Source organism: Maritimibacter sp. 55A14 (genome assembly GCF_003122205.1).
Lineage (GTDB): Bacteria > Pseudomonadota > Alphaproteobacteria > Rhodobacterales > Rhodobacteraceae > QEYE01.
In genome coordinates, this window is the sequence record NZ_QEYE01000012.1 from 1 (window position 1) to 57,671 (window position 57,671).

Annotated in this window: 46 protein-coding genes and 1 riboswitch; of the genes, 27 read left to right on the forward strand and 19 right to left on the reverse strand. The window is 67.8% G+C overall.

Features of this window, described 5'->3' with window-relative positions:
- Positions 1–167: 167 nt before the first annotated feature.
- The gene (locus DDZ14_RS11530; protein ID WP_109425137.1) at positions 168–1,682 is read right to left on the reverse strand and encodes a malonyl-CoA synthase; all 1,515 of its coding nucleotides are present in this window, start codon (positions 1,680–1,682) and stop codon (positions 168–170) included.
- 161 nt (positions 1,683–1,843) lie between these two features.
- The gene (locus tag DDZ14_RS11535; RefSeq protein ID WP_109425138.1) at positions 1,844–2,272 is read right to left on the reverse strand and encodes an OsmC family protein; all 429 of its coding nucleotides are present in this window, start codon (positions 2,270–2,272) and stop codon (positions 1,844–1,846) included.
- Between the two features lie 296 nt (positions 2,273–2,568).
- Between DDZ14_RS11535 and DDZ14_RS11540 the strand changes: the two genes are divergently transcribed.
- Positions 2,569–3,180, forward strand: coding sequence for a DUF1045 domain-containing protein (locus DDZ14_RS11540; protein WP_369914920.1), 612 nt, complete (start codon positions 2,569–2,571; stop codon positions 3,178–3,180).
- Between the two features lie 13 nt (positions 3,181–3,193).
- Here DDZ14_RS11540 and DDZ14_RS11545 read toward each other — a convergent pair whose 3' ends face one another.
- The 4 genes from DDZ14_RS11545 to DDZ14_RS11560 form a co-directional block, all read right to left on the reverse strand.
- On the reverse strand, positions 3,194–4,150 hold the full coding sequence (locus DDZ14_RS11545) for a magnesium transporter CorA family protein (RefSeq protein ID WP_109425139.1): 957 nt from the start codon (positions 4,148–4,150) through the stop codon (positions 3,194–3,196).
- Between the two features lie 87 nt (positions 4,151–4,237).
- Positions 4,238–5,083, reverse strand: a complete 846-nt coding sequence (locus tag DDZ14_RS11550; RefSeq protein ID WP_109425140.1) for a DMT family transporter — start codon at positions 5,081–5,083, stop codon at positions 4,238–4,240.
- A complete protein-coding gene (gene fosX, locus DDZ14_RS11555; protein WP_109425141.1) occupies positions 5,080–5,499 on the reverse strand; it encodes a FosX/FosE/FosI family fosfomycin resistance hydrolase in 420 nt (139 codons plus the stop codon). The genes DDZ14_RS11550 and fosX overlap by 4 nt, the downstream gene beginning before the upstream one ends.
- 13 nt (positions 5,500–5,512) lie before the next feature.
- Positions 5,513–8,002 carry an adenosylcobalamin-dependent ribonucleoside-diphosphate reductase gene (locus tag DDZ14_RS11560; RefSeq protein ID WP_109425253.1) on the reverse strand — a complete coding sequence of 830 codons (2,490 nt, stop codon included), beginning with the start codon at positions 8,000–8,002 and terminating at the stop codon, positions 5,513–5,515.
- A 111-nt stretch (positions 8,003–8,113) separates the two neighbouring features.
- On the opposite strand from DDZ14_RS11560, the gene DDZ14_RS11565 reads away from it, so the two are divergent.
- Positions 8,114–8,548: a DUF1489 family protein gene (locus tag DDZ14_RS11565; protein ID WP_109425142.1), complete on the forward strand. Its 435-nt coding sequence runs from the start codon at positions 8,114–8,116 to the stop codon at positions 8,546–8,548.
- Positions 8,549–8,586: 38 nt separating this feature from the next.
- On the opposite strand, the gene hisG is transcribed toward DDZ14_RS11565, so the two are convergent.
- The 3 genes from hisG to hisS are packed head-to-tail and all read right to left on the reverse strand — an operon-like array spanning position 8,587 to position 11,941.
- A complete protein-coding gene (gene hisG / locus DDZ14_RS11570) occupies positions 8,587–9,288 on the reverse strand; it encodes an ATP phosphoribosyltransferase (protein WP_109425143.1) in 702 nt (233 codons plus the stop codon).
- On the reverse strand, positions 9,285–10,385 hold the full coding sequence (locus tag DDZ14_RS11575) for an ATP phosphoribosyltransferase regulatory subunit (RefSeq protein WP_109425144.1): 1,101 nt from the start codon (positions 10,383–10,385) through the stop codon (positions 9,285–9,287). Before DDZ14_RS11575 ends, hisG begins: the two co-directional genes overlap by 4 nt.
- On the reverse strand, positions 10,385–11,941 hold the full coding sequence (hisS, locus tag DDZ14_RS11580) for a histidine--tRNA ligase (RefSeq protein WP_109425145.1): 1,557 nt from the start codon (positions 11,939–11,941) through the stop codon (positions 10,385–10,387). The genes DDZ14_RS11575 and hisS overlap by 1 nt, the downstream gene beginning before the upstream one ends.
- A gap of 146 nt (positions 11,942–12,087) precedes the next feature.
- Here hisS and DDZ14_RS11585 point away from each other — a divergent pair, with 146 nt between their 5' ends.
- Positions 12,088–12,297 carry a SlyX family protein gene (locus DDZ14_RS11585; protein WP_109425146.1) on the forward strand — a complete coding sequence of 70 codons (210 nt, stop codon included), beginning with the start codon at positions 12,088–12,090 and terminating at the stop codon, positions 12,295–12,297.
- 7 nt (positions 12,298–12,304) lie between these two features.
- Here the strand turns inward: DDZ14_RS11585 and DDZ14_RS11590 are convergent, their stop codons facing one another.
- Together DDZ14_RS11590 and dnaE are read right to left on the reverse strand one after the other, a co-directional pair.
- The gene (locus tag DDZ14_RS11590) at positions 12,305–13,561 is read right to left on the reverse strand and encodes a Xaa-Pro peptidase family protein (RefSeq protein WP_109425147.1); all 1,257 of its coding nucleotides are present in this window, start codon (positions 13,559–13,561) and stop codon (positions 12,305–12,307) included.
- A 164-nt stretch (positions 13,562–13,725) separates the two neighbouring features.
- Positions 13,726–17,187 carry a DNA polymerase III subunit alpha gene (gene dnaE / locus DDZ14_RS11595; RefSeq protein WP_109425148.1) on the reverse strand — a complete coding sequence of 1,154 codons (3,462 nt, stop codon included), beginning with the start codon at positions 17,185–17,187 and terminating at the stop codon, positions 13,726–13,728.
- A gap of 333 nt (positions 17,188–17,520) precedes the next feature.
- Between dnaE and xdhA the strand changes: the two genes are divergently transcribed.
- The 9 genes from xdhA (at position 17,521) to DDZ14_RS11640 (ending at position 29,762) form a co-directional block, all read left to right on the forward strand.
- A complete protein-coding gene (xdhA, locus tag DDZ14_RS11600; protein ID WP_109425149.1) occupies positions 17,521–18,963 on the forward strand; it encodes a xanthine dehydrogenase small subunit in 1,443 nt (480 codons plus the stop codon).
- Positions 18,960–21,308: a xanthine dehydrogenase molybdopterin binding subunit gene (xdhB, locus tag DDZ14_RS11605; protein ID WP_109425150.1), complete on the forward strand. Its 2,349-nt coding sequence runs from the start codon at positions 18,960–18,962 to the stop codon at positions 21,306–21,308. The genes xdhA and xdhB overlap by 4 nt, the downstream gene beginning before the upstream one ends.
- The gene (xdhC, locus tag DDZ14_RS11610) at positions 21,305–22,291 is read left to right on the forward strand and encodes a xanthine dehydrogenase accessory protein XdhC (protein WP_109425151.1); all 987 of its coding nucleotides are present in this window, start codon (positions 21,305–21,307) and stop codon (positions 22,289–22,291) included. Before xdhB ends, xdhC begins: the two co-directional genes overlap by 4 nt.
- Positions 22,288–23,832 (forward strand): ABC transporter ATP-binding protein, encoded by a 1,545-nt coding sequence (locus DDZ14_RS11615; protein ID WP_109425152.1) that lies wholly within the window; start codon positions 22,288–22,290, stop codon positions 23,830–23,832. The genes xdhC and DDZ14_RS11615 overlap by 4 nt, the downstream gene beginning before the upstream one ends.
- Positions 23,819–24,901, forward strand: a complete 1,083-nt coding sequence (locus DDZ14_RS11620) for an ABC transporter permease (RefSeq protein ID WP_109425153.1) — start codon at positions 23,819–23,821, stop codon at positions 24,899–24,901. Before DDZ14_RS11615 ends, DDZ14_RS11620 begins: the two co-directional genes overlap by 14 nt.
- Before the next feature lies 1 nt (position 24,902).
- Complete coding sequence (locus tag DDZ14_RS11625) at positions 24,903–25,835, forward strand: ABC transporter permease (protein WP_109425154.1); 933 nt, start codon at positions 24,903–24,905, stop codon at positions 25,833–25,835.
- Between the two features lie 62 nt (positions 25,836–25,897).
- Positions 25,898–26,971, forward strand: a complete 1,074-nt coding sequence (locus tag DDZ14_RS11630; protein WP_109425155.1) for a BMP family ABC transporter substrate-binding protein — start codon at positions 25,898–25,900, stop codon at positions 26,969–26,971.
- A gap of 191 nt (positions 26,972–27,162) precedes the next feature.
- Positions 27,163–28,557, forward strand: coding sequence for a bifunctional enoyl-CoA hydratase/phosphate acetyltransferase (locus DDZ14_RS11635; RefSeq protein ID WP_109425156.1), 1,395 nt, complete (start codon positions 27,163–27,165; stop codon positions 28,555–28,557).
- Positions 28,554–29,762 carry an acetate/propionate family kinase gene (locus DDZ14_RS11640; RefSeq protein WP_109425157.1) on the forward strand — a complete coding sequence of 403 codons (1,209 nt, stop codon included), beginning with the start codon at positions 28,554–28,556 and terminating at the stop codon, positions 29,760–29,762. Before DDZ14_RS11635 ends, DDZ14_RS11640 begins: the two co-directional genes overlap by 4 nt.
- Before the next feature lie 113 nt (positions 29,763–29,875).
- Here the strand turns inward: DDZ14_RS11640 and DDZ14_RS11645 are convergent, their stop codons facing one another.
- The 5 genes from DDZ14_RS11645 to DDZ14_RS11665 form a co-directional block, all read right to left on the reverse strand.
- Positions 29,876–30,199 carry a lipid-A-disaccharide synthase N-terminal domain-containing protein gene (locus DDZ14_RS11645; protein WP_369914927.1) on the reverse strand — a complete coding sequence of 108 codons (324 nt, stop codon included), beginning with the start codon at positions 30,197–30,199 and terminating at the stop codon, positions 29,876–29,878.
- Positions 30,196–30,915 carry a glycosyltransferase family 2 protein gene (locus DDZ14_RS11650; RefSeq protein WP_109425158.1) on the reverse strand — a complete coding sequence of 240 codons (720 nt, stop codon included), beginning with the start codon at positions 30,913–30,915 and terminating at the stop codon, positions 30,196–30,198. Before DDZ14_RS11650 ends, DDZ14_RS11645 begins: the two co-directional genes overlap by 4 nt.
- Before the next feature lie 341 nt (positions 30,916–31,256).
- Complete coding sequence (locus DDZ14_RS19385) at positions 31,257–32,552, reverse strand: hypothetical protein (protein WP_146193129.1); 1,296 nt, start codon at positions 32,550–32,552, stop codon at positions 31,257–31,259.
- Between the two features lie 70 nt (positions 32,553–32,622).
- Positions 32,623–33,861, reverse strand: coding sequence for a mandelate racemase/muconate lactonizing enzyme family protein (locus DDZ14_RS11660; RefSeq protein ID WP_109425160.1), 1,239 nt, complete (start codon positions 33,859–33,861; stop codon positions 32,623–32,625).
- Between the two features lie 14 nt (positions 33,862–33,875).
- Positions 33,876–34,964, reverse strand: coding sequence for a Zn-dependent alcohol dehydrogenase (locus tag DDZ14_RS11665; RefSeq protein WP_109425161.1), 1,089 nt, complete (start codon positions 34,962–34,964; stop codon positions 33,876–33,878).
- Positions 34,965–35,454: 490 nt separating this feature from the next.
- On the opposite strand from DDZ14_RS11665, the gene DDZ14_RS11670 reads away from it, so the two are divergent.
- From DDZ14_RS11670 to DDZ14_RS19700, 9 genes are all read left to right on the forward strand, one after another.
- Positions 35,455–35,778, forward strand: a complete 324-nt coding sequence (locus DDZ14_RS11670; protein ID WP_109425162.1) for a hypothetical protein — start codon at positions 35,455–35,457, stop codon at positions 35,776–35,778.
- Positions 35,779–35,851: 73 nt separating this feature from the next.
- A complete protein-coding gene (gene pcaD / locus DDZ14_RS11675; protein WP_109425163.1) occupies positions 35,852–36,646 on the forward strand; it encodes a 3-oxoadipate enol-lactonase in 795 nt (264 codons plus the stop codon).
- Positions 36,647–36,718: 72 nt separating this feature from the next.
- Positions 36,719–37,552 (forward strand): 3-keto-5-aminohexanoate cleavage protein, encoded by an 834-nt coding sequence (locus tag DDZ14_RS11680; protein ID WP_109425164.1) that lies wholly within the window; start codon positions 36,719–36,721, stop codon positions 37,550–37,552.
- A 4-nt stretch (positions 37,553–37,556) separates the two neighbouring features.
- Positions 37,557–38,897 (forward strand): lyase family protein, encoded by a 1,341-nt coding sequence (locus tag DDZ14_RS11685; RefSeq protein ID WP_109425165.1) that lies wholly within the window; start codon positions 37,557–37,559, stop codon positions 38,895–38,897.
- Positions 38,898–38,922: 25 nt separating this feature from the next.
- Positions 38,923–39,267: an antibiotic biosynthesis monooxygenase gene (locus tag DDZ14_RS11690; RefSeq protein WP_109425166.1), complete on the forward strand. Its 345-nt coding sequence runs from the start codon at positions 38,923–38,925 to the stop codon at positions 39,265–39,267.
- A 141-nt stretch (positions 39,268–39,408) separates the two neighbouring features.
- Positions 39,409–41,208: an autotransporter assembly complex family protein gene (locus DDZ14_RS11695; RefSeq protein WP_109425167.1), complete on the forward strand. Its 1,800-nt coding sequence runs from the start codon at positions 39,409–39,411 to the stop codon at positions 41,206–41,208.
- The gene (locus DDZ14_RS11700) at positions 41,205–44,984 is read left to right on the forward strand and encodes a translocation/assembly module TamB domain-containing protein (RefSeq protein WP_109425168.1); all 3,780 of its coding nucleotides are present in this window, start codon (positions 41,205–41,207) and stop codon (positions 44,982–44,984) included. The genes DDZ14_RS11695 and DDZ14_RS11700 overlap by 4 nt, the downstream gene beginning before the upstream one ends.
- A gap of 332 nt (positions 44,985–45,316) precedes the next feature.
- On the forward strand, positions 45,317–46,501 hold the full coding sequence (locus DDZ14_RS11705) for a porin (RefSeq protein WP_109425169.1): 1,185 nt from the start codon (positions 45,317–45,319) through the stop codon (positions 46,499–46,501).
- Positions 46,501–46,674, forward strand: a complete 174-nt coding sequence (locus DDZ14_RS19700; protein ID WP_158275515.1) for a hypothetical protein — start codon at positions 46,501–46,503, stop codon at positions 46,672–46,674. Before DDZ14_RS11705 ends, DDZ14_RS19700 begins: the two co-directional genes overlap by 1 nt.
- Positions 46,675–46,758: 84 nt before the next feature.
- Here DDZ14_RS19700 and DDZ14_RS11710 read toward each other — a convergent pair whose 3' ends face one another.
- A complete protein-coding gene (locus DDZ14_RS11710; RefSeq protein ID WP_109425170.1) occupies positions 46,759–47,688 on the reverse strand; it encodes an MBL fold metallo-hydrolase in 930 nt (309 codons plus the stop codon).
- A gap of 128 nt (positions 47,689–47,816) precedes the next feature.
- Positions 47,817–48,221, reverse strand: coding sequence for a metallopeptidase family protein (locus DDZ14_RS11715; protein WP_233252562.1), 405 nt, complete (start codon positions 48,219–48,221; stop codon positions 47,817–47,819).
- Positions 48,222–48,300: 79 nt separating this feature from the next.
- On the opposite strand from DDZ14_RS11715, the gene gltX reads away from it, so the two are divergent.
- Entirely contained in the window at positions 48,301–49,626 is a 1,326-nt protein-coding gene (gene gltX, locus DDZ14_RS11720; RefSeq protein ID WP_109425171.1) for a glutamate--tRNA ligase, read from the forward strand.
- A gap of 81 nt (positions 49,627–49,707) precedes the next feature.
- On the opposite strand, the gene DDZ14_RS11725 is transcribed toward gltX, so the two are convergent.
- Complete coding sequence (locus tag DDZ14_RS11725) at positions 49,708–50,289, reverse strand: gamma-glutamylcyclotransferase family protein (RefSeq protein WP_109425172.1); 582 nt, start codon at positions 50,287–50,289, stop codon at positions 49,708–49,710.
- A 75-nt stretch (positions 50,290–50,364) separates the two neighbouring features.
- Positions 50,365–50,451: riboswitch (glycine riboswitch) on the forward strand.
- Positions 50,452–50,609: 158 nt separating this feature from the next.
- On the opposite strand from DDZ14_RS11725, the gene gcvT reads away from it, so the two are divergent.
- From gcvT to DDZ14_RS11750, 5 genes are all read left to right on the forward strand, one after another.
- The gene (gene gcvT, locus DDZ14_RS11730; protein WP_109425256.1) at positions 50,610–51,740 is read left to right on the forward strand and encodes a glycine cleavage system aminomethyltransferase GcvT; all 1,131 of its coding nucleotides are present in this window, start codon (positions 50,610–50,612) and stop codon (positions 51,738–51,740) included.
- Positions 51,741–51,757: 17 nt separating this feature from the next.
- Positions 51,758–52,117, forward strand: coding sequence for a glycine cleavage system protein GcvH (gcvH, locus tag DDZ14_RS11735; RefSeq protein ID WP_109425173.1), 360 nt, complete (start codon positions 51,758–51,760; stop codon positions 52,115–52,117).
- A 25-nt stretch (positions 52,118–52,142) separates the two neighbouring features.
- The gene (gene gcvP / locus DDZ14_RS11740) at positions 52,143–54,989 is read left to right on the forward strand and encodes an aminomethyl-transferring glycine dehydrogenase (RefSeq protein ID WP_109425174.1); all 2,847 of its coding nucleotides are present in this window, start codon (positions 52,143–52,145) and stop codon (positions 54,987–54,989) included.
- Positions 54,990–55,366: 377 nt separating this feature from the next.
- Positions 55,367–55,783, forward strand: coding sequence for a hypothetical protein (locus DDZ14_RS19390; RefSeq protein WP_146193130.1), 417 nt, complete (start codon positions 55,367–55,369; stop codon positions 55,781–55,783).
- Positions 55,784–55,969: 186 nt separating this feature from the next.
- Entirely contained in the window at positions 55,970–57,553 is a 1,584-nt protein-coding gene (locus tag DDZ14_RS11750) for a 2-isopropylmalate synthase (protein ID WP_109425176.1), read from the forward strand.
- Positions 57,554–57,671 lie beyond the last annotated feature (118 nt).

The following is a 57,671-nucleotide window of genomic DNA, read 5'->3' on the forward strand; positions in this document are numbered from 1 at the left end:
TAGACCAACGGGTGCCCCTTGACGAGGATTCCACCTTCCGGATACCCCTTGTTTCATTGAAGGGAAGCCCATCGAGGGTGCCTGTAACGGGAATAGAACCGGGAGCCACAGCAGCCCCCGGGCACCATTTTTCCGGCAGACATGATCCGGGGGATATCGGCCCGGCCTCATCCCGCAAGCGCGGCGGCGTAGCGGTCGCGCAGCGCGGCTTTCTGGACCTTTCCCATCGTGTTTCGCGGCAACTCGTCGACGACGATCAGCCGGCGCGGGCGCTTGAAGGCGGCCAGGGCAACCGCGATCCGCTCCTGCACCATGTCGAGATCGGGCGTCGCGCCCGGCTCGCAGACCAACAACGCCACCGGGCTTTCACCAAAATCGGGATGCGGCACGCCGATCACCGCGCTCTCCGCGATGCCGGGGACCGCGTCGATCACCTCCTCGATCTCCTTGGGGTAGATATTGTAGCCGCCGGAGATGATGAGGTCCTTGTTGCGTCCCACGATCGCGAGGTAGCCTTGCGCGTCGAAACGGCCCAGATCACCAGTGATGAAGAAGCCGTCCGGGCGCAACTCCTCGGCGGTCTTTTCGGGCATGTTCCAGTAGCCCCTGAAGACATTGGGCCCGCGCACCTCGATCTGCCCGACCGCGCCGTCGGGCAGCCGCGCGCCGGTCTGCGGATCGGTGATCTTGATTTCCACGCCGGGCAGCGGGAAGCCGACCGTGCCCGCGCGCCTTTCGCCGTCATAGGGGTTGGAGCTGTTCATGCCGGTCTCGGTCATGCCGTAGCGTTCCAGGATCCGGTGGCCGGTGCGCGTCTCGAACCGGCGATGGGTCTCGGCCAGAAGCGGGGCGGAGCCGGACACGAAGAGCCGCATATGCGTGGTCAGGTCGCGGTCGAAGCGGGGATCGGCCAGCAGGCGCGTATAGAAGGTCGGCACGCCCATCATCGCAGTGGCCCGCGGCAAATGCGCAATGATCGTGTCGAGATCGAAACCCGGCAGGAAGATCATCGCGCCACCCGCGGCCAGCGTGACATTGACCGCGACGAAAAGCCCGTGGGTGTGGAATATCGGCAGGGCGTGGAGCAGCACGTCACCCGCGCCGAAGCGCCAGCAGTCCGTCAGCGTCAGCGCGTTCGACAGCAGGTTCTCCTGTGTGAGCATCGCGCCCTTGGAGCGCCCGGTCGTCCCCGAGGTATAGAGAAGCGCCGCCAGATCGTCCCGGCCACGCGCCACGGTGGCGAAATCCGTGGGCATCGCCGCCGCCATTTCCGCCAGCGTTCCGCCGCCATCGGCGCCGAGCGTCTCCAGCCGGGCGCCAGTGCGGGCTGCTATGCCGGCCAGCGCCTCGGCCCCTCCGGGATCGCAGACGAAGAGCCGCGCGCCGCTGTCCTCGACGAAGTAACCCACCTCACCGGCCATGTACGCGGTATTGAGCGGCAGCAGGACAAGCCCCGCCTGCACGCAGGCCGCGTAGAGCGCCAGCGCTTCGGCCGATTTCGCGACCTGCACCGCGACCCTGTCGCCGGGGGCGAGCCCGAACCCGGCCAGCGCATTCGCGACGCGCCCGGCGAGGTCGAGGAACGCCGCATGGCTCAGGCTGCGTCCGTCCGCGAGATGAAGGAATGGCGTCGGCTTCCCGGCATGGGGCGCAAAAAGCGTGTCGTAAAGAGGATTTGCCATCGGCCCGCTCCCATATCCCGCCCCGAGCCGCGGCCGCGCACGGGGGCAATGACGGCCCGCACCCCGAACCTGTCCGTCCGGGGCGCGGCTCCGTCCTGCTTTTGCGAAATCCCGGCGCGATCGTAAAGGGCGTTGACCCTCGCGCGACCCACGCGGCGGCCTCAGGCGTTCAGCCGGATGTCGAGTTCAATCTCGGCGTCAAGTACCTTCGAGACCGGGCAGCCTTCCTTGGCCCCTTCCGCGATCCGGTCAAACTCCGCCTGGTCGATGCCCGGCACATGTGCATCGGCGTCGAGATGGATGCGGGTGATGGCGAAACCGCCATCGGCCTCGTCCAGTTGCACGGTGGCCTTGGTGGAGACGCTCTTGGGATCATGCCCCGCCTGCGCAAGTTCGTGGCTGAGCGCCATCGAGAAGCAGCCTGCATGGGCGGCGGCGATCAACTCCTCCGGGTTGGTGCCGTTGACACCGTCCTCAAAGCGGGTCCGGAAGGAATAGCGCGCGTCGTCCAGCACGCCGCTGGGTGTCGAGATGGTTCCGGCGCCCGATGCGAGATCCCCGTTCCAGATTGCGGATGCGTTGCGTTTCATGTCTCTCCGTCCTTTCTGTCCGTCGGATCGTGAAGGAAGCCGGCGCCGTCCGTGCCCCGCGGCGTGGTCTGCGGCTTTCCCGGCCCCTGCCCCTCCAGATGGAGCCGCGAGGCGCGATTTCAACGCGCGCCCCGCCGCGCCGGCCCTGTCGCACCACCGTCGCAAGCGTGTAACATCCCGCTGGCATCACCGCGCGGAGACGGAGGCCCGATGACGGTTTTCAGACGCTATGCAGTCTATTTCGCCCCGCCCGCCGGGAGCCCGCTTGCGCATCTGGGCGCGGCCTGGCTGGGGCATTGCCGGATGGCGGCGCGGCACCCGCGCCTCCGGCGCCACCCGGCCTGCCCCGGCCGCTGGCCGAGGTCACGGCAACCCCGCGCCGCTACGGGTTCCATGCCACGCTGAAGCCGCCCTTCCGACTGGCCGCCTGGCGCAGCCCCGCGCAGCTTGAACTGTCGCTCGCCGCGCTGGCCCGCAGGCACGCGCCCGTCGACCTGCCCGGCCTCCGCGTCGCCTCGGTCGGGCGGTTTCTGGCTCTCTTGCCGCGCGCGCCCTGCCCCGCGCTCAACGCGCTGGCGCACGACTGCGTCGCCGCGCCGGAGCCTTTTCGCGCACCCCCCGACGCGGTGGAGCTCGGCCGCCGGCGGACCGCAGGCCTCACACCCCGGCAGGAGGAGATGCTCCAACGCTGGGGCTACCCTTACGTGATGGCGGAGTTCCGCTTCCACATCACCCTTACAGGGCCGCTGGAGCGGGCGGAGATCGAGCCCCTGCGCCGGGCCGCGGCGGCGCATTTCGCCCCGGTCCTTGCAGAGCCGCATCCGGTGCGCGAGATCTGCCTTTTCGGCGAGGATGCGGAGGGGTTTTTCCGGCTTCTCCACCGGACCCCGCTCGGCCACGGCGGTTGACCGGGCAGGCCGGTCAGAACCAGCCCTTGCGCTTGAAATAGACCAGCGGGATCACCGCCGAGAGCACCATCGCCCCCAGCGCCGCGGGATAACCGTAGCGCGTTCCGAGCTCCGGCATGACCTGGAAATTCATCCCGTAGATCGAGGCGATGAGAGTCGGCGGCAGGAAGACCACCGCGGCGACCGAGAATATCTTGATGATCGCGTTCTGCTCGATATTGATCAACCCCAGCGTCGCGTCCAGCAGGAAGGCGGCCTTCTGTTGCAGGAATGCCGTCTGTTCGGTAATCGTGCGCACGTCGCGCTGCTGACTCTTCAGCGCGGCGCGGAAGGCGCGGCGATGCTCGCCGGCGTCCGAGACCGTCAGCAGGAATCCCAGCATCCGATCCACCGTCAGCAGGCTCTCGGAGAGCTGCATGACAAGCGTGTCGGTCTGGCCGATCCGGCGCAGGGTCTCGCGGTGGTCGATTTTCTCGGCCGCCTCTGGGCGAAACACGCCGCGGGACGTTCTGTCGATCTCCCCGCCCGCCATTTCGGTGATGTCGGCCAGCCGGTCGATGATCTCCTCCAGCAGCCCCATCAGGACCGCCTCGGCACTACGGCAGCCCAGCGACGCCCTCCCGGCGCGCGGCGGGAAGGTCTCGAAGGGGCGCGGGCCGTGATGGCGGATCGTGACAAGCTGATCCTTCGTCAGGATGAATGTCACAGGCCCGATCTCGGCCTCGCCGCTGGCGCTGCGCGCGGGCAGGAGCACCGTCATCACCGGCAGGCCGTTGTCGAGATAAAGCCGCGAGGACTGCTCGATCTCTTCCTGGTCGGCCAGGCTCGGGATCGCGGCGCCGTAACGCGCCGAGAGCGCCGCGCGCTCGTCATCCGTCGGCTCCACCAGGTCGAGCCAGATCGCCTCCTCCGGGGCGATGCCGTCGCGCACCGCCAGCCCCGGCCCCATTGCGATATACTTGAGGATCATCCGGCGGCCTCCCTGCTGCTGCCCCCTCTTGCTAGCGCCTCACGGCGTATCCGGCCAGTGCCGCGACGCGCGGGCGGCGCGCGCCAGTCAGCCCTTCGACAACCGCAGCAGCGCCGCGCCCGCCAGCGTCATCGCCGTGGCCACGACCTTCATCAGGTTCAGCCGCTCGCCCAGGAAGGCCACGCCGATCAGCAGTGCAAAGACGATGCTCGTCTCGCGCAGGGCCGTGACCAGCGCGATCGGCGCCAGGGTGAAGGCGTGGACGACCAGCGCATAGGCGGTGAAGGATGCGCCGCCGCCGACCAGCAGCACCCGCGCCTCGCGCAGCGCCGCAGTGATCAGCGCCGGTCGCCAGAACGCCGCCAGCCCCGCGCAGGCCAGCGCGTTCAGAACAGCCAGCGCGCCGTAGAAACCCAACGCAGTACCCGCCACCCGCGCGCCGATGCCATCATTGAGCGAATAGGAGGCGATGAACCCGCCGGTCACCAGCGCCAGTGCCGCGGCCTTGCCCTGGAAAATCCCGTCGGCCCGCCGCACCAGACTGATCGAGGCGATCCCGATCGCGATCATGGCGATGGCCAGCAATTCCAGCGCGGTGAAGGCGACCCCCAGGATCAGCGCCGAGCCGCCGGCCACCAGCAGCGGCGAGACGCCGCGAGCGATCGGATAGACCTGCGTAAGATCGCCCAGCCGGTAGGCCGCCACGAGAAAGGTCTGATACCCCAGATGCAGGATCAGCCCGCCCAGAAGCCAGGGCCAGCAGGCCGGATTAGGCAGCGGCGCAACGCCCATCCCGGCGAGCCCCGCCAAACCCTGCCCCAGCACCACAGCCAGCATCGCCACTGTCTTGTCCGCACCGCTCTTGACCAGCGCATTCCAGACCGCGTGCAGCAGCGCAGCCAGCAGAACGATGGCGAAGACCCCGGCGCTCAACGTTGCGGCCCCCGGCCCTGCGCATACCGCGCAAGCCGCTGCGCCAGCGTGCCTGTGTGCAACTCGAACAGGTGGTTGTCGGGCCCGTAGAAATAAATCGAGCGGCCCTCGCCATCGACGCGCGGGCGGGGCGGGCGAAGTTCGAGGCCCAGCGCCTCGATCCGGGCCAGTTTCGCGTCGTACTCGCCCTCGCCTATCCGAAAGGCCACGTGGTTGTAGCTGCGCGCGGGCAGCGGCGGCCCCCGCATGACCGCCACCCAGACATCGCCCACCATAAAGAAACGCTCTTCGGAGACGGAAAAGGTCTCCAATCCGCTGTCATAGACGCAGCGCGCGTCCAGCACCTGTTCGAGCACGTCCCGCATCCGGTCCGGATCGGCGCTGATGAAGGTGACATGCGACAGCCCGCTGCTCAACGTGCCTGTCCGCTCATCCGCATTTGCTGAAGCCGCAATCGGCGCAGGTCATGCAGCCTTCGATCATCCGCATCTCGTAGCTGCCGCAGCTCGAACAGGCCGGACCGCGCGGCAGGCCCGCGCCCGGCGCGGGGATGCCGTGCGGGTCGGATTTCAGCCCCGCCCCGGCGGCGTCGATGAAGCCGATGGCGATCAGGTGTTCCTCGATCACCCCGCCGATGGCCGCCAGGATCGAGGGGATGTATTTGCCCTGCACCCAGGCGCCGCCGCGCGGGTCGAAGACGGCTTTCAGTTCCTCCACCACGAAGGACACGTCGCCGCCGCGCCGGAACACCGCCGAGATCATCCGCGTCAGCGCCACCGTCCAGGCGAAATGCTCCATGTTCTTGGAGTTGATGAAGACCTCGAAGGGCCGGCGATGCCCGTTCACGATGATATCGTTGATGGTGATGTAGATCGCGTGTTCCGAGCCGGGCCACTTGATCTTGTAGGTCAGCCCGTCCAGCGCCTCGGGCCGGTCGAGCGGTTCGGAGATATAGACCACGTCGCCATGCGGGGTGGCGGGTACGGAGTCGCTTAGAGCGACGACCTCGCGCGGCGCTGCATCGTCGAGAAGGGCGGCAATCTCTACATCCAGAGCCTTTGCGAGCGCCAGGATTGTATCGGCTCCGGGGGTCTTGGTGCGCCTCTCCAGAATATCGGTGATGGCGCGCGGCTTCAGCCCGGCCTTCTTCGACAGCGCGGCTGCCTTCAATCGCTTTTTCTTCATCAGCGCGGAGAGGCGCGTGGCCAGGTCCGTGGGCTTCACCTCAGCCACGCTCAGCACGCTCCCCGTCACCGCGTTGGGGCGGTAGGTCGTGCAGCCCTTGCAACCCGAGTCCCAGGCCTGCATGTAGACGTCCTTGAACGCCTCGAAACCGATATCCTCGGGGCAGTTGATGGTCTTGGAGATCGACGAATCCACCCATTTCTGCGCCGCCGCCTGCATCTTCACATGCTCCAGCGGCGCCAGGGTCTGGGCGTTCACGAAATACTCCGGCAGTTCCAGGTCGCCGAATTTCTCGTGCCAGATCCGGACCGCGTAGTCTTCCACCTCCTCCTCGGTGCGGGAGCCGTCCTTCTGAAGCACCTTGCGGGTGTAGGTGTAGGCAAAGACCGGCTCGATCCCCGACGAGACATTGCCGGCATAGAGGCTGATCGTGCCGGTGGGCGCGATCGAGGTCAGCAGCGCGTTGCGGATGCCGTGCCGGGCGATGGCGTCGCGTACATCCGCATCCATATGGGTCAGCGATCCGCTGGCCAGGTATTTCTCCGCATCGAAGAGCGGGAACGCCCCCTTCTCGCGCGCCAGATCGGCCGAGGCCAGGTAGGCGCTGCGCGCCAGCCGCTTCAGCCAGGCCTCGGTCTGCGCCGCCGCCTCGTCGGAGCCATAGCGCAGCCCAAGCATCAGCAGCGCATCCGCCAGCCCGGTCACACCCAGCCCGATGCGCCGCTTGTTGCGCGCCTCCTCGGCCTGCTGCGGCAGCGGGAAGCGCGAGACATCCACGACATTGTCCATCATCCGCACCGCCACGCGCACCAGATCGTCGAGCGCATCGTCGTCCAGCGCGGCGGCCTCGCCGAACGGGTCAGTCACGAGCCGCGCCAGGTTGATCGAGCCCAGGAGGCAGGCGCCATAGGGCGGCAGGGGCTGCTCGCCACAGGGGTTCGTGGCCGCGATCGTCTCGCAATAGGCCAGGTTGTTCATCGCGTTGATCCGGTCGATGAAGATCACGCCGGGCTCGGCATAATCGTAGGTCGCGCGCATGATCCGGTCCCACAGCACCCGCGCCTCGACCGTGTGATAGACCCGCCCGCCGAATGTCAGGTCCCATGATCCGTCGGCCTTCACCGCGTCCATGAAATCGTCCGTCACGAGAACCGAGAGGTTGAACATCCGCAGCCGCGCCGCGTCCTGCTTGGCGGTGATGAAATCCTCGATATCGGGATGGTCGCAGCGCATCGTTGCCATCATTGCCCCGCGGCGCGACCCCGCCGACATGATGGTGCGGCACATAGCGTCCCACACATCCATGAAGGACAGCGGCCCCGACGCATCCGCCGCCACGCCATGCACCGGCGCGCCCTTGGGACGGATGGTGGAGAAGTCGTAGCCGATTCCACCACCCTGCTGCATGGTCAGCGCGGCTTCCTTGAGCATGTCGAAAATGCCCGCCATGCTGTCGGGCACCGTGCCCATCACGAAACAGTTGAAGAGCGTGACGTCCCGCGCCGTTCCCGCGCCCGCGGTGATCCGGCCCGCCGGCAGGAAGCGGAAATCCTCCAGCGCGGCATAGAAGCGGTCTTCCCACTCCTCCGGCGCGTCCTCGACAACGGCCAGGGCCCGCGCGATCCGCCGCCAGCTATCCTCGACCGTCTGGTCGACCGGAGTGCCGTCCGCCTGCTTCAGGCGGTATTTCATATCCCATATCTGCTCGGCGATGGGGGCGGAAAATGCAGTCATCCAGCAGATCCTCATAGGCGTCAGAGAAGGTCTTCCAGACTAAGCTTTTCAAGGTGCAAGCGCAAGAAATAGGTCGCCGTCGCACCGTCCTACCATTATATTGATTCCTTGATGGCCTGTTCACATATCAACCTGCTGAAACTCTGCGTCGGCACCGAAACCGTGGAAGACCTGGCGCGCTGGCAGGCGGGCCGCGCCGCGACGAACCCGCATGGCCTGCCCCGGCACGTCACGCGGATGTGGCCGAAACGCGCCGACGAATTGCTGGATGGCGGGTCGCTCTACTGGGTGATCAAGGGCGTGATCCAGGCCCGCCAGCGGGTGATCCGGCTGGACGAGGTGATCGGCGAGGACGGCATCCGCCGCTGCGGCATCGTGCTGGGCGCCGAGATCGTCCGCACCGAGGCCGCCGCCCGGCGCCCGTTCCAGGGCTGGCGCTATCTCAAGCCGCAAGACGCGCCGCGCGACCTGCCGAAAACCCGCACGCGGGAGGAGGCGTTACCGCCCGCGCTGGCCACCGCGCTGGCCGAGATCGGGGTGCGCTGAGCCGTTTTCGACACGCGATCGCCGCAGGTCGGTGCGTGTCAGCCCGGCGGCAGGCCCAGCGTCTTCATCAGCGCCCGGAAATTGCGCGCCTTGGTCCCCGACCAGTCGGCGTCGCGCGCGCGGAAGAGCGTCGCCTGGCTTCGCAGCACCGGCCCGTCGCCCAGCACCTTCAAGTGGTTGGCGCGCAGCGTCTCGCCCGACGAGGTGATGTCGGCGATCGCCTCGGCCGTCTCGTTGGCCACAGTCCCTTCGGTCGCGCCCTGGCTGTCCACGAGTTGGTAATCGGCCACCCCATGCGCGCGCAGATAGTCGCGCACCAGCCGGTGATACTTCGTGGCGATGCGCAGGCGGTGGCCGTGACGGGCGCGGAACGCCGCCGCCGCCGCGTCCAGATCGTCGAGCGTATCTACATCGACCCAGGCCGCGGGCACCGCAAGCACCAGGTCGGCGAAGCCGAAGCCCAGCGGCGTGATCTCCTCCACCCGCGCGGCCCAGCCGGCGATCTTCTCGCGCACCAGGTCGGTGCCCGTCACCCCCAGATGGATGCGCCCGGTGGCCAGTTCCCTCGGGATCTCTCCGGCCGAGAGCAGCACCAGCGACACGCCAGCCGCACCCTCGACCGCGCCGGCATATTCGCGCTCCGATCCTGTGCGCCGCATCTGCACGCCGCGCGCGGCGAACCAGTCGAAGGTCTGTTCCATCAGACGCCCCTTGGAGGGCAGTCCCAGCTTGATCGTCATCGCCCCGCCTCCAGCACTTCCGCGGGTCGGATCACGCCGCCCACCGCCTGGATCTCGCGTCCCTGTCCCAGAACGCGGGTCAGCGCGTCGTAGCGCCCGCCGGTGGCCACCGGCGCGCGACCTGTGCCGTTCCCGCCGAAGCCGAAGACAAAGCCGTCATAATATTCCAGCGCGGTGCGGCCATAGCTGGCCTCGAAACCCAGCGCACCAGCCGCAACACCGCGCGCGGCCAGCGCGTCGCGGCGCGCCGCCAGGCGGTCCAGCGCGGGGGTGAGCGCGGGCATCCCGGCGGCCAGCGTCTCCAGCGCGCGCAACGCCTCGTCCATCGTACCGCGAAGCGCCAGGATACGCTCGATCACGTCGCGTTCCGCTTCGGGCACGGGCGGCTCGGCGGCATCGGCGCGCAACGCCTCGATCCGCGCCGCGATCTCCTCCGAGCCGCGCAGCCCGATCACCGGGCCTGCCGCCGCGATCAGCGCCTCGGCGCCGACCTCCTCGGCCGCGGCCAGAAGTGCGGTGCGCGTGGCCGGGGGCGCGCTGCGCCCGCCGAACCTGTCCAGCAGCGCGCGGAACCGCCGGGGCCGCCAGATATGGCGCATCAGCGCGGCCTTCCGCCGGGCGGTCGTCGAGAGCCCCGCCACCGCGGCAGTCAGCACACCGATATCGCCGGTGGAGGCCGTCAGCCCCAGCGGCGCCAGCGTCTCGGCAAAGAGCGCGAAGACCTCGGCATCGGCCGCCGCCGGGTCGGCGCCGTCAAAGACCTCGTAGCCCACCTGCATGTATTCGCAGGCGCGGTCGCTCTCCTCCTCCTGCATGCGGAAGACGGGGCCGGCATAGGCATAGCGCGCGGGCTCCGCCCCTTCGGCCATGTGCATCTGCACCACCGGCACGGTGAAGTCGGGGCGCAGCATCATCTCGCCCCGGACGGGATCGCGGGTGGTGTAGGCGCGGGCGCGGATATCCTCGCCATAGAGATCGAGCAGCGTGCCCGCCGGTTGCAGCAGGTCGGCCTCCACCTGCACGGCCCCGGCCGCGGTGAAGACCGCCAGCAGCCGCTCGGCCTCGGCGCGTTCGGCAAGGCGCGCGGCGCTGACCATCAGGCGGTCCCTTTGTCCAGTAACCGCCGCACCGCCGCCACCAGATCCCCGCGCGAGACCTCGAACTGCGCAGGCTGGCTCTTCCATTCCTCCAGGCTGGCCTCGGCGGCGATCTTCGCGCCCAGCACCAGGTCTTTGATCTGCACGACGCCCTGCTCGCGCTCGCTCTCGCCCTCGATGATGGCGATGGGGGAGCCGCGCTTGTCGGCGTATTTGAGCTGGTTGCCGAAGTTTTTCGGGTTGCCCAGATAGACCTCCGCCCGGATGCCGGCGGCACGCAACTCCGCCGCCATCTTCTGATAGTCGGCCATCCGGTCGCGGTCCATCACGGTGACGACAACCGGCCCCGGCGCGTCACCCCCCGCGCGGCCCTTGGCGCGCAGCGCGGCCAGCAGCCGGTCCACCCCGATGGAGATGCCCGTCGCCGGAACCGCCTGCCCGGTGAAGCGCTTGACCAGATCGTCATAGCGCCCGCCGCCCGCGACCGAGCCGAACTGGCGCGGGTTGCCCTTCTCGTCGGAGAACTCGAAGGTGAGTTCCGCCTCGAAGACCGGGCCGGTGTAGTAGCCGAGGCCGCGCACGACGGAGGGGTCGATGACGATGCGGTCGGCGCCGTAGCCTTGTGCCGCCAGGAGCTCGGCGATCTGTTCGAGTTCGGTAACGCCGTCCTCGCCTTGTGGCGATCCTTCAACGAGTTCTCGCAGGTTCGCCACCGTTGCCGAGTTGTCTTCAGCTTTCGCCCCAAGGAACTTTACCAAACTCTCGACTACTAACGGCGGCATTCTCAATCCGGGGATGAAAGCGCCCGAAGCATCCGTCCTGCCGTCTGTAAGTAGTTCGGTAACACCCGCGACGCCGACTTTGTCAAACTTGTCGAGAGTTCGCATGATGTCGTCAGCAATTTCATACGCTCTTCGCTCTCCAACGTTCATGGCCTTCTCAACGACGGCGGGATCACCCTCCCGTTGTTCAGGTGCGAAGACACGGCCCATTACCTTGTCGATGATCCCGTTCAGAACCTTCCGGTTGTTCACCCGGATGAGGTAGTCGCCGCGCTCGATCCCGACCGCCTCCAGCGCATCCGCCAGCATGGCGCACATCTCGGCATCCGCCGCCATGCTGGCAGACCCTACCGTATCCGCATCGCATTGATAGAACTGCCGGAACCGCCCCGGCCCCGGCTTCTCGTTGCGCCAGACCGGGCCCATCGCGTAGCGACGATAGGGCGCGGGCAGGTCGTTGCGGTGCTGCGCGGCCACCCGCGCTAGCGGCGCGGTCAGGTCGTAGCGCAGCGCAAGCCAGTCGCTGTCGTCATCCTCCTGCCAGGCGAAGACGCCCTCATTGGGGCGGTCCACGTCGGGCAGGAACTTGCCCAGCGCCTCGACGGTCTCGACGGCCGGGCTCTCCAGTGGATCGAACCCGTAGCGATGATAGACCGCCGCGATTTTGCGCAACATCGCATCGCGTTCGGTCACCTCGGCGCCGAAATAATCCCGAAAGCCCTTCGGCGCCTCGGCCCGCGGCCGCCGCTGTTTCAGCTTCTTGTCCTTCGCCATGTCGCCTTCGCCCCTGCGCGCAATGATCCCGCGCGTCCTAGCCCATGCCCGGTTGGACGGCAAGCCGGACAGGCCCGACAGGGCCCAATCCGCTTCGCACTGGCATTCGGCCGGGCGCGCGGCTATGTGGCAGGCGGGAGGACCGCATGGACGACGACCGCAACCTGAAGCTGGAAGAGCGCATCGCGCATCTGGAACGCGCGCTGGAGGAGATGTCCGACACCGCGCTGCGCCAGGAGCGAGAAATCGAGCGCCTGTCGCGCCGGGTGGAGCTTCTGCTGGCGCGCGAGGCCGAGCGCGAGACCGATCAGGGCGGCACCGTCCCGCTGGCGGACTGGACCCCGCCGCACTGGTAAGCGCGGCTCAGGCCAGCAGCGCGTCCTCGAAGGGAAAGCGCGACAGCAGTTCCACCCCGGTCTCGGTGACCAGGACCTGCTGTTCCAGTTTCACGCCCTCGGCGCCGCCGTCCTCGCCAATATAGCTTTCCACGCAGAGCGTCATGCCGGGGCGGATTTCCCCGTCATAGCCGGCATCCGGGAAATCGCCGCGATGGTACAGATATGGGTACTCCCCCGTCATGCCCACGCCATGCGCCGAGAGGTAGTAACGGTTGGCGTGGTATTTCTCCGGAATGTTCCAGGCCGCATCGGCATAGTCGCGAAAGCTCATCCCCGGCGCCAGGATGCCCATGTTGTGATGCACCTGTTCATGCGCCAGCTTGTAAAGCTCGCGCTGTTGGGCTGACGGGCGACCGGGCCCGGAATGGAACGTTCGCGAGAAATCCGCGTAATAGCCGTGACACCCCACCACATCGGTATCGAGCGCGATCAGCTCGTCCGGTTCGATCACCTTGGGCGAGGCCTCCTGAAACCACGGGTTGGTGCGCGCGCCGGCATTGAGCAGCCGGGTTTCCACGTAATCGCCGTTCTGCGCGATCACCGACTGGTGCAGCACCGACCAGAGCTGCGTCTCGGTCAGTCCGGGGCGGATCGCATCGCGCAGATGGCCCACGGCGGTCTCGGTCGCCCGGAGCGAGGCGTTCACGCATTTCATCTCCTCCGGAGACTTGATCGCGCGAGCCATCTCCACCGGCTCCTGCGCATCGACCAGCGTCAGGCCCTGCGCCTGCAAGGCGAGTGCGGTGCCGGCGTTGAGCCGTTCCAGCCCGACGGTCGCGCCGCGGCCCACGAGCGTGTGGATCAGATCGGCCATTTCCGCCGCCCACGCGCGTTCGCGCTCGGCGATATGCGGCCCCGCGGCAACGAAACTGGCGGTCCTGGCAGGCCGCACCTCGTCCACTGTCTCGAACCCCGATGCCAGATGCAGGCAGCCTGTGAATTCAAAGAGGATGGAGCGCTCGGCGGTGAGCAGCAGGTAACGCGACGGCGCGTTGCGCATCGAAAAGACCTGCATGTTCCGAGTGCCGGTGGCATACCGGATATTAACCGGGTCGCTCAGGATGACCGCGCCGATACCGCGCTGCGCCATTTCGTGGCGAACCCGCGCCTGCCGGTAACGGCGCACCGCCACAAGGTCTATGCCGGCGTCATCCGGCGCCCGGTCCAGCAGGGCGAGATTCTGCAAATCGCTGCGTTCGGCGTGCCAGTCCAGTTCGGCCATATCCGGTGTCTCCTGTCTTGACGGCAAGTCTCCCCGATCCCGAACCGCAACAAAAGACTGGAAATTCTCTTCGCAATGGAAAACCAGTGGTCATGACGGGATTTCGCAAGGATTTGCCATCCCCGATGGCGACGGCGATTTTCCCGGCAACCGCGCTGCCCGACTCAGAATTCCTCGACGGTCACCACGCCGGCCAGGCTCTTGATTGCGCCCCGGACCTGCGGCGTGACGGGGAACTCGTCGGGCAGCGTGACCTCCACCTCGCCCGGCAGGTCGGGCGCCATGAGGCAGAGCGCGACCGGCCCACGCCCGCGCGGCCCCGCGGCCTCGGCGCGGGCGCGGTCCAGCACCCGCGCGACGGTCTCCAGCGCGGCCTCGCGGTCGAGATAGACGCGCATTCCCGCCGCGCCCGCATCGGCCACGACCCCGTCAACGGGCTGCACCCCGCGCGCCAGCAGCTTGAGCTGCTCGGATTCCAGCGTCGCCTCGACCGAGAGCACCACGTTGGTCCCCGGCTCCAGATGGTCGCGCGCCGCCTCCAGCGTGTCGGAGAAGACCGTGACCTCGTAGAGCCCCGACGGGTCCGAAAGCTGCACGAAGGCGAAGCGGTTGCCGCGGGCCGACTTGCGTTCCTGCCGGGCGGACACGGCGCCCGCCAGCTTGACCGCGGCAGGCCCGGCGGCGACCTTCCTCTCCACCTCCGCCAGCGTCATGACGCCCTTGCGCCGAAGCGCGGGCATGTAGTCGTCCAGCGGATGGCCGGACAGGTAGAAGCCCACCGCCTGATGCTCTGCCGCCAGCCGCTCGGCCGGCATCCAGTCCTCCGGGTCCGGGAGGCGCGGCTTGGGCAGTGCCTCGCCCCCGTCCCCGAACAGCGAGACCTGCGCCGAGCTGCGGTCCTCGTGCACCGCTGCGGAATAACCGGTCAGCGCGTCGAGCCCGGCGAAGACCCGCGCGCGGTTGCGGTCGAGCGCATCGAAAGCCCCGGCGCGCGCCAGCATCTCCAGCGACCGCTTGCCGATGCGCTTCAGATCGACCCGGTCGGCGAAATCGAAAAGGTCGCGGAACGGCCGCTCGCCGCCCTCGGTACGCCGTGCCGCGACGATCATGCGCATCGCCTCCACGCCCACGTTCTTCAGCCCGCCCAGCGCATAGACGATCTCGCCGTCGCGCACGGTGAACATCGCTTCCGAGCGGTTGACGCAGGGCGGCACCAGCCCGATGCCCAGCCGGTCGACTTCGCGCTTGTAGATGTTGAGCTTGTCGGTCAGGTGGATGTCGCAGTTCATCACCGCGGCCATGAATTCCACCGGGTGGTTGGCCTTGAGCCAGGCCGTCTGGTAGCTGACCACCGCATAGGCCGCGGCGTGAGACTTGTTGAAGCCGTAATTGGCGAATTTCTCCAGCAGGTTCCAGACTTCCAGCGCCTTCGCGTCATCGACCCCGTTCGCCTTCGCCCCCTCGATGAACTTGGGACGTTCGGCGTCCATCGCCTCCTTGATCTTCTTGCCCATGGCGCGGCGCAGCAGATCGGCGCCGCCCAGCGTGTAGCCCGCCATTTCCTGGGCGATCTGCATCACCTGTTCCTGGTAGACGATGATGCCCTGGGTCTCGTCCAGGATATGGTCGATACTGGGATGCAGCCGGTCGCGTTCGCTGAGGTCGTTCTTGACCTCGCAATATTTCGGGATGTTCTCCATCGGGCCGGGACGGTAGAGCGCCACCAGCGCCACGATATCCTCGATGCAAGTGGGCTTCATGCGCCTGAGCGCATCCATCATACCCGAGCTTTCCACCTGGAACACCGCCACCGTCTTGGCGCTGGCGTAAAGCTCGTAGGTCTTCGCATCGTCGAGCGGGATCATCCCCGGATCGACGTCCACGCCCCGGAGCCTGAGCAGATCGACCGCGTTCTGGATCACGGTCAGCGTCTTGAGGCCGAGGAAGTCGAACTTCACCAGCCCCGCCTGCTCCACCCATTTCATGTTGAACTGCGTGGCCGGCATGTCCGAGCGCGGATCCTGGTAGAGCGGGACCAACTCGTCGAGCGGCCGGTCGCCGATCACGACGCCCGCCGCATGGGTCGAGGCGTTGCGCAAGAGCCCCTCCACCCGCTGCGCGTAGTCGAGCATGCGGCCCACCACCTCCTCGCCCCGCGCCTCGTCGCGCAGGCGCGGCTCGTCGGCCAGCGCCTTGCCGATGGAGACGGGCTTCACCCCCTCCACCGGAATGAGTTTCGACAGCCGGTCCACCTGGCCATACGGCATCTGCAGGACACGCCCCACGTCGCGCACCGCCGCCTTGCTGAGGAGCGCGCCGAAGGTGATGATCTGCGCCACCTTCTCGCGGCCGTATTTGCGCTGGACGTATTCGATCACCTCCTCGCGGCGGTCCATGCAGAAGTCGATGTCGAAGTCCGGCATACTCACCCGCTCGGGGTTCAGGAAGCGCTCGAAGAGCAGGCTGTAGCGCAGCGGGTCCAGATCGGTGATGGTCAGCGCATAGGCCACGAGGCTGCCCGCGCCCGAGCCGCGCCCAGGCCCCACCGGAATGTCGTGCTCCTTGGCCCATTTGATGAAATCGGCGACGATCAGGAAATAGCCGGGGAACCCCATCCCCTCGATGATGCCAAGCTCGAATTCGAGGCGCTTTTCGTAGTCCTCCACGCTGGCGGCATGGGGGATGACCTCCAGCCGCCGGGCCAGCCCCTCGCGGGCCTGCCGACGCAACTCGTCGACCTCGTCCTCGGCGAAGCGCGGCAGGATCGGGTCGCGCGTCTCCACCCGGAAGGCGCAGCGCCGGGCGATCTCGACGGTGTTTTCCACGGCCTCCGGCAGGTCGGCGAACAGCGCGGCCATCTCCTCCGGCGACTTGAAGGAATGCTGCGGCGTCAGCATCCGCCGCGGCCCCGCCTGGTCCACATAGGCCCCCTCGGCGATGCAGATCAGCGCGTCATGCGCCTCGTACACCTCCGGATCGGGGAAATAGACGTCGTTGGTCGCCACAAGCGGCAGATCGGCGCCATAGGCGATCTCGACGAAACCCGGTTCGGTCTCGGCCTCCGCGGCGGTGCGCGGCCCGTCGCCGCCGGGATGGCGCTGCACCTCGATGTAAAGCCGGTCGGCGAAGGCCCGCGCGAGCCGCGCCACCAGCGCCTCGGCGCGGTCCCGGTGCCCGCCCCGCAAGAGCCGCCCGACCGGCCCTTCCGCCCCGCCGGTGAGGCAGATCAGCCCGTCGGCATGGCGCTCCAACTCCGCGGGCAGCAGCCTTGCCGCCTGCCCGTCGCGGCGCAGATGCAGGCAGGTGTTGAGCTTGAGCAGGTTCCGGTAGCCCGCCTCGTTCTGCGCCAGCAGCACGACCGGCGCCGGATCGGCGGCCCGCTCGCCGGGCTGGGGCTCCTCGTAATCGAGGCTCATCTGGCAGCCGACGATCGGCTGGATGCCCTCGCCCGCGGCCGCGACGGAAAATTCCAGCGCCGCGAAGAGATTGTTGGTGTCGGTCACGGCGACGGCCGGCATCCCCGCGGCGCGGCAGAGGCCCGCCAGCTTCTTGACCGGCACCGCACCTTCCAGAAGCGAATACTCGCTATGCAGGCGGAGATGGATGAATCGGGGCTGGATGCTCATGGGGGCACATTAGGTGGGCGCGCGCGGTGCGAAAAGCCCCCAATGCCGCACCTGCGCGGCAGGGCGGGAATTGCCCGCTCCCGATTGAAGGACTTTCAAGAAAACGCGGCCCTTTGCTTCTACACATGTCACAATCTCATGATATGAAACGAAAATCACGGATCGCCCCCACACAGCCATCGCTTGCGCCACAGACCGCGCGTCGGCGATTCCACCCTTGCCAAGCGATTTGCCTGCCGCGTAGCCTTCTGGAACGGGAAAGCCTGTGCCCCTCTACGCCGCATCGGGGGGCGCGCATAACAAAGGCGGAGGTACCGCGGCGGGCATAATGCCATGGACATCACGTTTCTTCTCAACGGGGAGACCGTAGAACTCCGCGCCGTCTCGCCCACCGAGACCCTGCTCGACTGGCTGCGTGAGCGCCGCGGGCTGACCGGCACCAAGGAAGGCTGCAACGAGGGCGATTGCGGGGCCTGCACGGTCATGGTGCTCTCCGAAGCGAAACCGCGCCCGCTCTGGCGCGCGCTCAACGCGTGCATCCTCTTCCTGCCCCAGCTCCACCACCGCGCGCTGCGCACTGTCGAAGGCATCTCCGGTCCAGATGGCGCGCTCCACCCCGTGCAGCAGGCGATGATCGACCATCACGGCGCGCAATGCGGGTTCTGCACACCCGGTTTCGTCGTCGCCATGGCCGCCGCGCATGCCAATGGAAGACGCGACTTCAACGACGCGCTGGCGGGAAATCTCTGCCGCTGCACGGGCTACGCACCGATCATCCGGGCCGCCGAGGCCGCAACCGCCGCCCCGGTCCCCGCCTGGATCGCCGAGGATGCCGAAAAGCTGCGCCGCTTCTTCTTGCCCGAAATATCCTCGGGGGGGCCCGAAGGGCGGGGGGCGGAAAGCCCCCCTCCGGCCGGCGACGGCTTCCTGCCGGCCGATCTCGACGCGCTGGCCGCCTGGTATGCCGAGAACCCCGACGCCACGCTGATCGGCGGGGCCACGGACGTCGGGCTCTGGGTGACCAAGGCGCTGCGTGACCTGCCGAAACCCTGTTTCCTGGCCCACCTCCCCGAACTGCGCCGGATCGAGGAGACGCCCGACGGCCTGCGCATCGGCGCAGGCGTGACGCTCAACGCCCTGCGCGAGGCCATCGCGCCCCTGCATCCCGATTTCGCCGAGTTGATCCGCCGCTATGGCTCCGACCAGGTGCGCGGCGCGGCCACGATCGGCGGCAACATCGCCAACGGCTCGCCGATCGGGGACGGGCCGCCGGCGCTGATCGCGCTGGGCGCGGACCTGCACCTGCGCCGCGGCGACGCACGGCGTTCGATGCCGCTGGAGGATTTCTTCCTCGATTACGGCAAGCAGGACCGCGCGCCCGGCGAGTTTGTCGAGGCGGTGACGATCCCGCGCCAGACGGACCGGCTGAAATGCTACAAGCTGTCGAAACGGTTTGACCAGGATATCTCGGCGGTCTGCGGCTGTTTCAGCATCACGGTCGAGGATGGAAGGGTCACCGCGGCGCGCATCGCCTTCGGCGGCATGGCCGCCACGCCCCGGCGCGCCTGCGCGGTCGAGACCGCACTTACAGGCCAGGACTGGTGCGAGGAGGCGATCCGCGCCGCGCAGGCGGCGTTCGACCGGGATTTCCAGCCGATCGACGACATGCGCGCTTCGGCCCGCTACCGGATGGAAGCCGGGCGCGCCATGCTGATGCGCTATTTCCTGGAGGACGGCGCCACCGCACCGACCCGCGTTCTGGAGGTACGGGCATGAGCATCGCGAAACCCCTGCCCCACGACGCCGCGCGCCTGCATGTCACCGGAACCGCGCGCTATATCGACGACATCCCGGTGCCGGCGGGCTGCCTGCACCTGGCCTTCGGGGTCTCGCCGGTGGCGCATGGTTGGATCACCAAGCTCGATCTCGACCCGGTGCGGCGCGCGCCGGGTGTCGTCGCGGTCCTGACCGCCGCCGACCTGCCCGGCGCCAACGACGTCTCGCCCTCGGTGCATGACGAGCCGCTCCTGAGCGACGGGTCAGTGCACTATGTGGGCCAGCCGGTCTTCCTGGTGGTCGCGACGAGCCATCTGGCCGCGCGCAAGGCCGCCCGCCTGGCCGGGATCGCCTGCGACGAGGAGACACCGGTGCTGAGCGTGGACGATGCGCTGGCCGCGGACAGCCGGCTGGAGCCGCCGGTAACCTGGGAGAAGGGCGATGCGGAGGCCGCGCTGGCCGCCGCCCCCCGCCGGGTCGAGGGCGTGATGGAACTGGGTGGGCAGGAACATTTCTACCTGGAAGGCCAAGCGGCGCTGGCGCTGCCGCAGGAGGGCGGCGACATGGTGGTGCATGCCTCCTCGCAGCACCCGACGGAGATCCAGCATAAGGTTGCCCATGCCCTGGGCATGCCGATGAACGCGGTGCGCGTCGAGGTGCGCCGTATGGGGGGCGGCTTCGGCGGCAAGGAAAGCCAGGGCAACGCGCTGGCGGTGGCCTGCGCCGTGGCCGCGCGGCTGACCGGGCGGGCCTGCAAGATGCGCTACGACCGCGACGACGACATGACAATCACCGGCAAGCGCCACGATTTCCGCATCGCCTACCGGGCGGGATTCGACGGCGACGGGCGGCTCCTGTCGGTGATCTTCGAGCAATTTGCCCGCTGCGGCTGGGCGATGGATCTGTCGATGCCCGTGGCTGACCGCGCCATGCTGCATGCCGACAACGCCTATCACCTGCCGGCAGCGCGGATCACCTCGCACCGGCTGCGCACCAACACCCAGAGCGCGACCGCCTTCCGCGGCTTCGGCGGGCCGCAGGGCATGGTCGGCATCGAGCGGGTGATCGACCATGTCGCCCATGCGCTGGGCCGCGACCCGGCCGGCATCCGGCGGGCGAATTACTATGCCGACGATCCGGAAGCGGGGGGCTGCCCGCCCCCCGCACCCCCCGGGGATATTTCCGGCAAGAAGAAAGTCCAGACCACGCCCTACGGGATGGAGGTGGAGGATTGCGTGATCGGCGCGATCACCGAAGCGCTGCTGGAGAGCTCGGACTACCGTGCCCGGCGGGCGGAGATCGCGCGCTGGAACGCCGGCAGCCCGGTCCTCAAACGCGGGATCGCGCTGACGCCGGTCAAGTTCGGCATATCCTTCACGCTGACCCATCTCAACCAAGCCGGGGCGCTGGTGCATCTCTACCAGGACGGCTCGATCCACATGAACCACGGCGGCACGGAGATGGGTCAGGGGCTTTTCCAGAAGGTCGCGCAGGTCGCCGCGGCGCGCTTCGGCCAGCCGCCCGACGCCGTCAAGATCACCGCGACCGACACCGGCAAGGTGCCCAACACCTCGGCCACCGCGGCCTCGTCCGGCTCGGATTTGAACGGCATGGCCGTCAAGGCCGCCTGCGACAAGATCACCGCGCGGCTGGCGGAGTTCCTGGCCGCCGAGCACCAGACCACGCCCGACCGGGTGGCGTTCCGCGATGGCGCGGTCTTCGTGGGCGAGGAGCGGCTCGACTTCGCCGCGGTTGCGGAGCGGGCATATCGCGCGCGAGTGCCGCTTTCGGCCACCGGGTTCTATGCGACACCGAAGATCACCTGGGACCGTGTGGCAGGCCGCGGCCGGCCGTTCTTCTATTTTGCCTATGGCGCGGCGGTCACCGAGGCGGTGATCGACACGCTGACCGGCGAGTACCGGATGCTGCGCGCGGACATCCTGCATGATGCGGGCGCCTCGCTGAATCCGGCGCTGGACATGGGACAGGTCGAAGGAGGATTCGTACAGGGCGCGGGCTGGCTGACCACCGAGGAACTGGTCTGGGACGAGAGGGGTCGGCTTGCGACGCATGCGCCCTCGACCTACAAGATCCCGGCCTGTTCGGATCGGCCGGAGATCTTCAACGCCGCGCTCTGGGACCGGGGCCGCAACCGCGAGGACACGATCTATCGTTCCAAGGCGGTGGGCGAACCGCCGCTGATGCTGGGCATCTCGGCGCTGATGGCGCTCTCGGATGCCGTGGCGGCCTGCGGCGACGGGCATCTCTATCCGGGACTCGACGCCCCGGCGACGCCGGAACGGGTGCTGGCGGCGGTGGCGCGCCAAAGGGAGGGCGTGGCATGAGCTTCGATGCGGAGGCGCTGCGCGCGGCGATCGCGCGCCACGGCCCGGTTGCGCGCGTGGTGATCGCGGAGGTGGCGGGCTCCGCCCCACGCGAGCCGGGCGCGGCGATGCTGGTCTGGCCCGGCGGGCAGTCCGGCACGATCGGCGGCGGCGCGCTGGAATGGGAGGCGGCCGGGATCGCACGCGACCGGCTGGCCGCGGCGCGGGCGGCGCCGGGTCATGAGTATTTGGAGAAAGATGAAGGGCGCGGGGCGGCGCTGATCCTGCGCCGCCCGCTGGGGCCGGCGCTGGGTCAATGCTGCGGCGGCGCGGTGGTGCTGGTGGTCGAGATCTTCGCCGCGGTGCCGGAAGCGGAGGCGGGCGTGGTGGCGCGCCCGGTTTCCGGCGCCGCGGAGATGCCGCTGGCCCTGCGCCGGCTGCTCGCGCAGGCGCGCAGCGGCGGGCACGCGCCCGTACCGCAGCTTCTCGAGGGCTGGATGGTGGAGCCGCTCAGCCGGGCGCAGCGCGAGATATGGATCTGGGGCGCGGGCCATGTGGGCCGTGCGCTGGTCGCCACCCTGGCGCCGCTTCCGGAGTTCGCGATCACCTGGGTCGACACAGCGGCCGACCGCTTTCCGGAGGATGTCCGCGACGGCATCACACAGCTTGTGGCGGTCAACCCGGCCGATCTGGTGGCCCATGCCCCGGCCACGGCCGAGCATCTGGTACTGACCTATTCGCACGCGCTCGACCTGGAGCTTTGCCATCGCCTGCTGGGCCACGGCTTCGCCCGCGCCGGGCTGATCGGGTCGGCCACGAAATGGGCACGCTTTCGCCGCCGGCTTCGGCAACTGGGCCATTCGCCTGCCCGAATCTCGCGCATCGACTGCCCGATCGGCGATCCGGCACTTGGCAAGCATCCGCGGGCCATCGCCATCGGCGTGGCATCTGAAATGCTGCGCCCCGGCGCCGCCCGGCAGAAATCCCAGGAGAATCGCGCATGACCAGTTTGCTGACCATCGAGGGGCTGACCAAGGCCTATCCCGGCGTCGTGGCCAATGACGACGTGACCTTCGCCATCGCGCCGGGCGAGGTGCATGCGCTGCTGGGCGAGAACGGCGCGGGCAAATCGACGCTGGTGAAGATGATCTACGGTCTGGTGCGGCCCGATGCGGGCCAGATGACGCTGCACCGCCAGCCCTTTTCGCCTTCCAAGCCGTCGGAGGCGCGGGCCCGCGGGGTGGCGATGGTGTTTCAGCATTTCTCGCTCTTCGAAGCGCTCAGCGTGGCCGAGAACGTCGCGCTGGGCATGGAAGATCCGCCGCCGCAGCGCCAGCTGGCGCGACGCATCCGCGACGTGTCGGAAGCCTATGGGCTGCCGCTCGACCCCGACCGGCTGGTGGGCGATCTTTCGGCCGGCGAACGCCAGCGAGTGGAAATCATCCGCTGCCTGTTGCAGGATCCCAAGCTCCTGATCATGGACGAGCCGACCTCGGTGCTGACGCCGCAGGAGGTGGAGGTGCTATTCAAGACGCTCCGCACACTCGCCGCGGAGGGCACGGCGATCCTTTATATCTCCCACAAGCTCGACGAGATCCGGACGCTCTGCGACGGGGCGACCGTGCTGCGGCTGGGCCGCGTCGTGGGCAGTTGCAACCCGCGCGAAAAGTCCGCCTCGGAACTGGCGGAGATGATGGTGGGCAGCGCGCTCAAACCACCGGCCCGCGACGGGGCCGAACCCGGCGAGATCGTGCTCGACGTGACCGGCCTGTCGGTCAAGTCGGCCAACCCGTTCGGCACGTCGCTCAAGAACATCCATTTCACGGTTCGCGCGGGCGAAGTGCTGGGCATCGGCGGGGTCGCGGGCAACGGGCAGGACGAGTTGCTGGCAGCGCTTTCGGGCGAGGCGCGCGCGGTGCCTGAGGCAGTGAAGTTCCAGGGCCGGCCGGTGGGTCACCTGGGGCCGAACGAGCGCCGGGTGCTGGGCATCCTGTCGGCCCCGGAGGAACGGCTGGGCCATGCCGCCGCGCCGGATATGAGCCTGACCGAAAACGCGCTGCTGACCGGTGCGATCCGCGAGGGGCTGACGCGGGGCGGGTTCCTGCGCTGGGACGCGGCGGAGGATTTCGCGCGCCGGATCGTCAAGGAGTTCGACGTGCGCACACCGGGCGTGTCGAACGTGGCGCGCGCGCTCTCGGGCGGCAACCTGCAGAAATTCGTAATCGGCCGGGAGGTGCTGCAACGCCCAGACGTGCTGGTGGTCAACCAGCCGACATGGGGTGTGGACGCCTCGGCCGCCGCCGCGATCCGGCAGGCGCTGCTCGATCTCGCGGCACGCGGTACGGCGGTGATCTGCATCAGCCAGGATCTGGACGAACTGATGGAGATTTCCGACCGCTTCGCCGCGCTCAATGGCGGCCGCCTGACCGCGCGGCGCCCTGCCAAGGGCCTGACGGTGGAGGAAATCGGCATGATGATGGGCGGCGCGCATGACATGGAACCCCCTGCACAGACAGCCCCGGAGGTCCGCCATGTTGAGGCTTGAGAAACGCCCCGTCCCCTCGCGGTTCTGGACGATCATGACGCCCGTGGTGGCGGTGGTCGCGACGATGGTCGCGGGCGGGCTGCTCTTCGCCTTCCTGGGCAAGGACCCGGTCGCGGCGATCCGCACGATCTTCTGGGACCCGATCTTCAGCGAGTTCGCCTGGTATTACCGCGCGCAGCTCTTGGTGAAAGCCGCGCCGCTGATCCTGATCGCGCTGGGCTTGTCGCTGGGCTTCCGCGCCGGCATCTGGAACATCGGCGCGGAGGGGCAGTACATCGTCGGCGCGATCACCGGCGCGGCGGTAGGGCTGGCCTTCTATCCGCTCGACGCCTGGTACATCTTTCCGCTGATGATCCTCGCCGGCGCGCTGGGCGGCTGGGCCTGGGCGATGATCCCGGCGCTGCTGAAGATCCGCTTCGGCACAAACGAGATCCTGGTCTCGCTGATGCTGGTCTACGTGGCCGAGCAATTGCTGGCTAAAATGTCACTGGGGTTGCTCAAGAACCCCGACGGGCATGGCTTTCCGGGCTCGCGCAACTTCCAGGAGTATCCCAGCGCGCATAACGTGGAATTGATCGAGGGCACAGGCATGCATGGCGGAGTACTCGCCGGATTCATTGCGGTGATCGCCGCCTATGTGCTGCTCAACCGGCACATTCTGGGCTACCAGATCAGGCTGACCGGGCAATCGGCGCGCGCCGCGCGCTTTGCCGGGGTGCGCCCCAAGCTGCTGGTGGCGTTCTGCCTGGGCACGTCCGGGGCGCTCGCCGGGCTCGCCGGACTTTTCGAGGTCGCCGGCCCTGCCGGGCAGATCACCATAGATTTCAACGTGGGCTACGGCTTCACCGCGATCATCGTGGCCTTCCTGGGCCGGCTGCATCCGGTGGGCATCCTGCTGGCCGGCCTGCTGATGGCGCTGACCTATGTCGGCGGCGAGATCGCGCAGGCCAACCTGCGCCTGCCGGCGGCCGCAATCCAGGCCTTCCAGGGGATGCTGCTCTTCTTCCTGCTGGGCTTCGACGTACTTGCCAATTACCGCATCCGCCCGATCAAGAGAGAGGTGGCCTGACATGGATCTGTCCGCAATCAATCCGCTGGTGCTGATCGCCAGCCTGATGGTCGCCGCGACACCGATCCTGCTGGCCGCGATCGGCGAGCTGGTGGTGGAGAAATCCGGCGTGCTCAACCTCGGGGTCGAGGGCATGATGATCACCGGCGCGATCTGCGGCTTCGCGATCGCGGTGGAAAGCTCCAGCCCCTGGCTGGGCCTGCTTGCGGCGGCAGGCGGCGGCGCGCTGCTGGCGCTGGTCTTCGGCGTGTTGACGCAGTTCTTCCTGTCCAATCAGGTGGCCACGGGCCTGGCACTGACGCTCTTCGGGCTCGGGCTCTCGGCGTTGCTGGGACAGGGCTATGCCGGGATCAAGCCGCCGCCCTCGCCACGGCTCGACGTGCCGTTCCTGGCCGATCTGCCGGTGCTGGGGCGCGTGCTCTTCCAGCACGACTACATGGTCTATATCTCGATCCTGATCGTGGCCTGCGTCTGGGCGGTGCTGAAATACACCCGCGCCGGTCTGATCCTGCGCGCCGTGGGAGAGAGCCACGACGCCGCCCACGCGCTGGGCTACAAGGTGGTGCGCATCCGGCTGATGGCGATCGCCTTCGGCGGCGCCTGCGCGGGGCTGGGCGGCGCGTATCTGAGCCTGATCCGGGTGCCGCAATGGACCGAGGGCATGACCGCGGGCGCGGGCTGGATCGCGCTGGCGATCGTGGTCTTCGCCTCATGGCGGCCCTGGGGCGTACTCCTGGGCGCCTATCTTTTCGGCGGCGTGACGGTGCTGCAGCTCAACCTGCAGGCCGCGGGGCTGGAGTTGCCGGTCGAATACTTGTCCATGGCCCCGTATTTGATAACCATTCTCGTGCTGGTCATCATGTCCGCCGACCGGGGGCGCGCGGCACTCAACGCGCCCGCCGCGCTTGGCAAGATCTTCCACGCCTCGAGTTGAGGCGCGGCACCAACGAACCGGGGCGGCAGCAAAGGCCGCCCCCCACCAACAGGGAGACCCAAATGAACCATATCAGATCCATCCTTGCGGCGGCCGCGCTGTCGCTGGGCCTCGCGGCACCGGCGGCGGCCCAGGACCCGTTGAAGGTCGGCTTCGTCTATGTCGGCCCGATCGGCGATTTCGGCTGGTCCTACCAGCATGACCAGGGCCGACTGGCCGTGGAGGAGGAATTCGGCGACAATGTCGAGACCGTCTATCAGGAAAGCGTGCCGGAAGGCGCCGACGCGGAGCGGGTGCTGACGCAGATGGCGCTATCTGGCACCGATCTGATCTTCACCACCTCCTTTGGCTATATGGACCCCACGCTCAATGTTGCCAAGAAATTCCCGAACGTGAAATTCGAGCACGCCACGGGCTACAAGCGCGCACCCAATGTCTCGACCTATTCGGGGCGCTTCTACGAGGGACGCACGGTTCTGGGCCATATCGCCGGCCACATGACCAAGACCAACAAGATCGGCTATATCGCCTCCTTCCCGATCCCCGAGGTCGTGCGCGGCATCAACGCCGCCTACCTGGCCGCCAAGGCGGTCAACCCGGATGTGAAGTTCAGCGTCGTCTGGGTGTCCACGTGGTTCGACCCCGCCAAGGAAGCCGACGCGGCCAATGCTCTGATCGACCAGGGCGCGGATGTCCTGATGCAGCACACCGACAGCCCGGCGGCCATGACCATCGCCGAGGACAAGGGCATCTACGCCTTCGGCCAGGCCTCCGACATGGAACGTTTCGGCCCGAACGCGCAGCTCACCGCGATCGTCGACAACTGGAACCCCTATTATATCGAGCGGGTCCACGCCGTGCTGGAGGGCACCTGGGAAAGCCAGGATAGCTGGCATGGCCTGGCCGAGGGCATGACGCAGATGGCGCCGCTCTCCGACGCGATACCCGACGACGTCAAAGCCTCGACACAGGAAATCATCGACAAGCTTGCCTCGGGCGAGATGCACTCCTTCGAGGGGCCGATCAACCGGCAGGACGGCTCGGCGTGGCTTGCTGAAGGCGAACGCGCCGAGGACGGCACGCTTCTGGGCATGGATTTCTATGTCGAGGGGATCGAGGGGTCGCTGCCCAAGTAACTCCGCCCGGAACTGCAAGGCCATGGACCCGCGCCCCGGCGCGGGTTCTTTTCTTTCGCACCGGTCCTGCCTGCGACCTTGCGCGCCCGCCGCGGCTTCGGGCTATAAAGCAGCTGAGCGACACCGCGATTTCACTTGCGGCGGTCACGTTCGGCAGGAGTCGCGCGACGCACAGGACAGGGAGAGCCGCCTTGATCATCGAAAACCGCACCTTCGACGAGTTGCAGCCCGGCGACAGCTCCGAGATCCGCCGGCTCTGTACCAATGACGACCTGATCGTCTTCGCCAATGTCTCGGGCAACCACAACCCGATGCACCTGCACGACCATGACGGCGATGGCGACGGCCAGCCCGAAGCGATCGTGCCGGGGCTTTTCATCGGTGCGCTCGTCTCGGCGGTTCTGGGCAATGTCCTGCCCGGCGCGGGCACGCTCTACCGTGCGCAGAGCTTCCGTTTCCTGGGCCGCGCCCGCGCCGGGGAAGAACTGATCTCGCGCGTGACCGTAACCGGGAAGAACGCCGAGGCGGGCACCGTCACGCTATCGACCGAGGTGCGCCGGGCACGCGACGACGAGGTGATCGTGACCGGCGAGGCCGTGGTCGAGGCGCCGCGCCGCAAGGTTCATTACAACGCCCGCGACCTGCCCGGCCTGATCGTGCAGCGCCACCGGCATTTCGAAGCGCTGCTCAAGCGGGCCGAACCGCTGCCCGCCCTGCTGACCGCCGTGGTCTGCCCCGACGGGCCCAATTCGCTGGGCGGCGCGCTTCTGGCGCGCGAACACACGATCATCGAGCCGATCCTGCTGGGTGACGCGGCCCGTATTCGCGACGCTGCCGCCACGCTGGACGCGAGCCTCGACGGGATCGAGGTCATCGACCTGCCCGACGAACGTGCCGCCGCCGCCCATGCGGTCGAACTTGTGAATGCGGGGCGCGCGCAAGCGCTCATGAAGGGCAATCTGCACACCGACACATTGCTGCGCCCGGCGCTCGACAAGACCGCCGGGCTGCGCGCCGGACGCCGCTTCACCCATGTCTTCGTCATGGACGTGCCGGGGCTCGCGCATCCGCTGCTGGTGACGGACGCGGCGGTCAACATCGCGCCCGACCTCAAATGCAAGGTCGATATCGTGCAGAATGCCATCGACCTTGCGCTCTCGCTGGGGATCGAGGCGCCCAAGGTCGGCGTGCTTTCGGCGGTGGAGACGGTCAATCCGGACATCCCCTCCTCCATCGACGCGGCGCTCCTGTCGAAGATGGCCGAACGCGGGCAGATCACCGGCGGGCTGGTGGACGGGCCGCTGGCGATGGACAACGCGGTGGACATCACCGCGGCGCGAATCAAGGGGCTGACCTCGCCTGTCGCGGGCCACGCCGACATACTGGTGGTGCCGGGGCTCGACGCGGGCAACATGCTGGCCAAGCAACTCACATATCTCAGCCATGCCGAGGCCGCCGGTCTGGTGCTGGGCGCGCGGGTGCCGATCATCCTGACCAGCCGCGCCGACAACGACATGGCGCGGCTCGCCTCCTGCGCGGTGGCGGCGCTGCATCACGCGGGACACGGCGGCGGGGCGGCGGGATGAACGCCCATGTCCTGACGCTCAACGCGGGCTCCTCGTCACTCAAGCTGGGGCTCTTCGCGCTCGGGGGCGCCGGGCCCGCCCCGGTCGCGGCCGGGCTGGTGGAGAAGATCGGCGCCACGCCCCGGCTGGAACTGAGGGACGCGGCGGGAGACATCTTCGCGGATCGGCCGCTCGACCCGGAAAGCGCCGCCAGCCATGCCGGCGCGCTCGATGCCGCGTTGCGCGAACTGGAAGCCCGCCATCCCGGCGCGCGGATCGAGGCGGTGGGCCATCGCGTCGTGCATGGCGGCATGGGCTTCACGGCCCCCACCGTCCTGACCCCCGGCGCGCTCGACGCGCTGGAGACGCTCACGCCCTTCGCACCGCTCCACCAGCCGCATAATCTCTCGGGCGTGCGCGCCGCGCAGGCGGCTTTCCCCGAGGCGCTCCAGATCGCCTGTTTCGACACCGCCTTCCACCGGAGCCATCCCTTCGTCAACGATGTCTTCGCGATCCCGCGCGCCTATTACGACAAGGGCGTGCGCCGCTACGGCTTCCACGGGCTTAGCTACGACTACATCGCCGGTACGCTGGCCGAACGCGCGCCGATGCTCCATGCCGGACGCGTCGTCGTCGCGCATCTGGGCAATGGCGCGTCGATGTGCGCGATGCAGGCGGGCCGCTCGGTGGCCTCGTCGATGGGCTTCTCGGCGCTGGACGGTCTGCCGATGGGCACGCGGCCGGGCCAGATCGACCCCGGCGTACTTCTCTACCTGATGCAGCAGGAGGGCATGACGGCTGCGGAGATCGCCGATCTGCTCTATCGCCGCTCCGGCCTGCTGGGGCTCTCGGGCGTCTCCAACGACATGCGCGAACTGGAAGCCTCGGACGCGCCGGAGGCCCGCCAGGCGATCGAGTATTTCGTATTCCGCATCCGCCGCGAGCTGGGCGCGCTGGCCGCAGCGCTGGAAGGTCTCGATGCGTTGGTCTTCACCGGCGGCATCGGCGAGAACGCGGCGCGCATCCGCGCCGATGTCTGCGCCGGCATGGGCTGGATCGGAATCGCGCTCGACGCGGCGCGCAACGAGGCCGGGGCCGAGATCGTCAGCAGCGATCAGAGCCGGGTGCGCGTGATGGTCATCCCCACCGACGAGGAGATCGTGATCGCCCGCGCCGCGGCGGTGCTGGCCGGCGCGCCGGGCCAGGACCGCGTCCCGAGAGGTTGAACCGAAGCGGTGGTAGCCCCTTTGGTCGTTTGCAGGTTGGGAGACGAGCCGCGCGGGGGCAATGGATAGCTGTCCATTCATGCCCAAGCGCTGCGGATCGGGTGGAGGCCGCTTTACAGTTCCGGCGGCTCGCCGCCGCCGCGCCGCGCCGCCCAGATGAAGTAGATGTTGCGCGAATAGACCAGCAGCCCGAACCCCTGTCCCAGGATGAAGACCGGATCTTTGCGGTAGATCGCATAGGCGAAGAGCAACGCCCCGCCGGCAAAGGAGAAATACCAGAAAAGCTCCGGCACGATGGACCGGCGCACCCGTTCGCTGGCGATCCACTGCACCAGGAACCGGGCCGAGAACATGGCCTGGGCGGTGAACCCGATGGTCAGCCAGATCAGCTCCACCGCCGGGGTCTCCGCCAGGAACTCGCGCATCGCCTCGATCACGGCTTCGCCTCCTCAGTACTGCGCGCCCAGCGGGTGCGCCGGATCAGCCAGGACACGCCCACCAGGTCATAGGCGCCCATGACGCCGCGCCGCCAGTTGGAATAGTTCGACTGCCCATGCGCCCGCGCCCGGTCGTTCACCGGCGCATAGGCCGTGGTGCAGCCATAGGCGCGGAAGAGCGCTGGCAGATAACGGTGCTGACCGTGGAAGAAGGGCAGGCGCAGATAGACCTCGCGGCTGAAGACCTTGGTGCCGCAGCCGGTGTCAGGGCAGTCGTCATGCAGCACCGTTCGCCGGATCGCGTTGGCCGCGCGCGAGGCCAGCCGCTTGGAGAGCGTGTCGCGCCGTTTCGCCCGGATGCCGCCGACGAGCTGCGGCCCCTCCGGGCGGTGAAGCGCGGCCAGTTTCGGCAGATCGGCCGGGTCGTTCTGCCCGTCGCCGTCGAGCGTGCCGATGAGCGGGAAGCGCGCCGCCAGCACGCCGCTGCGCACCGATGCGCTCTGCCCCGCATTGGTCAGGTGGCGGATCAGGCGCAGGCTGTCGTGACGCTCCATCAGCGCGGCGACCTCGGCCGCGGTGCCGTCGGTCGAACAATCGTCCACCACCACCACCTCGCCCAGCAGGTCGCCGGGCACGGCCGCATAGGTCTCGGCGACGAGACGCCCGATATTTCCGGCCTCGTTGAAGGCGGGGATGACGACGGAAAGCTGTGACAAGGTTCGCGCGCCTTGGTCTGGCCCCGGCGGGGGCTGTTCGGCGTCCCTCTAGCACGCGCGGAAATGCGTGTCACGAGGCATGGGCGGAGGGGCGCCGCCTAAGGTGGGACATCGCGCGGGCCCCCGCATACACCCGTTGGTAGTGAGAGCCGATCGAAGGTCACGGGTGGTCCCAACAGGGACCCCGATCATGGCTATCGACGCGAGCCGCCGATCCGCTTCACCATGTCTTGTGCCAGATGATTCAAACTGCCCGGATCGACATAGTGGCTAACGAAATTTGCGCTGCTTTCGATCACCACTTCTCAGCACTGATCGAAACGTTGACCTCAATGCTTGGCCTACGGATTGTTCGCTTTAAAAACTTGGGCGAACGCATCAACGATTTTCTTTCCACCAAACATTGTGGCTCCTATACTCGCTCCAATCACTGGCGCACCAAGCAACCCGCCCAAGCCAGCACAAACGCCCACGATGGCGACTCGACATGTAGAGTCGACAAGCTCATTCGCGTTCTCTCGCGGCCAGCCGCGGAAGAGATCGAGGTATGTTTTTAGCAACCCAACAACTTTTTGCGCTTCTTCTAGGGTCGGCTCGCCCTTCTGCGGCAGAGCATCCCTAAGGCCGGCGACAGCTGCGAGTAGCCTACGAAAGAAGTCTAGTTGACGTTCTCGTTGAACAGTTTCGAATTCGTCTGCCGGGTTCATGCCGCGAATGCGCTCAATCTCTTCATCAATCATCAGATACAACGCGCAGAGCTGTGCTTCGAGGCTAGCCCGATTATCCTTGAGCCCACGACGAACAGCATTAACTGGAATCTCATCGGCATTTCTAGAGTGATCTTCGACGAGCCCCGCAACGATCCAGTTCAGATGAACCGGCCCCTTGGTCCAGTCCTCGTCCGGGATCTGGACGATCGCCTCAAGCAAGTCCCAATTCCTCACTCGCTCCGCTAGGACATCTTCATACCAGTCAATCCAGAATGACCAATCGGCGCGATCGGCATCGAGCGCCGCACGAACCCGACCCCAATCGAGTTTCACTTCCTCAGGCATCCCTTCGGGCCATAGAGGCCCGGTCAGTATCTCAGAGGATCGGACTATCCTGGCGCGCGATGTGGAATCTCCGTCTCTAGTGCGTCCTTGCTCCACAACGAGTTTTGCCAAGTCGATACGCACCGCTTCCCATTCGCTTTCGGATCGGAAAGCCCGCGCGGCATCGCCGACCGCATAGGATCGGCCATTGCCAACGGCTTGGGTCACCGAATCCAGAACGGTTTCGAACTCTACAAATCCGGGCGTCGCGCCAGACTCGGCAATGAGCGCCTTCGCAACGTCTGTCGGTGGCGCCGACGATCTGACGGCATCAAGCGTGGAGAACGGATCTGCCGGCCCCGTCGGAGTACCATCTGGTGACCAACTGTGTGCACAGACCATTGCGTTGAGCATGTATCTGAATACCGCGAGTACATAGCCCGGCGCATATCTCGCGACCTGCTCATATGCAAAGACATCGTGGCACCTTGGCAAGAGACGCAAACCTATCCGGGCGCCTAAAACCGCCGCCGCGCTACCCGAAGAATATTCTTCCATTTCCGCGGCCAGCGTCTCCGCATCTGTAATCGCAGTGGTATCCATGCGTTCCTCCTGATGCCACACTAGCCACAGGCACGCTGCTAGACCACCGCGGGACGCGCCCCTCGCCCGCCTACCCCTCCTCCGGCGGCGCGCCGCCCTGGAACGTGTTCTCGCGGCTGTAGTTGCAGGGGGCTTCCTGCATTTCCAGATGCAGCCGGTCCCCGGTATAGGGATGCGCGCGGGCCAGGTCCTCGTCGAAGGCGATGCCCAGCCCCGGCGCGTCGGGCGGGCGGACGAAGCCGTCCTCCCAGGCGATCGTGTGGCCGATCAGCGCGGCGTGGAAGCCGTCGCCGGTGCCGATCGTCTCGACCATCAGCAGGTTGGGGATCACTGCGGCAAGCTGCACATTCGCCGCCCATTCCACCGGCCCGGCATAGAGATGCGGCGCAATCTGCGCGTTGAACGCCTCGGCCAGCGCGGCGATCTTGCGGCATTCCAGGATGCCCCCGGCCCGGCCCAGTGCAGGTTGCAGGATCGACGCGCCGCCCAGCCGCAAGAGCGTGGCGAACTCCGCCTTGGTGCAGAGCCGCTCGCCCGTGGCGATGGGAATGCGGACAGCCTGCGCCACGCGCGCGAATTCGGCCGGATTGTCGGGCGGTATGGGCTCCTCGAACCAGAGCGGGTCGAACGCCTCCAGCCGCCGGCCCAGCCGGATCGCCCCGTCGGTGGTGAACTGGCCATGGGTGCCGAAAAGCAGATCGGCGCGCGCGCCCACCGCGTCCCGGATCGCGCGGCAGAATTCGGCGGAAAGCTCGATATCGCGCATCGCGGGCTGGTGGCCGCCGCGGATCGTGTACGGCCCCGCGGGGTCGAATTTCACCGCCGTGAAGCCCATCTCCACCATGTCGAGCGCGGCTTCCGCGGCCATCTCGGGCGAGGACCAGAAGGCCGACGGGTCGTGCCCCGGCTGCGGGTAGAGATAGGTATAGGAGCGTATGCGTTCGTTCATCCGCCCGCCGATCAGCGCATGGACCGGGCGCTCATGCGCCTTGCCCAGGATGTCCCAGCAGGCGATCTCGAGCCCCGAAAAGGCGCCCATCACGGTGGGATCGGGACGCTGCGTGAAACCCGAGGAATAGGCGCGGCGGAACATGAGCTCGATGTTTTCGGGATTCTCGCCGGCCATGTGGCGCTCGAACACATCCTCGATCACCGCGCGCATGGCCTGCGGCCCCACCGCGCTGGCGTAGACCTCGCCATAGCCGATAATGCCGTTATCGGTGGTCAGGCGCACGACTATCCAGTAGCGCCCGCCCCAGCCCGGCGGCGGCGGGGCGACCACGAAAATCTCCAGATCGCGCAGCTTCATCGCGCGCCCCCTTATCAGTCGAAGACGATGACGTTGCGCCGGGCATGACCCGCGTTCACCTCGGCGATGGCCTCGTTGATCTCCTCCAGCCGGTAGCGCCGGGAGATCAGCTCGTCGAGCTTGAGGCGGCCCTGCCGGTACATCTCGATCAGCCACGGGATGTCGCGCGCGAGCACCGTGTCGCCCATCTTGGAGCCGACCATGGACTGGCTCAGCGCCGCAACGATCGAGGGGTCGTACTCGACCTTGGCCCCCGCGGGCGTCATGCCGACCATCACCAGCATCCCGCCCGGCGCCAGGTAGCGCGGTGCCTCGGCATAAACGACCGGCACGCCCACGGTGACAAAGGCGTAATCCGCACCGCGCCCGCCGGTGATCGCGCGTACCTCCTTCCACGGCGCGCCGGTGTCCGCCAGGACGCCATGCGTCGCCCCGAATTCCCGCGCAGCCTTCAGCCGTTCTTCCGACAGGTCCACCGCGACGATCTGCGACGCGCCGCAGAGTGCTGCGCCCTGTATGGCGTTGAGCCCGACGCCGCCCGCGCCGATCACCACCGCGCTCTTGCCTGGCTTCATCGCGGCGCTGTTGGTCACCGCGCCGACCCCGGTGATCACGCCGCACGCAAGCAGCGAGGCCGCGTCCATCGCGATATCGTCGGGCAGCCCGACGATCTGACTGGCATCAACGACCACGCGCTCGGCGAAGGCGCCGGTATCGAGCCCCTGTTCCAGTGCCCCGCCATCGGGCAGGCTGAGCGGCCCCGGCCCCGGCGCGCGCCGGGTCTCGCAGCGCACCGGATGCGCCTCGGCGCAGCCCGGACAATGCCCGCAGGACCTGATCAGCGTGACCAGCACTGCATCGCCCTCCGCGTAGCCGCGCACGCCTTCTCCCAGCGCGGTGATCCGGCCCGCGGCTTCGTGCCCATAGACCGCCGGCAACGCGCCGCCCCAGGCCCCTTCGGCATAGGAAATGTCCGAATGGCAAACGGCGCAGGCGTCGATCTTCACCTCGACTTCGCCGGGACCGGGCGCGGCCAGTTCGGCCTCGCCGATGCGCAGCGGCTCGCCGAAGGCTTCGCAGATGGCGGCGCGGATTCTGGTCATGGTCCCTCCCAGGGTTGCGGGCCGCCTGCGCGGTCGCTCCGGCCGCGAGCGGAGCCCAAAGCGCCCCGGCGGTCAAGCGGAAATCCCGGCTGTGGCCGGGGTCCGCGCCGTGGCGTAGGGCCAGACAGCCGCAATCGAGTTCTTGTCTCTCATCGCTTTCTTTGGCCCATATTCAGCAACAATCCGCAGCCTATACGCTGAATGTCGCCGGAAATCCGCATCCCCTTGCCCGCGCTTTCCCCACATGCGGCGGCGCATCCTCGACGCCCGGAGCTCCAGCGGGCCGCACGTGGCCCGCTTTGCAATCCATATGGCGCCTTTGGATGCACCGGTTCCGCTCACGTCGCTTCACATCTGGGTGGCGCGAGCATTTATGGGCGCAAAATGACGAAACCCGCCCAGAGGTAACGAATTCCTGCCTTTTTCAAGTCAATGTTCCCGAGTAATTTTGCCGATGGGTGGCGATGTAATCGGGACGAGTGCGCGTGCCATGACCACATTGATTTTCCGGCCTGCCCTCTATGCGCTGCTTTGCGCACTGGGCTTTATCGGGGCGATCATCTTCCTCAACACCACACCGCTGTCCCCGACGATGGCGGCGCTGTCGCTGGTGACCTCCACCACGCTGGGCGCGGCGCTCTGCGAACTGCCGGTGCTGCGCAACCGCCATCCGGTGTTCATTTTCGTGGCCACATTCGGGCTGGTCGGCGCCTTCGTCTACGTGCTGTCCTTGATGCTCGGCGCGCCCGCGCCGGGGGCCGAGCTTTGGGGGATCGTGCTGATCGCCGCGGGGCTGGCCTGCATGTCGCGCTGAAGCCCGGCTTGCGGCGGGCTGCGCGATCCGCGAAACTCGCCGAAATCCAACCGGCGGCGGAGCGTATGTTTTCATGCAGATGATCGACCTGGGCGACGTGCGCCTGCATTGCGTCGAGACAGGAACGCCCGACGGCGCACCGCTGGTCTTTGCGAATTCGCTGGGCACCGATCTGCGCATCTGGGACCGCGTGGTGGACCGGATGCCGCGGGAGTTGCACATCGTCCGCTACGACATGCGCGGGCACGGGCTGTCCTCCTGCCCTGGCGGGCCATACGCGATGGGAGCGCTGGTGCGCGACGCCGAGCGGCTTCTCGACCGGCTGGAGGTGCGCGACTGCGTCTTCGTGGGGCTCTCCATCGGCGGCATGGTCGCGCAGGGGCTGGCGGTCAAGCGGCTCGATCAGATCCGCGCGCTGGTGCTGTCGAACACCGCCGCCAAGATCGGCACGGCGGAGGCCTGGCAGGACCGGATCGCGGTGGTGGAGAAGGACGGCATCGCCGCTTTGGCCGAACCGGTGCTGGAACGCTGGTTCTCCGCCCGCTTTCGGCGCGAACACCCGGCGGAACTGGAAGGTTGGCGCAACATGCTGACGCGCCAGCCCGCCCAGGGGTACGCCGGCTGCTGCGCCGCAATCGCGGGCACCGATTTCTACACCCCCACATCCGGGCTGACCCTGCCGACATTGGCCATCGCCGGAAGCGAGGACGGCGCCACCCCGCCCGATCTGGTACGCGAGACTGCCGGGCTGATCCACGGCGCGCAGTTCGAGCTGATCCGCGGCGCGGGGCACATCCCGTGCGTCGAGGCGCCGGAACGCTATGCCGAATTGCTGGAGGGCTTCCTGCGCGAGATCGGCCATCTCTGAGCCTGCCCCTTTGCCATCGCCCGACCGCATGGTATCTGCAACGCGAAATCGCAGCCTTGGAGCGGACAGACCATGACCAATCCCTGCATCCTCTGCGTGGCCATCACCGGCTCGGTCCCGCGCAAGGAGAACAACCCGGCCGTGCCGATCACCGTATCCGAACAGATCGAGAGCACCCATGAAGCCTTCGAGGCCGGCGCCTCGATCGCGCATTGTCATGTCCGGCTCGACGACGGCACGCCCACATCCGACCCCGACCGTTTCGGGCGGCTGATGGAGGGCATCCGCGCCCATTGCCCCGGCATGATCGTGCAGCTTTCCACCGGCGGGCGCTCGGGCGCGGGGGCGGAACGCGGCGGCATGTTGCCGCTGCGCCCCGAGATGGCCTCGCTCTCGGTCGGGTCCAACAACTTCCCGACGCGCGTCTACGAGAACCCGCCCGATCTGGTGGACTGGCTGGCGGCGGAGATGCTGAAATACGACGTCAAGCCCGAGATCGAGGCCTTCGACCTGTCGCATATCTTCCAGGCGGTGAAGATGCAGGGCGACGGACGGCTCAAGGGGCCGCTGCATGTCCAGTTCGTGATGGGCGTCAAGAACGCCATGCCCGTGGACCGCGAAGTCTTCGATTTCTACGTTGCCACGCTGCGCCGGCTGACCCCCGACGCCACATGGTGCGGGGCGGGCGTGGGTCCGGGACAGGTGCTGCTCAACGAATGGTCCATCGCCGCGGGCGGCCACACCCGCACCGGGCTGGAGGACAATATCCGCTGGGACCGCGAACGGCTGGCCCCGTCCAATGCCGCGCTTGTCGGGCGCGCCGCCGAGATCTGCGCGCGCCACGAACGCCCGGTTGCCACGCCGGCGCAGGCGCGGGCGATCCTCGGGCTCCGGGCAGCGGGCTGAGCCGATGGCCGTGACACCCTTCGACAGCTCGCTCTACCGCGATCTTTTCCACGACGCGGAGCTGGGCAAGCTCTTCACCGACAGTGCCGAGGTTCGCGCGATGATGATCGTCGAGGGCGCGCTGGCCAAGGTGCAGGGCAAACTGGGCGTGACCCCCGAGATCAGCGGCGAGGCCATCCACCGCGCGAGCCTGGAGTTGCAGATCGACCCCGGCGGGCTGACGGCGGAGACCGGCGTGAACGCGGTGCCGGTACCGGCGCTGGTGCAGGCCTTCCGCGCCGCGATGCAGGCCCCCGACCACGCGCAATACCTGCATTGGGGCGCGACCTCGCAGGATATCAAGGACACCGCGCTGGTGCTGCGGCTCCGCCAGGCGGCGGTGCTGATGGACGCGCGGCTCGCCGCGCTGGCGGGCACGCTGGCGGCGCTCGCGGAAACCCATCGCGCCACGCCCATGGCCGCGCGCACATGGGGCCAGGCCGCCACACCCACGAGTTTCGGCGCGGTCGCGGCGGGCTGGGGCTGGCCCCTGCTCGACCACCGCGCCCGGCTGGCCGAACTGCGCCCGCGGCTTCTTCGGGTCAGCCTGTCGGGGGCGGCGGGCACCGGATCGGCACTTGGGCCGCAAGCCACCGAGACCGCCATGGCGCTGGCCGAGGCGCTGGGGCTCGCTGCGCCGGGGCATAGCTGGCACGCCACCCGCGACGCTCTGGCCGAGTTCACCGGCTGGCTGGCGCTGGTGGCCGGAAGCCTCGCCAAGATGGGCGAGGATGTGCACCTGATGTCCCAGACAGGCATCGCGGAGCTTGGCGCGGGCGCGAGCGACGGCGGCGGCTCCTCCACCATGCCGCAGAAGCGCAACCCGGTGCAGCCCGCGCTGCTGGGCGCACTCGCCCGCCACGCCGCCACGCTTCAGGCCGCGATGACGGGCGCCCTGGCGCACCGGCAGCAACGCGACGGCGCGGCCTGGATGACGGAATGGCTCTGCCTGCCGCAGATCTGCATGGCCACGGGGCGGGCGCTGTCGATCGCCTGCGAGATGGCCGGCAGCCTGGTGCCGGAGCCGCGCCGCATGGCCGCCAATCTCGCCGGCGACGGGCTGGGACTGATCCATGCCGAGGCGTTGAGCTTCGCGCTGGCCGGGACCATGCCGCGCCCGGAGGCGCAGGCCGCCGTCAAGACACTCTGCGCGGAGGCCGCCCGAACCGGCACGCCGCTGCCGGAGCTTGCCGCGACTCGCTGGCCGGAACAGGATTTCTCGGCCGTATTCGACCCGGCGGCGCAGCTCGGGCAGGCGCCCGCCGAAGCCGACCGTTTTGCCGCCGCCGTGCGCGCCGCGCCCTGACATCCCGCGCAGAAAGGAGCCACCCATGATCGCCGTCATCTTCGAGGTCACGCCCGCGGAAGGACACTACGACGCCTATCTCGATATCGCCGCCAAGCTGCGCCCGCACCTTGAGCAGATCGACGGGTTCATCTCGGTCGAGCGGTTCCGCAGCCTGACCGAGGAAGGCAAGCTGCTCTCGGTGTCCTTCTTCCGCGACGAGGCCGCCGTGGCGCAGTGGCGCAACACCGATTTCCACCGCGAGGCGCAGGCCGCGGGGCGTGGCGGTGTCTTTGCCGACTATCGGCTTCGGGTCGCGGAGGTACTGCGCGACTACGGCATGCAGGACCGCGCCGAGGCCCCCGCAGACAGCCGCGCCCATCACGGCTGAGCGCGCGCCGCGCGGATCACCGCGCATTGACCCGGCGCGAATGTGCCACACGGAGGACGCCAGTATACGGCACTGTGAACCGGCCGCCATCTGTGCCAATCTCGTCCAGATTCTGCTGCGTAACGGACCCGAGCCCGAGTCATGCGTTTCCCCTTCCCTTCCCGTGCCATGCGGCTGTTGCGCAACGGCGTGCTGCTGGCCTGCCTGCTCGCGCAGGGGGCTGCCGCCGCGGAGCTTTCGCTGCGCCTGAAAGGCGGGAATGACGACCTGAAGGACGCGCTTCAGGGCGCCTCGCTTCTGAGCACCGCGATGCGCGACAAGGTCACTGACCCCGACGAGGTCCTGGCGGCGGCTGATGCCGACTATGCCCGGCTTCTGGCGGTGCTTTACGACGCGGGCTATTTTTCCAGCGTCCTGTCGATCCGCATCGACGGGCGGGAGGTGGCCTCGATCTCGCCATTCGACCGGCTGGACCGGGTGGACAAGATCGTGATCGCCGCCGAAACCGGCCCCCGCTTCACCTTCCGCCAGGCGGAAATCGCGCCGCTCGCGCAGGCGACCGAACTGCCGGAGGGGTTCGCGCCGGGAAGGCCCGCCTCCACCGGCATGATGCAACGCGCGGTCACTGCCGCCGTCGAAGGCTGGCGCGATGCCGGCCGGCCCAAGGCGCGCCCGGCCGGGCAACGCATCATCGCCGATCACCGCACCAGGCGCGTGGACGCGGCCTTCACGCTCGATCCGGGACGGCTGGCCCATATCGGCGAATTGCGTGTCACCGGCAACAGGGACGTGCGCGCCGGCCGGATCATCGACATCGCCGGGCTCGACCGTGGCGCGCCCTTCTCTCCGGAGCGCCTGCGCCGCTCCGAACGCCGCCTGCGCAGGTCTGGCGCCTTCAGCTCCGTCGCGCTGACGGAGGCCGAGGAGATCGACGACGAGGGCAATATCGACATCATCGCGCAGGTCTCGGAGGCCAAGCCGCGGCGCATCGGGGCGGGCGCCGAGTACAGTACCGATGACGGCTTTGCCCTCAACGCCTACTGGCTGCACCGCAACCTTCGAACCGGCGCCGAGCGGCTGCGGATCGAAGGCGGCGTCAAGGGCATCGGCGGCACCGCCGGCGGGATCGACTACAACATCGCCACCACCTTCAGCCGCCCCGCGACGTTCAGCCCGGACACCGATGCGGAGCTACGGCTGGAGATCCAGCATCTCGATGAGCCCGAGTTCAAACTCGACAATTTCGACATCGAGACCGGCGTGCGGCACATCTTTTCGGATGAGTTGGAGGGCCGGCTCGCGATTGGATACCGGCATTCCGAAGTGGATGACGATTTCGGCTCCCGCAGCTTCGAGATCGTCAAGCTGCCCGGCGCGCTGACCTGGGACCGGCGCGACGACGAACTCGACGCCACCGAGGGCTTCTACGCCCATGCCACGGCGATGCCCTTCACCGATGTCACCGACCCGAAGCCGGCCGTCCGGCTGACCTTCGACGGGCGCGCCTATCGCAGTGTCGGCAAGGTGGTTCTGGCGGGCCGCGTGCAGGTGGGCAGCGTCGCGGGGCCGGGGCTGCTCGACGTGCCGCCAGACCTGCTCTTCTTCTCGGGCGGCGGCGGCACGGTCCGCGGCCACGACTTCCAGGCGCTGGCCGTCGAACGGCCGGGCGGGCGGAGCACCGGCGGCCGCTCGTTCCTGGGGCTTTCCGTCGAGGCCCGCATGCCGGTGACAGAAACGATCGGCATGGTCGCCTTCACCGATGCGGGCTATATCAGCGACCAGAGCGTTCCGGGCGTCGATGGCGAATGGCATGCCGGCGCGGGGCTCGGGCTGCGCTACGCCACGCCGATCGGGCCGATCCGCGTCGATCTGGCCACCCCGGTGCGCGGCGGCAGCAGCGGTCAGGTGCAGCTCTATATCGGGATCGGACAGGCGTTTTGAGACGGCTCACTGCATATCTGCTCATCGCGCTTTTCGCCTTCGTGCCGCCCGGCTCGCTGGGCGCACAGGAAGGCGAGGAGGGCAAGGACTACCTGACCCGCAAGCTGGAGGAGCTGTTGTCGGCCGCCGGCTACCTGGTGCGCATCGAGGGGTTTGAGGGCGCACTCAGTTCCACCGCATCGCTGGACCGGCTGACCATTTCGGACGAGGGCGGCGTCTGGCTGACGCTCGAAGGGGTCGCGCTGGACTGGACGCGCTCGGCGCTCCTGCGCGGGCGGGTGGAGGTCAATGCACTGACCGCCAAGGCCATCACGCTCGCGCGCCCGCCAGAGCCGGTCGAGGGTGCGAACAGACCGGAAGCCGAGGCGTCCGGCTTCTCGCTGCCGCAACTGCCCGTCTCGGTGGAGATCGGCGAGATCGCGGCCGGGCGTGTGAACCTGGGCAAGCCGGTGATCGGCGTCGCCGCCGCGGTTTCGCTCAAGGGCTCAATGTCGCTGGTCGAGAACCGTGCATTGGCCGATCTGGAGATCCTGCGCATCGACGGGCCGAAGGGACAGTTCACCATCAAGGTCGATTTCGACGGCACCGCCGAGACGCTGTCGCTCGACCTGGCGCTGGTGGAAGGGCCCGACGGGATCGCGGCGAATATAATGGATCTGCCGGACCGCCCGGCGGTCGAGTTGACGCTCTCGGGCACCGGGCCGCTGTCGGATTTCGGCGCCGAGCTGCTACTGGCCACAGACGGGCAGGAGCGGCTGACCGGCAGGTTCCGCCTCGCCGAAACAGAAGAGGGCGGCGCACGCGGCTTCACGACCGACCTCTCGGGCGATGTGACGGCCCTGCTGGCCCCCGATTTCCGGCCGTTTTTCGGAGCCGATGTCCGCCTCCATGCCAGGGGCGCGCGGGCCGCGGACGGGCGCATGGTGCTCGACGCGCTGGAACTCAGCGCCGCGACGCTGACCCTCGAAGGTTCTGCGGCGTTGGCCGCCGACGGCTTTCCGGAATCCTTCGCGCTGAACGCCCGCCTGGCCGACCCTGAAGGCGGCCGGGTGCGCCTGCCCGTGGAGGGGCCGCCGATCATGGTGGACCGGGCCACGCTCGACCTGGATTTCGACGCCGCGGAGGGCTCCGCCTGGGAGGGCGCCTTCGACGCCCGTGGGCTCGAACGCGGCGGCATGGCACTCGACATGCTGCGGCTCGACGCGGGCGGCACCATTGCACGCGGCACGGATGCGGGCAGCGTCGATCAGGTGCGCGCCAATCTCGACCTGGCGGGCCGTGGCCTACGGCTCGAGGATCCTGGACTGGCCCGCGCGATGGGTGACCGGCTGGACGGCGCAGCGCGGATCATCTGGAAGGAGGGCGCGCCGCTGACGCTCACCTCGCTCTGGCTCGACACGCGGAGCGCGCGCATGGCGGCCTTCGGCACGGTGGAGGATCCTGCCGGCGGCATCACCGCCCGTGGCACGGCGCGGGCCGAGATCTCCAACCTTGCCGCTCTGTCGGAGATCGCCGGTCGGCCGCTGGAAGGCCAGGCGTCGCTGGCCGTCAGTGGCGTGGCGACGCTGCTGGCCGGCACGTTCGATCTGGACATTTCGGGGACCACGCAGGGGCTGGTTCTGGGCGAAGAAATCCTCGACCGCCTGCTGCATGGCGAAAGCCGCCTGAAGCTCGCGATCCGCCGCGACGAGACGGGCATCCGGCTGGGCGACGCGCGGCTGAAGACGCCGGAACTCGACGTTACCGCCGACGGCGCACTCAGCTCCGACGATGCGGGGCTGGACATTTCCGCGCGCCTGCGCGACGCCTCCGCGCTGACGCCCAAGCTCTCCGGCCCGGTGACCGTGCAGGGCCGCCTCACCCAGCGCGGCGAGGGCTACGATATCGACATGGACGCCACCGGGCCGGGCGGCGCGGAAGCCGCATTGCGCGGTGTGCTGAGCGACCCCACGGGCACGGCGACCTGGGAGGGCGCAGTGCAGGCCAGCGTCGCGGAACTGTCGGCCTATGCGAAACTGGCCGGGCGGCCGCTGCGCGGGCGCGCCGCGCTCGACCTCGACGGCGTCCTGCGCCCGCTCGAACCGGCGTTCGACCTGGAGCTTTCGGGCAGCGCGACCGACCTCGCCCTCGACGAGGAGACCGTGGACCGGCTGCTGCGCGGCGAGAGCCGGATCGAGGGCGGCGTCCGGCTCGAGGGCCGGTCGCTCACGCTGCGCCATGTCACGCTCGAGACACCGGAGCTTTCGGCCTCGGGCGACGGGACGATCGGGCCGGAGGCCGAGGGGCTCAGCTTCGAGGCGCGGCTCAACGATGTGGGCCGGATCACCCCGGCGCTTTCGGGTCCGGTTTCCGCGCGCGGCACGCTTGCGCAGGAGGGTGAGCGCTACCGCGTCGATTTCAGCGCCGATGGCCCCGGCGGCGCAACGGCGGCGGTGGCCGGCACGCTGCCTGCGGGCGCGGGCGATCTGGACGTGACCGCGCGCGGCCAGCTTCCGCTGGCGCTGGCCGACGGAATGCTGGAAGCCTCGGGCGTGCGCCTGCGCGGCGGGCTTTCGTTCGATCTGGCGCTGCGCGGGCCGCCGGGGCTGGGCGCGCTTTCGGGCCGCGTCTCGACCGGCGGCGCGCAAGTCTTCGTCCCCGCGGCGCAACTGACGCTGGAGGGGCTTGAGGCCAGCGCCGACATCGCGGGCGGCGCGGCGCGGCTGGAGGCCAGAACCAGTATCGCGGGCGGCGGGCGCGCCAGGCTATCGGGGCGGGTCGCGCTCGACCCCGCCGCCGGTTTTCCCGCCGAACTGGCGCTGGAACTGCGCGACCTGGTGCGCCGCCAGCGCCGGCTCTACAGCACCATCATCGACGCCGATATCAACGTTGACGGCCCGCTGACCGGCGGCGCGATGATCGCGGGAAATGTCCGGCTGGGCGAGACGGAACTGCGCATCCCCTCTGCCTCCGCGGGCGGGGCGGCGGCGATCCCCGACATTACCCATCTGGGCGCACCGCCTGCCGTCCGCGCCACCCTGGCGCGCGCCGGGTTCGGCACAAGTGCGGACGCCATAGACAGCAGCCGCGGCGGACGGCCATTCCGGCTCGACCTCCAGATCGATGCGCCGCGGCGCATCTTCCTGCGCGGGCGCGGTCTCGACGCCGAGCTTGCCGGCGCGATCCGGCTGCGCGGCACCACCGCCGATGTCCAGCCCGCGGGGCGGTTCGAACTGATCCGGGGGCGCCTGGATTTCCTGGGCAAGCGGCTGACCCTCACGGAAGCGAACGTAACCTTGGCCGGGCGGCTCGTGCCCACGGTCCGCATCGTCGCGCGTAGCGAGGCCGAGGACGGCACGACCGTCTTCGTCACGGTGGAAGGCCCGGCCAGCGAACCGACGATCAGCTTCAGTTCGGACCCCGCGCTGCCCGAGGACGAGATCCTGGCGCGGCTGATCTTCGGGCGCGGCGTGACGCAGCTTTCCGCGGTGCAGGCCGCGCGGCTTGCCTCGGGCGTCGCGCAACTGGCCGGCAAAGGCGGCATCGGCGTGCTGGGCAAGCTGCGAAAGGCGACGGGGCTCGACGATTTCGACGTGACATCGGATGGCGAAGGCACGACGACGGCGCGGGCGGGCAAATACATCTCCGACAGGGTCTACACCAATGTCGAGGTGGACAGCGAAGGCCAAAGCAACGTCACGATCAATCTCGACGTCACCAAGAGCCTGACGGCGCGCGGCCGGGTCGGATCGGACAATACCAGCAGCATCGGGATATTCTTCGAACGCGATTACTGATCCGGTGGCCACCGACTCCGCCGAGTCCTCGAAACCGCAATTTCCAAATGCTATCAGGGGTCGTCCGGCAGGCGATCCGGCCCGCATCCGCGATTGTCACAATACATTCATGTATCTGACATGCAGATGTTGCCTTGGGTTGTAGTGTTGCCAAAGACACACTGTCACAAAAACGTTAACTTGATAAATTTACTAATATTTCTAATTATTTATTCATAAACGACTTTCTTTTCCTTTGCTGTTGCAGAAATACTATAGCCAGCCTCACGCGAGGGGCGTAGGTGGGGGCCACTCCAATCAGGAGCGTGACAACCCACCCATGTGAGGGACCCATGAAAAAATCCATCCTCTTCACCGCGAGCGCGCTTGCGCTGCTCGCCTCGCCGGTTGCGGCACAGCAATTCACCCAGGCGCAACTCGACTGGCTGAACGAAAACTACGTGCCGCGCACGGAAATCGGCAAGAACGGCGCCGTGACCCACGGCAAGTCGGGCGTCCGCCTGAAACTGTCGGGCCAGGTCAACCGCGCCATCCTGTTCACCGATGACGGCGACGAGACCGACCACTTCTTCGTGGACAACGACAACTCCTCGACCCGCGTCCGCTTCCAGGGCGAAGGCGATGTCGGCGACTACACCATCTTCACCAATATCGAGGTCCAGTTCGAGTCGAACTCGACCGCCGACGTCAGCCAGCTCGACGACACGACGGGCGGCGCCAGCTTCACCGAGCGTAAGCTGGAAGTGGGCGTCAAGGGCCCGATCGGCAAGCTGAGCCTGGGTCAGGGCGACATGGCGTCGAACGGCACCTCCGAGGTCGATCTGTCGGGCACCGGCGTGATCGGCTATTCCGGCATCGCCGACTTCGCCGGCGGCATCCTGTTCCGTGACGAGACGACCGGCGTGCTCTCCGGCACCACCATCGGCGACGTCTTCACCCAGTTCGACGGCCAGAGCCGCCGCGACCGCATCCGCTACGACAGCCCGACGCTGGCCGGCTTCACCGCCTCCACGTCCTTCGGCGAAGACGACCGCTGGGACGCCGCGCTGCGTTACGCGGGTGAATTCGGCTCGATCCGCGTCGAGGGTGCGGCCGCCTACGGTTCCGACAACAACTCGGACGAAATCCTGAACGGCTCGGTCTCCTTCCTGGAAACCAATTCCGGCATCAGCGTGACGCTGGCTTACGGTGAAGAGGATCTGGACGTGAACCCGAACAATATCGACCCACAGTTCTACTACGCCAAGCTCGGCTGGCAGACCAACGGGTTGACCTCGCTCGGCAAGACCGCGTTCGCAATCGACTATACCCAGGCTGACGAACTCGATCCTGACGGCTCAGGTGCGCTTACCGGGGTGGACGGCGAGTTCACCTCCTACGGTATCTTCGTGGTGCAGAACATTGACGCTGCCGGAACCGAACTCTACGCTGGCGTCCGCAACCACGAGTACGATTCACCCGCCACGAATTTCGATGACATCCTGGCCGCCATGGTCGGTGCACGGGTCAAGTTCTGATGAACGCAACGAAGAGTTCCCTGGCGATACGCGCCCTTGCCATCCTCGCTCTGCTGGGTCTTGCGGCCTGCGGCGATCCCATCGACCCCGACAATGTCGCACGGGTTGACGAGATCCCGCCCGGCTCCGGCCTGCTGACCAAGGAAGAAGGCGCCTTCGTCAAGGAGTTCTGAGAAGACAAGGCCCGGTGCGGACACCCCGCACCGGGCCATTCTCTGCCCGCCCGGCCCGGAGAACTCCGGACCGGGCGTTTTCACTCACAGCATCATCTGATAGCTGACCGGCACATAGTCGAAGCCGTCGCCCCGTGTCTCGACATACCCCATCGCCGGGAACGGCATGTGGTAGCCGATGAAGGTCACCCGGTCCGCGGCCAGCATCCCCAAAACCTTTCGCCGCGTCTCCGCCGCCCTTCCCTTGTCCATGTCGAAGCGCACCTCCCAGTCGGGATAGGCCAGGGACCAGACATAGTGGTTGGCGGTATCGGCGAAGACCAGAAGCTGCCTGCCGCCGCTTTCCAGCATGTAGGCCATGTGCCCCGGCGTGTGGCCGAACGCCTCCACCGCCGTGATGCCCGGCGCCACGGCGCCGCCCCCGGACAGGAAGCTCATTCGGTCGGCCAGCGGCGCGACATTGGCCTCGAAAAGCTCGTTGCCGGCCTTGGACCAGGCGTCGAATTCCACCTGCCCGGTGACGAAGCGCGCATTCGGAAAGGTCGGCGCGCCGTCGGTCATCAGACCGCCGATATGGTCGGGATGCATATGGGTGATGACAACCACATCGACCTGATCGGGCGCATACCCGGCCGCACCCAGCGCGCCGGCGATGCCCGCCCCGTTCAGCCCGGTGTCGAAGAGCACAAGTTCGGCCCCGGTATTGACCAGCGTGGGCGTGAAGAAGAACTGCGAGACATCGGTCGGCAGGAACGCCGCGCGGGAGACGGCCTCGAACTCCTCGACGCCGACATTGAGCCCGAAGATGCCGTGCGGGTTCTCGACCGGGCGGGTCGCCGCCAGAAGCACCGTCACCTCGAGATCGCCCAGCATGAAGCGGTTGAAATCCTTGCCGCCCGGCCCCTTCATTTCGGCCCCCGCATGGGCGGCTCTGCCCGGCAGCGCGGCCGAGAGCGGCAGCGCGGCGGCTCCGATCAGCGCGGCGCGGCGCGAAAGTCTCAACGTGTCAGACATGAAAGTGTCCCCCTTACGATTGCCAAATTCCTTCCCGGACGCCAGGGCGCGGACCGGTTCTGGCGACACCGTAACCCGCATTCAGGCATCGGATCATGACATTCCGGTGAGGGCGCGACGCGCCGGGCTCATTCCCACCAGCGGTCGATCTCGGCGATATCGTCATCGGACCAGCCGAAATGATGGGCAAACTCGTGGACCGTGACATGGGCAACGAGCTCTTCCAGCGTGACATCGCCGCGGTCGCGCCACTCCGCCAGGATCGCGCGGCGGTAGAGCCATACCGTATCCGGGCAGAGCGGCTGGTCGAAGACCGATTTCTCGGTCATCGGGATGCCGTCATAGAGCCCGGTCAACTCCAGCGGGTCTATGAGGCCGAGTTCCGTCAGGATTGCGGCGGGCGCGGTATCTTCCACGCGGATCGCAACCGCGCGGGCGGCGGCGGCGAAGGGCGCGGGAAAACCATCCGCCGTGGCCCGCGCCAGCGCGGCCATTGCACCTGCGCTCGTGTCCGTCCGGCCCTGGTTCATCATGGCGCCTCCCCTGCCCCGCCTGCAGATATGGACAAAACCGGGCCGGTATGAAAGAGCAGGCGCAATCAGGAGACCTGCAATGACCGTCACCCGTTTCGCCCCCTCGCCCACCGGATACATCCATGTGGGCAACCTGCGCACCGCGCTCTTCAACTTCCTGATCGCCCGCAAGTCCGGCGGCCAGTTCATCCTGCGCCTCGACGACACCGACCCCGAGCGCTCACGCGAGGAATATGCCGACGCGATCAAGCGGGATCTCGAATGGCTGGGGCTGACCTGGGACCGGTTGGAGCGCCAGTCGGAACGGCTGGATCGCTATGCCGAGGCCGCCGACCGGCTGCGCGACGCGGGCCGTTTCTACGAGGCGTTCGAGACACCGGGCGAGCTCGACCTGAAGCGCAAGAAACAGCTCAACATGGGCCGCCCGCCGGTCTATGACCGTGCGGCCCTGGCGCTGTCGGAGGCCGACATGGACCGGCTACGCGCCGAGCGCGGCGAGGGGCACTGGCGCTTCAAGCTGCTGCATGAGCGCATCGAATGGACCGACGGCATCCTGGGCGATATCTCGATCGACGCGGCCAGCGTGTCCGACCCGGTCTTGATCCGCGGCGACGGGCTGGTGCTCTATACCCTGGCCTCGGTCGTGGACGACATGGAGATGGGCATCACCCATGTGGTGCGCGGCTCCGACCACGTGACGAACACCGCCACGCAGATCCAGATCATCGAGGCGCTGGGCGGCACGCCGCCCGCCTTCGCCCATCATTCGTTGCTGACCGGCCCGCAGGGCGAGGCGCTGTCGAAACGGCTGGGCACGCTGAGCCTGCGCGATCTGCGCGCGCGCGGCGTGGAGCCGATGGCGCTGCTGTCGCTGCTGGCGCGGATCGGCTCCTCCGACCCGGTGGAACTGCGCGGATCGGTCGAGGAACTGGTGGAGGGGTTCGAGCTGTCGCATTTCACCTCCGCGCCCACGAAATTCGACGAGAACGACCTCTTCCCGCTGACCGCACGCCATGTCGCCGCCCTGCCCTTCGAGGCGGTGGCGGGCCGTATCGCGGAATTGGGCGTGCCCGCGGAGCTGGCGCCGCGCTTCTGGGAGGTGGCGCGCGAGAACATCACCGTGCTGGACGACCTGGAAGGATGGTGGCGCCTCTGCCGCGACGGGGCCGAGCCACTGGTCGAGCCCGAGGATCGTGACTTCGTGGCCGAGGCAATGGCGCTGCTGCCCGCCCCGCCCTATGGCGAGGCGAGCTGGGCGGACTGGACCGAGGCGGTCAAGCAGCAGACCGGCCGCAAGGGCAAGGCGCTCTACATGCCGCTGCGCAAGGCGGTCACGGGCATGTCGCGCGGACCGGAAATGGCGCAGCTCATGCCACTTCTGCAACGGGTGCGCGCACGCGGCTGAGCCTGGCGCATGCCGGGGCGGGCAGCCGCCTCCGGCGGGGATACTTGGAGCAAGAAGAAGGGACGCGCGGCGCGCGGGCAGTCAGGGCGTGCGCAGAGGCGCCGGCAGCCGGGCGAGCCGGTCGTCGATGAAGGTGCGTTCGGCGGCGCTCAAGTCCACATGCCGGGCGTATTGCGGGCGGGCGCGGTCATTCAGGATCGGCGTCTCCCAGCCATCGGTCGTGGCGATGAAGGCATCGGCGCCCGCGGGGCCGAAAACATGCAGGAAGCCCTGCAAGACGCAGTCGAGATAGCTCAGCAGGATCGGGTGTTCGGCGACGGGCGCGGCAAAAGCCGGACTGGTGCGGTAGATATGGACCTCCGCCGGAACGGGCAGGTCATGGGTGACGTCCCGCAGCGGAAGCCGGTCATAGGCGGCCTCGCGCAGGTCAAGCGCAGCCCAGTCCCCGCCGGGCACTGCCGCCACCAGCCCGTCGATGGCCTGGTCCGGCGCAGGCTCGACCGACAGGAAGGCGGCCTGGCGCCGGGTTGTGTGGCGCCAGACGCGCCGCCAGCCGATGGCGCGGGCCGGCCGGGCGTCGGGGAAATCATGGGTCCTGCGGTTCACCAGCGAGCCGTAGCCGAAGAAATACGGGTCCGCGGGGCGGTCTCTCGAAATTGTCATGGCTTCGGGAATGCCACGGGGCCGCACCGGGATGCAAGGCGCTTGCCCGGCAGATTGCTTTGGTCTACCACTGCATACGCAAGCACGGGAGAACCGGACACCACCGGTGCCGAAGGAGCAACCGCCCCGGAAACTCTCAGGCCAAGGGACCGTGCCTTGCGTCAGAACTCTGGAGAGATCCCGGTGCGTGCCGGGGCGCCGAAGGGATAACGATCTCAGGCGAAAGGACAGAGGGGGCATCGCCGGCGACCCGCGGGGTCGCTTTGACGCGGTGCCGGTCGTTCTGCAACATGGGCGTCGGCGACAGACGGGAGGCAAAGATGCCCGAGCTGAAACGCACGGCCTTGCATGCGCTCCATGCGGAACTGGGCGCCAGGATGGTACCCTTCGCCGGCTACGAGATGCCGGTGCAGTACAAACCCGGCGTCCTGAAGGAGCACCTGCACACGCGCGCCGCCGCGGGGCTTTTCGATGTCGGTCATATGGGCCAGGTGATCCTGCGCCCGCGCTCCGGAGCGCTGGCCGATGCCGCACTGGCACTGGAGGCGCTGGTGCCGGTCGATCTGCTGAGCCTGGCCGAGGGCCGGCAACGCTACGGGGTCTTCACCAATGCGGCGGGCGGGATCCTGGACGATCTGATGATCACCAACCGGGGTGATCACCTGCTGCTGGTGGTGAACGCCGCCTGCAAGGCGGCCGACATCGCGCATCTGCGCGCGCATCTGGACGAGACCTGCACCATCGAGGTGCTGGACGAACGCGCGCTGATCGCGCTGCAGGGGCCCGAGGCGGAGACAGCACTGGCCCGGCTGGCCCCGGAAATGGCCGGGATGCGCTTCATGGACGTGGCGACCGTGCCGGTCAGCGGCGGCGAAATATGGGTGTCGCGATCGGGCTATACCGGCGAGGACGGCTTCGAGATTTCCCTGCCCGCGGCCGAGGCCGAAGGTTTCGCCAAGGCACTGCTGGAGATGGACGAGGTGGAGCCGATCGGGCTGGGCGCGCGCGATTCGCTGCGCCTGGAGGCGGGGCTCTGCCTCTATGGAAACGACATAGACGAGACCACCAGCCCTGTGGAGGCCGGGCTGAGCTGGGCGATCCAGAAGGCGCGGCGGCGCGGGGGCGACCGGGAAGGCGGCTTTTCTGGCGCGGAGCGCATCCTGGCGGAACTGGAGACCGGCCCCGCGCGGCTGCGCGTCGGGCTGCGCCCGGAGGGCCGGGCGCCGATGCGCGAGGGCGTGGCGCTCTACGCCGCGGCTGAAGGCGGCGCCGCGGTGGGGCATATCACCTCGGGCGCATACGGCCCCTCGGTCGAGGTGCCGGTCGCGATGGGCTATCTGCCCGCCGAACTCGCCCGGCCCGGCACCACCGTCCATGGCGAGCTGCGCGGCAAGCGCCTGCCGGTCACCGTCGCGGAGATGCCCTTCCGCCCATCCACCTACAAACGCTGAAACAGGGAGTGAGAGATATGAAATTCACCGAAGAACATGAATGGCTGCGCATCGAGGAGGATCTCGTCGTGGTCGGCATCACCGAACACGCCGCCGAGCAGCTTGGCGACATCGTGTTCGTGGAACTGCCCGAGCAAGGCACCAAGGTCGCCAGCGGCGACGACGCGGTGGTGATCGAGAGCGTCAAGGCGGCCTCGGACATCCTGGCCCCGCTGGACGGCGAGATCGTCGAGGTCAACGGCACGCTGGACGACAACCCGGCGCTGGTCAACGAGGACCCGCTGGGCGCCGGCTGGTTCTTCAAGATGAAGATCGACGATCTCTCGGCGCTGGACGCCTTCATGGACGAAGACGCCTATAAGGACCTGATCGACTGATCCCACCCCATCCGGGAGCAACCCCATGACCTTCGAGCCCACCAGCTACCTGCCCTACGACTTCGCGAACCGCCGCCATATCGGCCCCTCCCCGGCCGAGATGGAGGAGATGCTCGAAACGCTCGGCGTCGCCGATCTTGAGGCGCTGATCGACGAGACCGTGCCCCGGAGCATCCGCCAGTCGGAGCCACTGGACTGGGGGCGCCCCAAGTCCGAGCGCGAGGTGCTGCACCACATGCGCATCACGGCGGCGAAGAACCGGGTTCTGACCTCGCTCATCGGGCAGGGCTATCACGGCACGGTCACACCGCCCGCGATCCAGCGCAACGTCCTGGAAAACCCCGCCTGGTACACCGCCTACACGCCCTACCAGCCGGAGATCAGCCAGGGCCGGCTGGAGGCGCTGCTGAACTACCAGACGATGGTCAGCGACCTGACCGGGCTGGAGATTGCCAATGCCTCGCTTCTGGACGAGGCCACGGCCTGCGCAGAGGCGATGGTAATGGCCGAGCGTGTCGCGAAATCCAAGGCCCGCGCCTTCTTCGTTGACGAGAACTGCCATCCGCAGAACATCGCGGTGATGCGGACCCGCGCGGCGCCCGTCGGGATCGAGATCCTGGTGGGCGATCCGGCGCGCGATCTCGATCCGGGCGCGGTCTTCGGGGCGATCTTCCAATATCCTGGCACATACGGTCATGTGCGCGACTTCACGGATGCCATCGCCGCGCTGCACGACGCCCAGGCGATCGGCGTCGTCGCGGCCGACCCGCTGGCGCTGACGATCCTCAGGGAGCCCGGCGCGATGGGCGCCGATATCGCGGTGGGCTCGACCCAGCGTTTCGGCGTGCCCGAGGGCTTCGGCGGGCCGCACGCGGCCTATCTGGCCACAAAGGACACCTACAAGCGGTCGATCCCCGGCCGCATCGTGGGTGTGTCGGTCGACAGCCACGGCCACCGCGCCTACCGGCTGTCGCTGCAGACGCGCGAGCAGCATATCCGGCGCGAGAAGGCCACCTCCAATGTCTGCACCGCGCAGGCGCTGCTGGCAGTCATGGCCTCGATGTACGCGGTCTTCCACGGACCCGAGGGGCTGAGGGCCATCGCGCAGCGCATCCACCGCAAGACGGTGCGGCTGGCCAAGGGGCTGGAGAGCATCGGGCTGGAGATCGAGCCCGCCACCTTCTTCGACACGATCACGGTCGATGTCGGCCCGATGCAGGAAGTGCTGCTGAAATCGGCGCGCGAGGAGGGCATCAACCTGCGCAAGGTCGGCAGCACGCGGATCGGCATCGCGATCGACGAACGTACGCGGCCCGCGGATATCGAGGCCGTCTGGCGCGCCTTCGGGCTTGAGCGGGCCGACAACGATCTGACGCCGGACTACCGCCTGCCCGAGGAGATGCTGCGCACCAGCACCTATCTTGAGCATCCGGTCTTCCACATGAACCGGGCCGAGACCGAGATGATGCGCTACATGCGCCGGCTGGCCGACCGCGATCTGGCGCTCGACCGGGCGATGATCCCGCTGGGCTCCTGCACGATGAAGCTCAACTCGGCCGCCGAGATGATGCCGGTGAGCTGGCGCGAGTTCTCGCTGCCCCACCCCTATGCGCCGGCCGATCAGATGGAGGGCTACCGGGAATTGATCGCCGATCTGTCGGAAAAACTCTGTACCATCACCGGATACGATTCGATGTCGATGCAGCCCAACTCCGGCGCGCAGGGCGAGTATGCGGGGCTGCTGACCATCGCCGCCTATCACCGCGCCCGCGGCGACGATCAGCGCCGCGTCTGCCTGATCCCCACCTCCGCGCACGGCACGAACCCGGCCTCCGCGCAGATGGCAGGAATGGAGGTCGTGGTGGTCAAGGCCGCAGAAAACGGCGATGTCGATCTGGACGATTTCCGCGCCAAGGCCGAAAATGCCGGCGACCGGCTGGCCGCCTGCATGATCACCTATCCCTCCACCCACGGCGTCTTCGAGGAGACCGTGCGCGAGGTCTGCGAGATCACCCACGCGCATGGCGGTCAGGTCTACATGGACGGCGCCAACCTCAACGCGTTGGTCGGGCTGGCCAAGCCCGGCGAGATCGGCTCGGACGTGAGCCACCTGAACCTGCATAAGACCTTCTGCATCCCGCATGGAGGCGGTGGTCCGGGCATGGGGCCGATCGGGGTGAAGGCGCATCTGGCGCCCTATCTGCCGGGCGACCCGCTGATGGGCGAAGGCGCGGTATCGGCTGCGGCGTTCGGCTCAGCCTCGATCCTTCCGATCTCATGGGCCTATGTGCTGCTGATGGGCGGTGCGGGGCTGACCCAGGCGACGCGGGTTGCGATCCTGAACGCCAATTACGTCGCGACGCGGCTCTCGGGCGCCTATGACGTGCTTTACAAGGGGCCCACGGGCCGGGTGGCGCATGAATGCATCATCGACACGCGGCCCTTCGCCGAAAGCGCGGGCGTCAGCGTGGACGACATCGCCAAGCGGCTGATCGACTGCGGCTTCCATGCACCGACGATGAGCTGGCCCGTCGCCGGCACGCTGATGATCGAGCCGACGGAGAGCGAGACGAAAGCTGAACTGGACAGGTTCTGCGAGGCGATGCTGGGCATCCGCGAGGAAATCCGCGCCATCGAGGAAGGCCGCATGGACCGGGAGAACAACACCCTCAAGAACGCGCCCCACACGATGGAGGATCTCACCGGAGACTGGGACCGGCCCTATTCACGCAAGGAAGGCTGCTTCCCGCCGGGCTCGTTCCGCGTGGACAAGTATTGGGCGCCAGTCAATCGCGTGGACAACGTCTATGGAGACCGGCATCTCGTCTGCACCTGCCCGCCTGTTGAAAGCTACGCCGAGGCGGCCGAATAGGAAGATCATGGCCCCGAGAACGGACGGCGCGCAGGCGAAGGCTGCGCGCGACGCACGTTACTGCGGGGTCTTCCTGTTCTTCATGAACCGCAGTTCCGGCGCGAAGAGCGCCTTCAATTCGGATTTGGTGAGGGTCTGCTTCTGCGCGGACTGGCGTCGGACGTGTTGCGCGCGCAGGCTGGGCACGGCGATCCTGAGACGGAACCGTTGGAAGAACGCCGCCCTTCGCGGCGGACTCATATGGTCGTGTTCGATTACAGACATCTCGTAGCATCCCCAGCTTCAAGTCATTACCCAAGAGTTTGCGCAAAATTCCGCTCAACAGAAGAGGGAATCCTGCCACATCGGGCGTCTCAATTCGGGCGCAAATGTGGCACATGGCTGTTAATACCCTGATTCAGTTGAAAAAAGTGCGCCACAACTTTGACGAGAATCCTGCGCCGTTTTCAGCTCATATTTCAACTCAGGGATTATTGATCGGTGCGCCACCAGAACAAATCTCCCGGCTAAAGCCAGCAGGTTTCCAAAGCCGAAACAATTCTGCCGCCACGGCCGACCAGCGGCACCCTCCGATTCGCAGTTTGGACCGGTGCTGGAAGAAGATCGCCGGCATCCATGCGCGCCTGAAAAACTTTGGCGGCGGCGGCGGCGGACACGCCGGTCCCTGCGCCAGCCCGCCACGCACGGGGCCGCGCCGATGCTGCAAGAGAGACATGAATCCGGGCGGCGGTCCGGTAAAATTCGCGCGGATCCGCACGAAAAACCGCTTCACCTCGGCGTGTGAGTGCGTATAGTGCGCCGCATGACGCGCGACGTGATCCATATTCCGATGATCGGGGCGGCCCCTTCGGCCCGCCCGCTTTCCGCGCTTCTGCTGCTTAGCCGCCTCTGAGCGTGCCGTTTCCGGCGCGTGCGCTCAGGGGATGTGTATTCGCGCCGTTGAACCCCACAGCTAAGCATTGACCCGAGAGAGTTCCCAGATGACTGAAGCATCCAAATCCCCGCAGGCCAAAGCCCCGCAGGATCGCGTCCTGATCTTCGACACCACGCTGCGCGACGGCGAGCAGTCGCCCGGCGCGACCATGTCCCATGCCGAGAAGCTGGAGATCGCCGCGCTTCTGGACGAGATGGGCGTGGATATCATAGAAGCGGGCTTCCCAATCGCCTCCGAAGGCGATTTCGAGGCCGTCCGCGATATTGCCAAACTGTCGAAGCAGGCGGTGATCTGCGGGCTGGCGCGCGCCAACCCGACCGATATCGACCGCGCCTGGGAGGCCGTGAAGCATGCCCGGCGGCCGCGCATCCACACCTTCATCGGCACCTCGCCGCTGCATCGCGACATCACCGCGCTCGATCAGGACGGCATGGCCGAACGCATCCACCAGACGGTGAGCCACGCGCGCAACCTCTGCGACAATGTGCAATGGTCGCCGATGGACGCGACCCGGACAGAGCATGACTATCTCTGCCGGGTCATCGAGATCGCTATCAAGGCAGGGGCGACGACGATCAACATCCCCGACACGGTGGGCTACACAGCGCCGGTGGAATCGGCCAACCTGATCCGCATGCTGCGCGCCCGCGTGCCCGGCGCCGACGAGATCGTCTTCGCGACGCATTGCCACAACGACCTGGGCATGGCGACGGCAAACGCGCTGGCCGCCGTCGAGGCGGGCGCGCGCCAGATCGAATGCACCATCAACGGGCTGGGCGAGCGCGCGGGCAACACCGCGCTGGAAGAGGTGGTGATGGCGATGCGCGTGCGCAACGACATCATGCCCTACCACACCGGCATCGACACCACCAAGATCATGCAGGCCAGCCGCATGGTCGCCACCGTCTCGGGCTTCCCGGTCCAGTACAACAAGGCCATCGTGGGCAAGAACGCCTTCGCCCATGAAAGCGGCATCCACCAGGACGGGGTGCTCAAGAACGCCGAGACATTCGAGATCATGCGGCCCGAGGATATCGGCCTGACCGACACCAACCTGGTGATGGGCAAGCATTCGGGCCGCGCGGCGCTGCGCGCGAAGCTGTCGGAACTGGGATATGAGCTGGGCGACAACCAGCTCAAGGACGTGTTCGTGCGCTTCAAGGCGCTGGCCGACCGCAAGAAGGAAATCTACGACGACGACCTGATCGCGCTGATGGCCGACAGCACCACCAACGCGGCCCATGACACGATCCAGGTCAAGTTCCTGCGCGTGATCTGCGGCACCGAGGCGCCGCAATCGGCCGACCTGACACTGACCATCGACGGCAAGGACCACCAGGTGACCGCGCAGGGCGACGGGCCGGTGGACGCGACCTTCAACGCGGTCAAGGCACTCTTCCCGCATGATGCGAAACTGGCACTCTACCAGGTCCACGCGGTGACCGAGGGCACCGACGCGCAGGCCACCGTCTCGGTCCGGATGGAGGAAGCGGGGCGCATCGTGACCGGCCAGTCCTCGGACACCGATACGGTCGTCGCCTCGGCCAAGGCCTATGTGAACGCGCTCAACAAGCTGCTGCTGCGCCGCACCAAGCAGGACCCCGATTCGAACCTGCAATCGGTGTCTTGAGCGGCGCGGCGAGGCAGGAAACCGCACCAGCCGCCCGGTGATGCGGCGAAAGGCGAAAATCTGCTGACCGGCGCATGGGAATCCCTTTGCGCCGGTTTCTCCCGGTCCCTATAAGTGG

What these genes read in the sequence shown, in the direction of transcription:
- DDZ14_RS11530 (WP_109425137.1), bottom strand. Translation starts at nt 1,682, where the DNA reads ATGGCAAATCCTCTTTACGACACGCTTTTTGCGCCCCATGCCGGGAAG.
- DDZ14_RS11535 (WP_109425138.1), bottom strand. Translation starts at nt 2,272, where the DNA reads ATGAAACGCAACGCATCCGCAATCTGGAACGGGGATCTCGCATCGGGC.
- DDZ14_RS11545 (WP_109425139.1), bottom strand. Translation starts at nt 4,150, where the DNA reads ATGATCCTCAAGTATATCGCAATGGGGCCGGGGCTGGCGGTGCGCGAC.
- DDZ14_RS11560 (WP_109425253.1), bottom strand. Translation starts at nt 8,002, where the DNA reads ATGACTGCATTTTCCGCCCCCATCGCCGAGCAGATATGGGATATGAAA.
- DDZ14_RS11565 (WP_109425142.1), top strand. Translation starts at nt 8,114, where the DNA reads ATGGCCTGTTCACATATCAACCTGCTGAAACTCTGCGTCGGCACCGAA.
- hisG (WP_109425143.1), bottom strand. Translation starts at nt 9,288, where the DNA reads ATGACGATCAAGCTGGGACTGCCCTCCAAGGGGCGTCTGATGGAACAG.
- DDZ14_RS11575 (WP_109425144.1), bottom strand. Translation starts at nt 10,385, where the DNA reads ATGGTCAGCGCCGCGCGCCTTGCCGAACGCGCCGAGGCCGAGCGGCTG.
- hisS (WP_109425145.1), bottom strand. Translation starts at nt 11,941, where the DNA reads ATGGCGAAGGACAAGAAGCTGAAACAGCGGCGGCCGCGGGCCGAGGCG.
- DDZ14_RS11585 (WP_109425146.1), top strand. Translation starts at nt 12,088, where the DNA reads ATGGACGACGACCGCAACCTGAAGCTGGAAGAGCGCATCGCGCATCTG.
- DDZ14_RS11590 (WP_109425147.1), bottom strand. Translation starts at nt 13,561, where the DNA reads ATGGCCGAACTGGACTGGCACGCCGAACGCAGCGATTTGCAGAATCTC.
- dnaE (WP_109425148.1), bottom strand. Translation starts at nt 17,187, where the DNA reads ATGAGCATCCAGCCCCGATTCATCCATCTCCGCCTGCATAGCGAGTAT.
- xdhA (WP_109425149.1), top strand. Translation starts at nt 17,521, where the DNA reads ATGGACATCACGTTTCTTCTCAACGGGGAGACCGTAGAACTCCGCGCC.
- xdhB (WP_109425150.1), top strand. Translation starts at nt 18,960, where the DNA reads ATGAGCATCGCGAAACCCCTGCCCCACGACGCCGCGCGCCTGCATGTC.
- xdhC (WP_109425151.1), top strand. Translation starts at nt 21,305, where the DNA reads ATGAGCTTCGATGCGGAGGCGCTGCGCGCGGCGATCGCGCGCCACGGC.
- DDZ14_RS11615 (WP_109425152.1), top strand. Translation starts at nt 22,288, where the DNA reads ATGACCAGTTTGCTGACCATCGAGGGGCTGACCAAGGCCTATCCCGGC.
- DDZ14_RS11620 (WP_109425153.1), top strand. Translation starts at nt 23,819, where the DNA reads ATGTTGAGGCTTGAGAAACGCCCCGTCCCCTCGCGGTTCTGGACGATC.
- DDZ14_RS11625 (WP_109425154.1), top strand. Translation starts at nt 24,903, where the DNA reads ATGGATCTGTCCGCAATCAATCCGCTGGTGCTGATCGCCAGCCTGATG.
- DDZ14_RS11630 (WP_109425155.1), top strand. Translation starts at nt 25,898, where the DNA reads ATGAACCATATCAGATCCATCCTTGCGGCGGCCGCGCTGTCGCTGGGC.
- DDZ14_RS11640 (WP_109425157.1), top strand. Translation starts at nt 28,554, where the DNA reads ATGAACGCCCATGTCCTGACGCTCAACGCGGGCTCCTCGTCACTCAAG.
- DDZ14_RS19385 (WP_146193129.1), bottom strand. Translation starts at nt 32,552, where the DNA reads ATGGATACCACTGCGATTACAGATGCGGAGACGCTGGCCGCGGAAATG.
- DDZ14_RS11660 (WP_109425160.1), bottom strand. Translation starts at nt 33,861, where the DNA reads ATGAAGCTGCGCGATCTGGAGATTTTCGTGGTCGCCCCGCCGCCGCCG.
- DDZ14_RS11665 (WP_109425161.1), bottom strand. Translation starts at nt 34,964, where the DNA reads ATGACCAGAATCCGCGCCGCCATCTGCGAAGCCTTCGGCGAGCCGCTG.
- DDZ14_RS11670 (WP_109425162.1), top strand. Translation starts at nt 35,455, where the DNA reads ATGACCACATTGATTTTCCGGCCTGCCCTCTATGCGCTGCTTTGCGCA.
- pcaD (WP_109425163.1), top strand. Translation starts at nt 35,852, where the DNA reads ATGCAGATGATCGACCTGGGCGACGTGCGCCTGCATTGCGTCGAGACA.
- DDZ14_RS11680 (WP_109425164.1), top strand. Translation starts at nt 36,719, where the DNA reads ATGACCAATCCCTGCATCCTCTGCGTGGCCATCACCGGCTCGGTCCCG.
- DDZ14_RS11685 (WP_109425165.1), top strand. Translation starts at nt 37,557, where the DNA reads ATGGCCGTGACACCCTTCGACAGCTCGCTCTACCGCGATCTTTTCCAC.
- DDZ14_RS11690 (WP_109425166.1), top strand. Translation starts at nt 38,923, where the DNA reads ATGATCGCCGTCATCTTCGAGGTCACGCCCGCGGAAGGACACTACGAC.
- DDZ14_RS11695 (WP_109425167.1), top strand. Translation starts at nt 39,409, where the DNA reads ATGCGTTTCCCCTTCCCTTCCCGTGCCATGCGGCTGTTGCGCAACGGC.
- DDZ14_RS11705 (WP_109425169.1), top strand. Translation starts at nt 45,317, where the DNA reads ATGAAAAAATCCATCCTCTTCACCGCGAGCGCGCTTGCGCTGCTCGCC.
- DDZ14_RS19700 (WP_158275515.1), top strand. Translation starts at nt 46,501, where the DNA reads ATGAACGCAACGAAGAGTTCCCTGGCGATACGCGCCCTTGCCATCCTC.
- DDZ14_RS11710 (WP_109425170.1), bottom strand. Translation starts at nt 47,688, where the DNA reads ATGTCTGACACGTTGAGACTTTCGCGCCGCGCCGCGCTGATCGGAGCC.
- DDZ14_RS11715 (WP_233252562.1), bottom strand. Translation starts at nt 48,221, where the DNA reads ATGATGAACCAGGGCCGGACGGACACGAGCGCAGGTGCAATGGCCGCG.
- gltX (WP_109425171.1), top strand. Translation starts at nt 48,301, where the DNA reads ATGACCGTCACCCGTTTCGCCCCCTCGCCCACCGGATACATCCATGTG.
- DDZ14_RS11725 (WP_109425172.1), bottom strand. Translation starts at nt 50,289, where the DNA reads ATGACAATTTCGAGAGACCGCCCCGCGGACCCGTATTTCTTCGGCTAC.
- gcvT (WP_109425256.1), top strand. Translation starts at nt 50,610, where the DNA reads ATGCCCGAGCTGAAACGCACGGCCTTGCATGCGCTCCATGCGGAACTG.
- gcvH (WP_109425173.1), top strand. Translation starts at nt 51,758, where the DNA reads ATGAAATTCACCGAAGAACATGAATGGCTGCGCATCGAGGAGGATCTC.
- gcvP (WP_109425174.1), top strand. Translation starts at nt 52,143, where the DNA reads ATGACCTTCGAGCCCACCAGCTACCTGCCCTACGACTTCGCGAACCGC.
- DDZ14_RS19390 (WP_146193130.1), top strand. Translation starts at nt 55,367, where the DNA reads ATGGCTGTTAATACCCTGATTCAGTTGAAAAAAGTGCGCCACAACTTT.
- DDZ14_RS11750 (WP_109425176.1), top strand. Translation starts at nt 55,970, where the DNA reads ATGACTGAAGCATCCAAATCCCCGCAGGCCAAAGCCCCGCAGGATCGC.